This window comes from Actinoplanes palleronii (assembly GCF_016862315.1).
Taxonomy (GTDB): domain Bacteria; phylum Actinomycetota; class Actinomycetes; order Mycobacteriales; family Micromonosporaceae; genus Actinoplanes; species Actinoplanes palleronii.
Window position 1 is genome coordinate 56685 of the sequence record NZ_BOMS01000049.1, and the last position, 53948, is coordinate 110632.

Consider the following 53948-nt stretch of genomic DNA (forward strand, 5'->3'; position numbering starts at 1 on the left):
GGGTAGAGGCGGTCGAGCACGCGGCGGTCCAGGCGCAGGGCACCGGCCGCGATCACCGAGTGGTCCTCGCCGTTCCAGGCGTCGCCGCTGGTCTGGACCTTGCTGGGATTGCCGTTCATCAGTTCGGAGTGCCGGCCGCTGTAGGTGTCCCAGTGCCATTGGGTGGCGGAGAGGACCGCGCCGGAGGTGGCCGCGTTGTTCCAGAACGTCGCGCCGGAGAGCCGGGAGTCGAGGCCCTGGTACATGGCGCGGATCATCCACGGGGTGCGGGAGCTGCTCATCGCATTGCCGAATTCGGACACGAACCCGGTGGTGCCGAGGCCGGTGGCACGGTCGCGGATGCGGTTCATCGCCGCGGAGTAGGTGCCGTCGCCGGCCGCGGTCGGGTCGACGGTGATCCGGGCGCCGTCGTAGTAGTGGCTGTTGAAGACGTAGCGGCTGCCCAGCGCGGGGATCGTCGAGAGCCCGCCGGCCTCGCCGAACGTGGTGTTCCAGAACACCAGCGGCTCCGCGTAGAGCGGGAGGGCCGACCAGCCCGCGCCGTCCATCACGGTGCGGAACTTCTGGTAGAACGGCAGCAGGAAATTCTGCTCCCAGGTGGTGCCGGACGCGCCGTCGAGGCCGCCGTCGAACGGCTCGTTGAACGGGTCGACGCCGAGCAACATGCTCTTGGGCAGCGCGTTGCCGAGGTAGGTCAGCGCGGACGACGCCTGGGCGAGATACGCGTCCTGCACGCCGTAGTTGTTGTGCCAGAAATCGTAGGCGGCTTTGCGGACGGCGTTGTTGGTCAGCATGTTCTGGCCCCAGAGCACGCAGATCCCGCACGACTCGGCCGGGTAACTCCCCTTGTCGGTCACCCACTTCGGCGCGCCGTCGCCGGTGTACCAGCTGCCGGTGTTGAACAGGTACGACGCGTAGAGGTCCTGGTGGTAGTCGAGCAGCACGTGGATGCCGCGGTCGGTGAACTGCTTGATCTGGGCGGCCGCCCGGCTCAGATAGGCGGTGTCGATCGTGGTCGCGGTGGGCTGGACACCCTCCCAGCTGATCAGGAAGCGGATCGCGTTGGCGCCGGTCTGCTCGCGCATGATCGTGGCCGAGGCGGCCGCGTCGGCGGTGGTGCGGAACGGCAGCAGGCTGCTCTCATGGAGTTTGGTGCTGCCGGAGACGTTGAAACCACGGAAGGTGAGCTCGCGGCCGTACGGGTCGGTGAACCCGTTCGCGGCGGCGAGTGCGGGCCGCGGCACAGTGACCATCAGCCCCAGGAGCATCAGCACAAAGATCCATCGCGCTCGCACCATGTATCGAACGTAATCGATTGATTACGGAAGGCAATGACCCGAATGCGCGTCAGGTGTACCGGCCCCCGGGGCAGGTCACCTCAGGAGATCGCGACGCAGGCCTGTGCCGCGGTGTACTCGTCGGCCAGCAGCGTGCCGCAGAGGAACGTGTCCGCGGCGACCTCGGCCACCGGGGTGAACGCGGCGCTCGCGGCACCCGAGGTGCAGGCGCTGGTCTCGACGTTGCCGAACTCGGCGCCGGTCGCGTCGGCGCCCGAGACGCGCAGCATCACCTTGCCGGTGCACGTCGACGAGGGAGTGAAGACCACCGTGACCCCGTTGATCGTGGTGTCGGCGGCGTCGACCGTCGTGCACAGCTTGCCGACCTCGTCGCCGGCCGGGGCCGTGACCAGGAAGACCGCCTCGCACTGACTGCCGCCGGCGGCCGTGGTGCTCCCGGGCGTGGAGGCGGCGTTCGCGATCGCGACGCCGAGACCGGTGACCGTGAGCAGGCCGGTCGTGATGATCGCGCCGTTGAACAGGGTGCGTCTGCGCATGAGTGTTCCTTTCCGAGGAGCCGAACTGACGCCGTTCACCGTGGACAGACATTCTCTGAGATCCATGTGAGACGGTTGTCAAGAGGCTGTGCGGGGCCATTTTCTTTCAGCCCGCACACATTTAGCGACGCTTTCCTGTATCCGATCTGTGGATTTTGATATCTCCCGCATAGCCATTCCACAGTGTCTATTCCTAGCTTCATCGACCATGACCGAACGATCGGCTCCGGCCCACACCGCCCTCTCCCGCCGCGGCTTCCTGCGCGGCATCAGCGCGCTCGCCGTCGCAGGCGCCTCCTTGAGATTCGCCGCCCCCGCCCGGGCGGCCACCGCCTCCGGCACCCTGACCATCCCGCCCCTGCTCGAATCCACCACCGACAGCAGCGGGACGAAGGTCTTCAAGCTCAGCATGGAGTCCGGCACCACCGAGATCCTCAGCGGCGTCACGAGCGCGACCTGCGGCTTCAACCAGGCGTTCCTCGGCCCGGTGCTCAAGGTGAACCAGGGCGACACCGTCCAGATGGACATCACCAACAACCTCGACGACGTGAGCACGGTGCACTGGCACGGCGCGCACATCCCGCCCTCGGTCGACGGCGGCCCGCAGAACACCATCGACGCGGGCGGGACATTCTCGCCGTCCTTCGAGATCAATCAGGCCGCGTGCACGCTGTGGTTCCACCCGCATGCCCTGGGCACCACTGCCGAGCAGGTCGCCAGCGGACTGGCCGGCATGCTCATCGTCGACGACGACACCGACGGCGCGGCCGCGCTGCCCAGCACCTACGGCACCGACCAGTTCCCGCTGATCGTGCAGTCGAACCCGGTCAGCACGGCCGGGGCGCTGCTGTTCACGACCGCCGGCGAGACCGCGAGCACCACATCCTTCCCGCTGCTGGTCAACGGGTCCAACGTGGGGGTGGACGGCACGCCGACGCTCGCCGTGGACGTGAGCCGGGTCCGCTTCCACGTCCTCAACGCCTCGATCGCGGACATCATCACCGTCACGCGCTCCGACGGCGCCGCGTTCACCCAGGTGGCGACGGATGCGGCGTTGTTGTCGGCGCCGCTCGCGGTCACCAGGCTGCAGCTCGTGGCCGGCGAACGGGCCGAGATCTGTATCGACGTCACCAGCGGGGACAGCGTGACCCTGCAGGCGACGGTCACCGCCGGGGGCGCGCGGGGTGGCAGCGGCACGTCCGCGATCGTGACCCTGACCTCGAGCGCCACGGCGGCGGCCGACGAGCTGCCGAGCTCGCTCGCCACGTTCACGGCGTTGGACGTGAGCAGTCCGGACGCCACTCGTACGATCGCGTTGTCCAATCGCGGCAACAGCATGCTCATCAACGGGGTGGCCGGGACGACGATGGCCGCGATGGAAGCAGCCGGGATCATGACGACCCTCGGGGCGACCGAGGTGTGGACGATCACCAACGCGACCGGGCTGACCCACTCCTTCCATTTGCACGACGTACCGTTCCAGGTGTTGACGGTCAACGGAGTCGCACCGACCGGCGGTTATGCCGAATGGAAGGACACCATTCTGATCGCGCCGCAGAGCACAAATGTCATCGCCATGCAGTTCACCGATTACGCGGACAACACATTCGGCTACATGTTGCACTGCCACAACACCGTGCACGAGGACGAGGGCATGATGACCATGCTGATGGTGATGACCGGCTGACGGTCTCGGTGGGCGATCAGCGGAGGCGGTCGCCGGGACTGCCCACCGGTCTGATCAGATACGCGCATGGAGCTCACCAAGCGGTTCAGCGACGACCAGTACGCCCAGGCGTTGGAGTCGTGGTCGTGGCTGGACCTGCGGGGCAAGACGCCCCGCTTCGCCTCGCTGTTCGGGAACATCTTCCTGGAGGACGGACAGGGCACGTGGTGGTTCCTCGACACGATCGGCGGCGAGCTCCTGGCCGGATGGGCGAGTTACGCCGACCTGATCGCCGACCTCGAGACGGAGGACGGCCAGGACCAGTACCTGCTGGGCACCCTGGCCATGGCCGCATTCCACCGGCGCGGTCTGCGGCTGAACGACGACGAGGTGTACGCCTACGCGCCACCGCCCATCGTGACCGGCAGTTTTGCCGCTGACGAGATCCAGGTGTTCCGGTTCTCCGTCGTCGTCAACGTGGCGGGGCAGCTCCACCAGCAGCTCCGCAGCCCGGCGGCGGGCTGACGATCCCGCCGCCGGTATTACGCTGCCGCGCATGCCGCTGCCCGCTGATCTCCGCGCCTGCTTGAACGACCGACGGCGATTTCCCGTTCGCCGCCTGGCAGGAGCTGATGGCCGCGGCCGAAGCCACCCTGGAGGCGGCCGACCTGCCCACCCCGGAGAGCCCGATCGAACAATGCTGGATCGACGAGCGGGCAGACCGCAGCCGGCGTCAGCATCGGCGTCACCGGCGACCTCGACTCGGGCGTCGCCGTGATCCGGCAGGTGCTGGCTCGACACCGCGCCGACCCCGCTGGACTGACCGCCGGTCACTGATGGCGGCCCGGCCCGATTCATCGACCGGCGCCACTCCCGAAGGCCGCGGGCAGTGCCTAGGATCGCCAGCTATGACCGATCCCAGCATCGACGTGAACCGGCCGAGCAGCGCACGGGTGTGGAACTACCTGCTGGACGGCAAGGACAACTACGCCGTCGACCGGGAGTTGGGCGACGCCCTCCGATCAGCGAACCCGGGGATCGCGGCGGTCGCCCAGGCCCAGCGGAGGTTCCTGATCCAGGCGGTGACGCTCCTCGCCGGCGAGGAGCGCATCCGGCAGTTCCTGGACATCGGCACCGGACTCCCGACGGCCGACAACACCCATGAGGTCGCCCAGCGGGTGGCACCCGGCTCCCGGGTCGTCTACGTGGACAACGATCCCCTCGTCCTGGTGCACGCCCGCGCGCTGCTGACGAGTTCCGCGGAGGGCGAGACCGCCTACATCGACGCCGACGTGCACAACCCGGAGCGGATCCTGGCCGAGGCCGCGCGGACGCTCGACTTCAGCCGGCCGGTGGCGCTCACGATGATCGGCATCCTGGGTAACGTCGCCGACTATGCCGAGGCCTGTTCGATCGTCGAGCGGCTGCTCGCCGCCGTGCCCTCGGGCAGTTACCTCGTGGTGAGCGACGGGACGAGCACCAGCGCGCAGAGCGTGGAGAGCCAGCGGGTCGCCAAGCAGAACGGCCACCCGTACAATCTGCGCACACCCGAGGAGATCGGCGGCTTCTTCCAGGGCCTGGACCTGCTCGCACCGGGTGTGGTGTCGACCTCGCTGTGGCGGCCGCAGCCGGGCACGACACCGGAGGCCCTCGACGTCTATTGCGCGGTGGGCCGCAAACCCTGACTGCGCCAGGTCGGTTCTGGCGCAACCGCGAGTCCGCCGACGGCCGGCGTCGGGGTGGCCCTGGCCCTGCCGTGCCCGAGTCACTCCGTGGGCCGCGTCCGGACGGCGCCGATGTTGGCGGCGATGACCAGCGCGATGGCCAGCCCTTCCACCGCGGTGAGCTGCTGGTGCAGGACGACATAACCGGCGATCGCCGCAACCGCCGGCACCAGGCTCATCAGCACGGCGAAGGTCGTGGTGGGCATGCGGCGTAGTGCCAGCAGCTCCAGGGTGTACGGCAACGCCGACGACAACAGCGCCACCGCGGCACCCATCGCCAGAACGTAGGGATTCACCAGCGCGGTGCCGGCCCCGAGCGGAAACGTGATGACCGCGGCGGCGATCATCGCCAGGGCCAACCCGTCAGCCTTCGGGAAGCGCTGCCCGGCCCGCGCACTGGCCATGATGTACCCGGCCCAGACAGCGCCCGCCGCGACCGCGAAGCCGATCCCCGCCGGCGTGAGCCGATCGGATCCGGTGCCGGTCAGCAACGCCACCCCGGCGGCGGCCAGGCCGGCCCACAGCCAGCTCGCCGCGCGGCGGGCGGTCACCACCGAGAGTACGAGCGGCCCCAGCACCTCCAGCATCACCACGGGACCGAGCGGGATCCGCGCGATCGCGTGGTAGGCCAGCGTGTTCATCCCGGCCAGCGCCACACCGAACCCGCCGATCAACAGCCAGTCCGCGCGCCGATAGCCCCGCACGCGGGGCCGGCACACCGCCAGCAGCACGAGCGCCGCGATCGTCAGCCGCAGCGTCACGACGCCGTCCACCCCGACTCGGGGGAACAGCAGCGCCGCGACCGCGCCGCCGAACGGTCCTGACAACAGCGCTGCCAAGACCAGCCCCACCGCCTCGGTGGAGTAACGAGCTTCAGTCATGCTTTTCGACGCTAGGAGTCACCCCGGCGGCCAGGGAAATGCCGATTTTGCTGCGGTTATGCTCTGTGGTTATGACCGTGGAGCTGCGGCATCTGCGCGCCTTTCTGGCCATCGCCGCCGAAGGCACCATCACCCGCGCCGCGGCCCGGTTGCACGTGACGCAACCCGCGCTCTCCCGCACCCTGCGCCAGCTGGAAACCCACCTCGGTGTCCGCCTGATCGACCGATCCACCCACCACCTTCGGCTCACCGCCGCCGGGCACGCGTTTCGGCCGCGAGCCGCCGCCGCGGTCACGGCCGTCGACGACGCCCTCGACCCGGCCCGTGCCGGGACCTGGCCCCTGCGCATCGGCCACGCCTGGTCGGCGCTGGGCGACCACACCACGCCCCTGCTGCGGCTCTGGAAGCAGGAGGACCCGGACACGCCTGTGCAGCTCCTGCGCGTCGACGATCGCCTGGCCGGGCTCGAGCACGGCACCGTCGACGTCGCCGTCATCCGGGGCGAGGCCGACCTGCCCGCCGAGGTGGACACCCTGCTCCTGCTGTTCGAGCCGCGCGTCGCCGCCGTCGCCGCCGACAGCCCGCTCACCCGGAAAGCCCGGCTCACCCTGCACGATCTGGTCGCCGAGCCGATCGCCGTGAACACCATCGCCGGCACCGCGACCCTCGACCTCTGGCCTGCGGACGACGCACCGAACTCCACCGTCGAGGTCGCCAACACCGACGACTGGATCGCCGCCATCGCCGCCGGCCACGCGGTCGGCGTCACCACCACCGCCACCGCGGCCACCTATCCGAACCCCGCCGTCACCTACCTCCCGCTGATCGACGTGCCGGCCGTCCCGGTGCGCCTGGCCTGGAAGCAACCGCCGAGCCATCCCGCCGTACCGGATCTCGTCAACCTTGCCCGGCGGCTCCTCCTCGGGGAAAGAACTCGGTCTCGGGCCGCTGCAGGTATTCCATCGCCGCCGTGAACTGCGGGTCGGCGAAGCGCCGCGCCATCTCCTCGGGCGTCACGTCCTCGATCCGGCTCTGGATCCACCACACGTTGCCGAACGGGTCGCGCACCCGCCCGACCAGGTCGCCGAACGCCAGATGGGTGACCTCGGAAATGGACACGCCGCCCGCCTCGACCGCCCGGCGGTGCACGGCGTGGGCGTCCTCGACGTACAGCCGGAGGAACGCGGGTGTCGCCGGCCAACTCGGGTCGCCGTCGAAGAGCATCACGATCGCGTCGCCGATGCGGACCTCCGCGTGCCCGATCATCCCGCGGGCGTCGATCACCCGGCCCAGTTCCTCAGCGCCGAACGCCCCGCGGAGATAGTCGATGACCGCGGCCGCATCACGCGAGACGATCCACGGCGTGACGCTCGTATAGCCCTCGGGGATCGCCTTGACAGACATATCGGGTGGCTCCTCTCCGAACGGAATGCGTCCGGAAAAAATAGCCGCCATTCCGGCCAGTTTCTGTCGTCATGGGTGCTGGCTGCTCACCGAGATCACCTCGCCGGTCAGGTAGGACGCGTAGTCGCTGGCCAGGAACGCCACCACGGTCGCGACCTCCCACGGCTGCGCGGCCCGGCCGAACGCCTCGCGCCCGGCCAGCTCGGCCAGCTCCGGTTCGCTGATCACTTTGCTCAGGAACGGGTGGGTGGCCAGGCTGGGCGCGACCGCGTTGACCCGGATGCCGTGCGCGGCCACGTCGAGCGCGGCGCACCGGGTGAACGCCATGACGCCCGCCTTCGCCGCCGCGTAGTGCGCCTGCCCGGCCTGCGCCCGCCACCCCAGCACCGACGCGTTGTTGACCACCGCTCCCCCGCCGCCCTGCGCGATCATCTGCCGCAGCGCCGCCCGTGTGCACCGGAACGTGCCACTCAAGGTGACATCGAGGACGCGCGACCATTCATTGTCGGTCATCTCGTGGACCGCTCGTGCGCCGCCGAGCCCGGCGTTGTTGATCATGACGTCCACCCGCCCGAACTCCGCCGCCGCGCCACTCACCAGCGCGGTCACCTCACGGTCGTCGGTGACATCACAAACCAAGGACCAGACCCTTTTTCGGTACGACGTGAGCAGCCGATCGCGCGCCGCCTCGAGCCGGCGCTCGTGGCGGTCGCTGAGCACCACGCAGGCGCCCTCGGCGAGGCAGCGCTCGGCGATCGCGGCACCGATCCCGGTCCCGGCTGCCGCAGTCACCACGACCACCTTGTCCTGGAGCAGCCCGCGCCCCACCGGCGGCACGATCATCGGCGACCCGGCCGGAGCAGGCTCCCGCCGCGGTCCCGGCCCCGTCCACGGACCTGAGCTCGGCGGCAGGCCCGGCGTCATCGGCGGTCCTGGCGGGGCAGGCCGAGGACCCGCTCGGCCAGGATGCCACGCTGGATCTCGTTCGACCCGCCGTAGATGGTGTCGGCGCGGCTGAACAGAAACAGCCTGCGCCACCTGTCGACATCGGGATCCCCGGGAACCACGGCCACCCCGGCCGGCCCGAGGACCGTCATGGCCAGCTCGCCGAGGCCCTGCCGCCAGCGGGACCAGAGCAGCTTGATGACCGTGGCGGTGCCGGCGGACGGCGGCGCCGACAGCGACCGCAAGGTGTGCGCCCGCAGCACGGTCAGGTCGATCCAGGCTCGGGTCAGCCGCTCGCGCACGCCGGGATCAGCGGCCGCGCCGGTGCGCCGGGCCAGCGCCACCAGGTCGTCGAGGTCGCGCTGGAAGCCGACCTGCTGGCCGACCGTGGCCGCGCCGCGTTCGAAGCCGAGCGTGGCCATCGCCACCCGCCAGCCCTGGCCGGGCTCGCCGACGACCAGGTCGCGGTCGGTGCGGGCGCTGTCGAAGAAGACCTCGTTGAACTCGCTGTCGCCGGTGAGCTGGCGGATCGGGCGGACCGTGACGCCGGGCTGGCGCATCGGCACCAGCAGATAGGACAGGCCGGCGTGCCGGGAGGCGCCCTCCGGCGGCGGCGCGGTGCGGGCCAGCACGAAACACCAGTCGGCCACGTGCGCCAGCGACGTCCACACCTTCTGACCGGTGAGCACCCACTGGTCGCCGTCGAGCCGGGCCCGGGTGGCGACGGCAGCGAGATCCGAACCCGCGCCGGGCTCGGAATAACCCTGGCACCACAACTCCGTGGCCGCGGCGATGCCGGGCAGGAACCGCTCCCGCTGGCGGGTGGTGCCGAGCTGGATGAGGGTGGGGCCGACCATGGTGACGCCGATGTGGTCGACCCGGCTGGGGGCGCCGGCCTTCGCGCACTCCTCGTGAAAGATGACCTGACGCTCCAGGGACGCGCCCTGCCCGCCGTGCTCGACCGGCCAGGCCAGGGTGGACCAGCCGGCGGCGGCCAGCCGCCGGGTGAAGGCCAGACGCCTGTCGAACGCCTCGTTCTCCCGGCCCGCCCCGCCGGCGCCGCGCAGGTCGTCGGTCACGGTCGCGGCGAGCCACGCCCGGATCTCGCGCCGGAAATCCTGATTGTCGTCCACTGGCGACGCCTCCCGCTTCGCACGTAAGCTCACCCTACCAAGCACTTGCTTGGTCGGCCACGAGCGAACGGAGGGTGCGATGGCCTCGACGATCCCGGCGGCGGTGGCCCGAGCCGCCCACGACTTCGGCTCGACGCCGGCCGTGGGCGCGCTGACGTACAAAAATTTGCTCGCCATGGTCCGGCGGGTGGCGCGGGCGCTGATCGCCGGTGGGCTGCGGCCGGGTGATCGGCTCGCGCTGTGGGCGCCGAACTCGGCGGAGTGGGTGCTGACCGCGCTCGGGGTGAGTTATGCGGGCGGCACGCTGGTGCCGGTCAACACCCGGTTCACCGCGGTCGAGGCCCTGGACGTGATCCGGCGCAGCCGGGCCCGCGGGCTGGTCGTGGTCGGCCCGTTCCTCGGCGCCGACCGGCTGGCGCTGCTCCGCGCCGCAGCCGACTCCGGCCCCGACGAGCGTGGCCGGCCCCGACAGGCCGGCGCCCTCCCCGAGCTGATCGTGTCGATTCCCGACGGGTGGGCCGATTTCCTGGCCCGGGGTGACGCGGTCCCGGCGAGCGAGGCCGACGCGCGGGCAGAAGCGGTCACGCCCGACGACGTCGCCGACATCCTGTTCACCTCGGGCACGACCGGGCGCAGCAAGGGAGTGATGAGCGCACACCGGCAGTCACTGGACGTCGCCGCGGCGTGGGCCGGGATCGCCGGGCTCGGCACCGACGACCGCTATCTGGTGGTCAACCCGTTCTTCAACAGCTTCGGCCTCAAGGCCGGCATCCTGGCCTGCCTGGTCAGCGGCGCGACGATCGTGCCGCAGGCGGTGTTCGACGTGGCGCGCACGCGCGAGCTGATCGGCAGCGAGCGGATCACCGTGCTGCCCGGCCCGCCCACGCTCTACACCAGCCTGCTGGACCATCCCGGGGCCGGCGAGCACGACCTGTCCAGCCTGCGCCTGGCGGTCACCGGGGCGGCCGTCGTGCCACCCGCGCTGGTCGAGCGGATGCGCACGGAGCTGGGCGCCGAGGTGCTCACCGCGTACGGATTGACCGAAGCGGTCGTGGCCACCATGTGCCGCGCCGGAGACGACGCCCGGACCGTGGCCGAGACCTGTGGCCGCGCCGCCGCCGGATTCGAGATAAAGATCGATGGGGCGGGCGGTGAGGTCCTGTTGCGCGGGCCCAACACGATGCTCGGTTACCTCGACGACCCGGCCGCGACCGCCGAGGCGATCGACGCGGAGGGCTGGCTGCACACCGGTGACGTCGGGCGGCTCGACGAGCACGGCTATCTGACCATCACCGACCGGCTCAAGGACATGTACATCTGCGGTGGCTTCAACGTCTATCCGGCCGAGGTGGAGCGTGTGCTGGCCGGGCTGCCGCAGGTCGCCGAGTCCGCGGTGATCGGGGTGCCCGACCAGCGGCTCGGCGAGGTCGGCAAGGCGTTCGTGGTGTGCCGCCCGGGCCAGGTGATCACCGAGGCGGAGGTGATCGGCTTCTGCCGGGAGCGGCTGGCCGGTTACAAGGTGCCGCGCAGTGTCGAGCTGCGGGGCGGGCTGGCGCACAACGCCTCGGGCAAGGTCCTCAAATACCTGCTGCGCGAAGAGGCGGCCGATGGCTGACGAGGTGCTCTACGAGCGGCGGGGCCCGCTCGCGGTGGTGACGATGAACCGGCCGCGCTATCGCAACGCGCAGAACTCCGCGATGACGTATGCGCTCGACGCCGCGTTCGGCCGGGCCGTGGACGACGGCGAGGTGCGGGTGATCGTGCTGGCCGGTGCGGGTGAGCACTTCTCGGCGGGACACGACATCGGCACGCCGGAACGCGACGCGGACACGCCGTTCGCGCGCCGGGCGGCACTGTGGTGGGACCACACCGACCGGGCCGGGGCCGACCGGCGGTATGCCCGCGAGACAGAGGTCTACCTGGGCATGTGCCGGCGATGGCGGGAGATCCCGAAACCGGTGATCGCCATGGTGCAGGGCGCGTGCATCGCCGGCGGGCTGATGCTGGCCTGGGTGTGCGACCTGATCGTCGCCGCCGAGGACGCGTTCTTCGCCGATCCGGTGCTGCGGATGGGCATCCCGGGCGTGGAGTATTTCGCGCATCCGTGGGCGCTCGGGCCGCGCTTCGCCCGGGAGGTGCTATTCACCGGGGACCGGTTCGGGGCTCACCGTGCGTACGAAATAGGGATGGTCAATCGGGTCGTGCCCCGCGCGGACCTGGAGCCGGAGGTGATCGCGCTCGCGGAGCGTATCGCGGCGATGCCGCCGTTCGGTCTCGCCCTGGCCAAACGCGGCCTGAACCAGTGCGAGGACCTGATGGGCATGCGCGCCGGGATGGACGCGGTGTTCGGCCTGCACCACCTCGCGCACGCGCACAACGCCGAGGTCACCGGCGATCCCCTGGCCGGTTTCGATCAGAAAGCCATGAAGCGGTGAACCTCGACCTGCCACCCGATGCCCTGGCGTTCCGTGACGAGGTCCGGGACTGGCTCGCCGCGAACGTGCCCGCCGAGCCGCTGCCCCCCGTGGACACGCCGGCCGGCGACGCGGCGCATCGGGCCTGGGAGCGGCGGCTCGCGGACGCCGGCCTCGCGGTGGTGTCCTGGCCCGCGCGGTATGGCGGGCGGGACGCGCCGGCGCTGCACGCGTTGCTGTTCGAGGAGGAATATCACGCCGCCGGGGCGCCGATCAGGATCGGTCAGAACGGGCTGTTCCTGCTGGCGCCGACACTGTTCGCGGACGGCACCGCGGAGCAACGCGAGCGGATCCTGCCGCCGATGGCGCGCGGTGATCAGGTGTGGGCGCAGGCCTGGTCGGAGCCGGAGGCGGGCAGTGACCTCGCGGCGATCCGGTCCCGCGCGGAACGGGTCGAGGGCGGCTGGCGGCTGACCGGGCAGAAGACGTGGAGTTCCCGGGCGGTGGTGGCCGATCGGGCGTTCGGGCTGTTCCGCAGTGATCCACGCGCGGAACGGCACCGGGGGCTTACCTATCTGATGGTCGACCTGCGCGCGGCAGGGGTCACGGTGCGGCCGATCCGGCAGCTCGGCGGGGAGGCCGGGTTCGCGGAGATCTTCCTGGACGACGTGTTCGTGCCGGATGCCGACGTGATCGGCGCGCCTGGTGACGGGTGGCGGGTCGCGATGAGCACCGCCGGGCATGAACGCGGGCCGGGATTGCGGAGCCCAGGGCGGTTCAGCGCGGCGGCGCGGCGGCTGGTGGCGGCGTGGCAGGAGGGCGGGGATCCGGGTCTGCGGGATCGGGTGGCGGATGCCTGGATCGGGGCTCAGGCGTATCGGATGCATGCGTTTGCCGGGGTCGCCGCGTCGCCCAGCATGGTCAAGCTGTTCTGGTCCGAGCTGGATGTGGGGCTGCACGAGACCGCGTTGGAGGTGCTCGGGCCGCGGGCCGAGATCGACCGGGCGTGGGCCGACGGGTATCTGTTCGCGCTGGCCGGGCCGATCTATGCGGGGACCAACGAGATCCAGCGTGACATCGTCGCCACCCGGGCGCTGGGCCTGCCCCGATGAACCTGGTCCCCGCCCCGGAACAGGCTTCTTTCGCGGCCGCGCTGCATGACCTGTTGTCCGCGGCCGAGGTGCCGGCGGCCGCGGACAGGTGGGCCGATGGGGATCACGGGCCGGGCCGGCGGGTGTGGGAACGGCTGGCCGGGGCGGGGGTCACCGGGCTCGCTGTGCCGGAGCGGTGGGGTGGACTCGACGCCGGACCGGCCGACCTGGTCATCGCCGCCGAAGAGCTGGGGCACCACGCGGTGCCGGGGCCGGTGGCCGAGACTCTCGCCGCCGTGCCTGTCCTGCTGGCCGGGCTCAGCAAATCCGACGGGCGGCCCGCGTTGGCCGGCGGGCGGCTGCCCTCGATGGACCGTCTTGGCGAGACCGACGGGCGGCTGCCCTTGATGGCCGGTCTCGACGAGCCCGGCAGGTGGCTGCGCGCGCTGGCCGAGGGGAGGATCTTGGGCACGCTTGCCGCGCCGCCGTGGCTGCCGTATGCGGTCGATGCGGACGCTGCGGGCGTGGTGCTTTTCGCGGATCGGGGCGCGATCGGCGCGGGCCGGATCGGGGCGGCTCGCTGCTCGCTCGACCGCACGCGGCGGCTGTTCGAGGTGGTTCCGGCCGGACCGCTGGAAGCGTGCCCCGCAGTCGGCCGGGCCCTCGACCTCGGCGCGCTGGTCTGTGCCGCGCAGCTGCTCGGCGCCGGGCGGGCCTTGCTCGAGGTGGCGGTGGCGCACGCTCGCAGCCGGGCCCAGTTCGGCGGGCCGATCGGACGGTTCCAGGCGGTGCGGCATCGGCTGGCCGATGTTGCGGTCGGGCTCGAATTCGCGCGGCCGCTGCTCTACGCGGCTGCGGTGACCGTCGCGCCCCGGGACGTCTCGGCCGCGAAGGTGGCCTGCTCGGACGCCGCGAACCGGGCCGCCCGCGCGGCGCTGCAGGTGCACGGCGCGATCGGCTACACCCAGGAGCACGGCCTCGGCCGCTGGCTGACAAAGGTGCGCGCGCTGAGCCTGTCCTGGGGCACCCCGGCCGACCACCGGGCGCGTGTGCTGGCAGAGCTGGCCAAGGAGGACGGATGGAACTGAGTGACGAACATCGGGCGCTTCGTGACGCCGTGCGGGGACTGCTCGCCGCGCGCCCCGATCCGCTGTGGCCACGACTCTGCAAGGAGATCGGCGTTGCCGGGCTGGCGGTGCCCGAGCAGCACGGTGGCGCCGGTGCCACCCTGCTGGAGTCCCAGGTCGTGCTGGCCGAGTTGGGGCGGCAGCTCACCCCGTCGCCGATGCTCGGCAGCGCGGTCCTGGCCACCCAGGCGCTGCTGCGCGCCGGCGCCACTGACCTGCTGCCGTCGTTGTGCGCCGGTGAGCGGGTGGCGGCACTGCTGCTCCTCGGCGATCACGCGGTTTCCGAAGGGGGACGGCTGACCGGCGAGGCCCGCCAGGTGCTCGACGCCGAGACGGCCGACGTCCTGCTGGTAGCAACCGGGGACGCGCTCTGGGAGGTGGCGGCCGCGGACGTCACCGTGCAGCAGTGCGATCTGCTCGACCCCACCCGGCCGCTGGCCGTGGTGCGTTTGGACGACGCGCCTGCCCGGCGGCTGGGTGGCGACGCCGGGTTGCTGCCCTGGCTGCGCGATCTGGGCTGCGTGGCGTTGAGTGCCGAGCAGATCGGCGCCGCGGCCCGGGCTTTCGAGCTGACCCACGATTTTGTACGCCAACGGGTGCAGTTCGGTCGTACCATCGGGTCTTTCCAAGTGATCCAGCACCGCCTGGCCGAGGCGTACCTGAGGCTGGAAACCGCGACCACCGCATCCTGGACCGCCGCCGAAGCCCTGACCACCGGCTCTCCCGAGGCCCCGACGCTCGCCGCGATGGCCAAGGTGCACTGCTCGGAGGCGCTGCAGGCGATCGTCGCCGAGATGATCCAGATGCACGGTGGCATCGCGATCACCTGGGAGCACGACGCGCACCGCTACCTGCGCCGCGCCTACGCCGACGCGCAGCTCTTCGGTGCGCCGTCCGTCCACCTCGACCGCCTGTCCGGCACGCTGCTGCCCACCTGACTCGCCCGCGGGGCATACGATCCTTCGATGGAAGAGCCCGATCGGCCGCCAAAGGCCCGGTCCATGGTCGGACTGGGTGTCGCCTTCGCTCTGCTGCTGGTGCCGGCCGGTGGCGTTGCCCTGTTCGCTCTGGTGGTCAGCGCCTTCGAGGTCGGCAGCCGGTTCCTGGCGCTGCTCGCGGCGCTGGTTGCGGGCGCGGGTGTGGTCTGCGGTGTGCTGGCGTTGGCGGCCGGTTCCAGCGGAAAGGCGGAACGCGCCCGGCAGCTGATGACCACCGACTTCCTGATCACCTTGGGCGCTGTCGTCGGCGCGATGCTCATCCCGACGCACGGCGAGTAGAGTCGTTTGGTCCTGCGCGGCACTGACCACTAAGTTGACCGCCGTGAATGGTCAACACGGGGGTTTCGTGCCGCAGGCGTCCGACGGCACACAGAGCAGCGAGCCGCAGCCCTACCCGGCACAGCCCTACGCGGCGCAGCCCGCGGCACCGCAGGCTTACCCGGGCCAGCCGGGTCCGACGCAGCCCGGAACGCCGCAGGCTTACCCGGCGCAGGCTTACCCGGCGCAGCCGGGTCCGATGCAGCCGGGACCGGTGCAGGCCGGGCCGCCGCAGGTCGGACCGGTGCCTGATCCGGGTGTGCAGTTCGGACAGCCCTGGCCTGACTCGGCGGAACGGTCCCCCAGCAAGCCGCCGCGCAGCCCGCGCAGCCCGCGCACCGTCTGGGGCACGATCAAGACGCTGATCGGGGTCGGCATCGTCGTGGCGTTCGCGGGTGGCGTGTTCTACACCCACGTCATCGACCCCGATCGCGACGACGCCGGCAACGTGCGGGGGGATCGGTCGATCACCTATGCCGATGTCCGGGTCGGCGACTGCGCCAAGCTGAACCCGTTCATCCGCCAGGACAGCAACGTCGACGTGACACCGTGTACGAGTACGCACAACGCCGAGGTCGTCGCGCGCCACACCATGCCGAAGGGTGACTGGCCGGGCGAGGACGCAGTCGACAAGACCGCGACGACCGAGTGCTCGAAGCAGCTGGAGTCCTACGCGGGCAAATCCGCCGACGTCGAGCCGATCTTCGCGGTACCCACCGAGTCGACCTGGAGCCGCGACCGCGACATCGTCTGCTTCGCCTATCGTTCCGGCGGCGGCCTCACCAAGTCGCTGCGCAAGTGAGCGGCCCGCGCTGATCGGATCCGGTCAGCGTGCCCCCGCGGCTTCTGACCGTGCGAAGTCAGCGTCAGCTCCACAGGTTCGACCGCGCCGACCGCTGCGTGGGGACTTTCGGCGCGCTCCGCACCACAACTTCACACACACCGCTGCCTCGGCCGCTGCGTGGGGACTATCGGCGCGCCCCGCACCACAACTTCACACACACCGCTGCCTCGGCCGCTGCGTGGGGACTTTCGGTGCGTGGCGGGCCGCTGCTCAGATCCAGTCGGTGTGGCGGGGCCAGGCCAGCAGGGTGTCGACCACCTCGGTGGTGGCCGACGGCGGTGGGGGCGCGGCGGTGCGGTACCGGCCCTGGAAGAACAGCAGCGGCCCGCCGTCGCGGCACTCGCCGAGGGTGAGCACCCGGCCTACCACGATCACGTGGTCGCCACCCGGGTGCACTGCCTCGACCCGGCACTCGGCCCAGGTCAGCGCGTCGCGCAGGATCGGCATGCCGCCCGGTGACGGGGTCCACGCGACCCCGTCGAACTTGTCCGGACGGCTCGTGCCGAACGCGCGGGACAACTCGTGGTGGTCCTCGCCGAGCACGTTGACGCAGAACAGCCCGGTGTCCTGGATCCGCTGCCACGTCTGCGAACCGGCCTGCGGGCAGAACAGCACCAACGGCGGATCCAACGACAGCGGCACAAAAGCCTGACACGCAAAACCAGCCGGAAAAGCCGGGCCACCGGCCAAAGCCGCACCACCAGCCGACGCCCGGCCACCCGACAAAGCCGCACCACCAGGCGCCCGACCACCCAAAGACGCCGGGCCGCCAGCCGACCCCAGACCACCCGACGACGCCGGGCCGCCGGACGACGCCGGGCCGCCGGACGACGCCGGGCCGCCGGACGACGCGGGGCCGGCGGATGACGCGGGGCCGGCGGATGACGCCGTCGTGACGACGGTGACGCCGGTGCAGAAGTGGCCGAACACCCGGCGGAACTCGCGCGCGTCCACCCCCACCGCGACGGTCACCCGTGGCCGCCCGCGGCGAACCGATGGCCCCACACGCTGTGCGCGGTGGTCTGCCGGGCCACCCACGTGTCGTCGTCGACGGTGAGCCCGGCCGTGCCGTATTCGATGTCGAAGCCGCTCGGTGTGCGTACGTAAAAAGAAATCATGTTGTCGTTGGCGTGCCGGCCGAGCGTGGAAATCATCGGGGCCTTGTGCCGCGCGCAGCGGTCGATCGCCCGGCCCACGTCGTCGATCGACGCCGTCTCGGTCATCAGGTGCACGAGGCCGCTGGGCGCGGGGATCGGGGCGAGCGCGACACTGTGGTGCCGCGGCCCGCAGCCGAGGAACCGCATCCACAACGGTTTGTCGCTGGGCGGCAGCCCGATGGTCTCCGGGATCAGCCGCATCGAGTCGCGCAGCCGGAACCCGAGCACCTCGGTCCAGAACCGCAGCCCGGCCTCGTCGTCGAAGGACGGCAGCACCACGTGCCCCATCCCCTGCGCACCGGTCACGAAGCTGGTCCCGTAGCGGCTGAGTGCCGGCCGGGTGTCGAGGGCCGCGCCACAGAAGAACTCGAGCCGGTTGCCGGCCGGATCGTCCACGCTGATCATGCGATCCACCCGCCGGGCGGCGAGCTCGTCGTCGCCGGCCGCCTTGAAGCCGACGCCGGCCGCCTCCAGGACCCCCACCAACATCCCGAGCGCAGCAGGTGACGCCAACTCCCAACCACTCGCGGCGAGCCGGTCCCGCTCGCCGGGCACCACCACGATCCGCGCGGGCAGGTCGTCCATCCGCAGGTAGACCGCAGACGCGTCGGGTCCGCGCCCCTCGACCATGCCGAGCACCGTGACACCGAACTCCCGCCACGCGGGCACGTCGGTGGCCTCGACCCGCAGGTAGCCGAGCGATCGAATGAGGCTCACTGCCGCTCCCCCTCCAAGAAATCGAACGCCAGGCGATGGAACTCGTCGAACTTCTCCAAGTGCGCCCAGTGCCCGCAGCCGCCGAAGACGTGCAGCCGGCAGCGGCGGATCAGCTTCAGTGCGACGAGCGCGCCGTCGAGCGGGTTGACCCGGTCCTCGCGGCCCCACACCAGCAGCACCTCGTTGCGCAGCCGGTGCGCGTCGCGCCAGAGCAGGCCCTCCTCGAAGGACGCGCGGTCGGTGAAGGAGGCCCCCATCGCGCGCATGGCCTGCAGCGCCGCGGGGGTGGAGGCGGCGGCGAACCGCTCGTCGATCAACTCATCGGTGATCAATTTAGGATCGACCACGAGGGTACAAAGGAAAGCCGCCAACCGTTCCCGGCTGGGCCCGGCCCCGAACGCGCCCAGCCGCTTGACCCCCTCGGTCGGGTCGGCGGCGAACACGTTGAGGCTGAGCCCGCCCGGCCCCATCAGCAGCAGCTTCCCGGCTCGGGCCGGGTGCCGCAGCGCGAACCGCACGGCGGTGCCCCCGCCGAGCGAGTTGCCGAGCAGGTCCACCCGGTCGAGCCCGAGCTCGTCGAGCAGCCCCGCGAGCGCGTCGGCGGCGTGCGTGAAGTAGTGCCCGGTCAGCTCGCCGAGCTCGGACCCGCCATAGCCCGGCTGGTCGACCGCGAGGGTGTCGAAGCGTTTGGCGAAGACCGGGACCGACCGCCCGAAGTTGCTCATCGCCGACGCGCCCGGCCCGCCGCCGTGCAGCAGCACCAGCGGGGGCGCGCCGGGTGACCCGGCTCGGTGGAACGCGAGAGTCATGGCCGCCTCACATCATCGCGTCGGCGACGGAGAGGCCGAACTCGCCGCGGCCGTACATGGACAGGGCTCGTTCCGGGTCGTTGATCGCGTGCACCCGGCCGGCGTGCGCGTCACGCCAATACCGCTGCATCGGGTGGCTGGAGTAGATCGCCCGGCCGCCGGAATTCTCGAACAGCCGGTCGACGGCCTGGATCGCCAGCTCGGTGCCGCGCACCTGGTCGCGGCGCACCCGCAGGCGCAGCCGGGCCGGCAGCTTCTCCCCCGCGCTGGCGAGCGTCATCAGCTCGGTCATGTCGGCGGTCAGGGCCAGCCAGGCGGCGTCCAGGTCGGCGGCCGCCCGGGCCACCCGCACCTGCGAATACGGATCCTCGGCGGCGCGCACCCCGGCATACGCCGCGCGGACCCGTTCGCGCATGTAGCTGACGTGCGCGTCATACGCCCCGGTGGCCATGCCGATGATCGGGGTGGTGATCGTGTACGGGAAGATCGACCCGTACGGGATCCGGTAGAGCGGCGCGGTGTTCAGCTCCTGGCCGGGGCAGACGCAGCGGGCGGTGTCACCGAAGCTCAACGACCGATACGCCGGGACGAACGCGTCGGCCACCACGATGTCGTTGCTGCCGGTGCCGCGCAGCCCGACGGTGTGCCAGACGTCCTCGACGGTGTAGTCGTCGGCCGGCAACAGGAACGTGCGGAAGTCGGCCGGCGTCTCGCCCTCGCCGGGCACGATGCCACCGAGGAGCACCCAGCTCGCGTGCTCGCAGCCGGAGGAGAAGCTCCAGCGGCCACTCACCCGATATCCCCCGTCGACCGCGATGATCCGGCCGGTCGGCGCGTACGACGAGGACATCAGCGTGCCCGGGTCGTCGCCCCAGACGTCCTGCTGGGCCTGGTCGGGGAAGAGCGCCAGCTGCCAGTTGTGCACCCCGATCACCGAGGCGACCCAGCCGGTGGACCCGCAGGCGGCAGCGATGTCGCGCACGCAGCCGAAGAACGTCACCGGATCGGCCTGATAGCCGCCGAACCGGGCCGGCTGCAGCAGCCGGAAGAAGCCGGTGGCGGCGAGTGACTTGATGCTCTCGGTGGAGATCGTCCGGCGGTCCTCCGCCTCCTGGGCTCGGTCGCGCAGGACCGGCACCAGCTCCTGAACCCCGCGTGCGACGGCGATGGCGCCCTGCATGAGATCCCCTCTCATCGGCCTGGCTCGCGCACTCAACGGTCCCTATACTAGAACACGTTCTACCTGACGGGCTACCGCCCCGAGAGCTGGGGAGCGCAAGATGACCGACGGCGCGACAGCACGCACGATCGACACCGGGGTGCCGCCGCTCAGGTTCGCCCGCGGCTGGCACTGCCTGGGTCTGGCCGACTCGTTCCGCGACGGTGCGCCGCACGCGATCGAGGCGTTCGGCACCAAGCTGGTGGTCTTCGCCGACTCGGCGGGCGCCCTGCACGTGCTCGACGGGTATTGCCGGCACATGGGCGGCGACCTGACGATGGGCACGGTCAAGGGCGACGAGATCGCCTGCCCGTTCCACGACTGGCGCTGGCACGGCGACGGCCGCTGCGCCGCGGTGCCCTACGCGCGCCGGGTTCCGCTGCGCGCCCGCACCCGCTCCTGGCAGACCCTGGAGCAGAACAGGCAGTTGTTCATCTGGCACGACCCGCAGGGCGCCCCGCCACCGCCCGAGGTCACCATCCCGCGGATCGAGGGCGCGTTCTCCGACGAGTGGAGCACCTGGACCTGGGATTCGATCCGGATCGACGGCGCCAACTGCCGCGAGGTGATCGACAACGTGGTCGACATGGCGCACTTCTTCTACATCCACTTCGCGTTCCCGACGCTCTTCAAGAACGTGCTGGAGGGTCACGTGGCGGCGCAGTTCCTGCAGACCCGGCCCCGGCCGGACGTGCCGGTCACCGCGCGGCAGTCCGGCGACGCGACGCTGCGCTCCGAGGCGGCCTATCACGGCCCGTCCTACATGATCGACTACCTGTTCAACGACTACCGCGGCTTCAACGTCGAGTCGGTGCTGATCAACTGCCACTACCCGGTCACGCCGACGTCGTTCGTCCTGCAGTGGGGTGTGATCGTCAAGCGGCTGCCCGGCCTCACCACCGAGCAGGCTGCCCGGGCCGCGACGAAGTTCGCCAAGAGCATCGGGATCGGCTTCGAGCAGGACGTGGAGATCTGGAAGAACAAGAGCCGCGTCGACAACCCGCTGCTCTGCGCCGAGGACGGCCCGGTCTACCAGCTCCGGCGGTGGTATGAGCAGTTCTACGTCGACACCGAGGACGTCACCGAGGACATGGTGGCCCGCTACGAGTTCGAGGTCGACACCACCCGCGCCGTCGAGACCTGGACCGCCGAGGTGCAGGCCAACCTGCAACGGCAGGCCGGGTCGGCGCCGTGACCCGGGCCGGCACCCGCACCGAGCGGCAGGAATACCTCGAGGGCGGCCTCGAGGAGCTGGCCTGTGAGCGGTGCGCCGCGGTGGTCCGGGTCCGCAAGTCCAGCCCGCAGCAGACCAGCGTGCAGTGGAGCACCGCGGCCGCCCGGCAGTGCACCACTCCGCTCGGCGCGCTCGTGCCCCGCTGCCCGGCGCTGCACGCCAGCATCGACGACGCGGTGCGGGCCGGCCGCCTGGACATTCCCTGATGGCGTACCGGCTGCGGGTCGCCGAGGTCATCGCCGAGACGGCCGAGGCGCACTCGCTGGTGCTGGCCGTGCCGCCGGAGCTGTCCGCGACGTTCTCCTACCTGCCGGGGCAATACCTGACCGTCCTGGTGCCGCACGGCAGCGGCAGTGTGGCCCGCAGCTATTCGCTGTCCAGCTCGCCGCACACCGACGCCAACCCCAAGATCACCATCAAACGGGTACGCGACGGGCAGGCGTCCAACTGGCTCTGCGACCACGTCCAAGCCGGTGACGAGCTGGAGCTGTTGCCGCCGGCCGGGGAGTTCACGCCCGGCTCGTTCGACGACGACCTGCTGCTGCTCGCCGGTGGCAGCGGCATCACCCCGGTGATGGCGATCATCAAGTCGGTGCTCGCCCACGGGCACGGGCGGCTCGCGCTGGTCTACGCGAACCGCGACGAGTCATCGGTCATCTTCGCCGGCGAGCTGGCCGAGCTGGGGCGGCGTCACGGTGACCGGCTGCGCGTGACGCACTGGCTGGACCACGAGCGCGGCGCCCCCGACCCGGGTGCGCTGGCCGCGCTCGTGACGCCGTGGGCGGGGCTCATGGCGTACATCTGCGGTCCTGAGCCCTTTGTGGCGATCGCCCGCGAGGCGCTGCAGGAAGCCGGAGTCCCGCATGATCGCGTGCGGGTCGAGCGTTTCGCGTTCGAGCAGGCCCGCACGGCGGACGCGACCCTCGAGGTGGAGCTGGACGGGCAGACCCACCGGCTGCCCTGGCCGACCGGCACACGGATGCTGGACGTGGTGATCGAGGCCGGGCTCAACCCGCCGTTCTCGTGCCGGCAGGGGCACTGCGGCGCGTGCGCGTGCCGGCTGCTCAGCGGGGAGGTCGAGATGATCAACAACGAGATCCTCGAGGAGGAGGACTTCGCCGAGGGGTATGTGCTGGCCTGCCAGTCGGTGGCCCGCAGCGAGCACGTGTCGGTCACGTACTACTGAGTTGTAAGCTTTCAATCCAGAGACTTCCATGTTTCGATTCCATGACGCGTCCGGTGTCGTCGTCCCCCAACGACGGTGCCGATCCCCTCCGAAAGGAAGCGTCATGAGATCCATCCGGAACGTCCTGGCCGCGTCGGCCGTCGCCGCCGTCGGCCTCGCGCTGCTGCCCGCACCGGCATCGGCGGCCACGGTCGTGGTCAGCACGGTGACCGACCTGACCAACGCCATCAAGAACGCCACCGCCGGCACCGTGATCCAGGTCCGCGGCGGTACCTACTACCCGACCGCCACACTGCAGTCGACGGTCAACGGCACGTCCGGCTCGCCGATCACGCTCACCGCGTACGGATCGGAAAGCGTCAAGATCAGCGGAACCAGCCTCCCCAGCGGTTCCTGGATCTTCAAGCTGACCGCCGACTACTGGAACGTCTCGAACCTGACCTTCCAGAACTCGCCGGACAGCGCGGTGGTCTGCCAGTCCTGCATCGGCACCACCTGGAACAACATCAAGACGATCAACGGTGGCGACTCCGGGTTCACCCTGACCGGCGACGGCACCAGCAACAACACCGTCAAGAACATCGATTCGTACGGCAACTACGACGCCGCCGAGCACGGGGAGAACGCCGACGGGATCGCGGTCAAGTTCGGCTCCGGCACCGGGAACCTGATCACCGGCGCCCGGGTCTACAACAACTCCGACGACGGGATCGACCTGTGGTCGTTCTCCTCGCCGGTGACCATCGAGCACACCTGGTCGTTCGGCAACGGCAAGAACCGCTGGAGCGACTCGGCCTTCGCCGGTGACGGCAACGGCTACAAGCTCGGCGGGGACGGCGAGACCGTGGCGCACGTGGTGAACAACTCGGCGGCCTGGGACAACACCGGCAACGGGTTCACCGAGAACTCCAACAAGGGCGCGATCGTGATCAATCGGACCACCGCGTACGCCAACGGCAACTGGGGCTACTACTTCGCCACGAGCGCGGCGAAGCTCGGCAAGAACCTGGCGGTCGGCAACGGCAGCGGCCTGGTCAACAAGGGTTCGTCGGTGGTCTCGTCCGGCAACAACTGGGACAGCGGGATCAGCACCCCGTCATTCGTCTCGACCGACGCCACCACCACCTACAACGCGCGGTCGTCAAGCGGCACCCTGCCCGCCACCACGTTCCTGACCACCGGGAGCAGCACCATCGGCGCCACGATGAACTGAGTCAGCGGGCGGCGGCCAGGCTGATCGCGATGTCGATGAGTTGATCCTCCTGGCCGCCGACCAGCCGGCGCTGCCCGGCCTGCACCAGGATCTCCGCGCCGGAGACCCGATAGCGCTCGGCCAGCGTGAACGCGTGGGTCAGGAAGCTGGAGTACACCCCGGCATAACCCATGATCAGAGCCAGCCGGTCGAGTGTGCACTCGGCCGGCATGACCGGGCGCACCACGTCCTCGGCGGCGTCGACGATCGCGAAGAAGTCCACGCCGGTGCGGATGCCGAGCTTGTCGCAGACGCCGACGAACGCCTCCACCGGCGTGTTCCCGGCGCCGGCCCCGAACCGGCGGGTGCTGCCGTCGATCTGCTTCGCGCCGGCCCGCACGGCCAGGACCGAGTTGGCCACGCCCAGGCCCAGGTTCTCGTGGCCGTGGAAGCCGACCTGCGCGTCGTCGCCGAGCTCGGCGACCAGCGCGGCGACCCGGTCACCGACCTGGTCGAGCACGAGCGCGCCGGCCGAGTCGACCACGTAGACGCACTGGCAGCCCGCGTCGGCCATGATCCGGGCCTGCGCGGCGAGCACCTCGGGCGGCTGCGAGTGGGCCATCATCAGGAAGCCGACAGTCTCCAGGCCCAGCTCGCGGGCCAGCCCGAAGTGCTGCTCGGTGATGTCGGCCTCGGTGCAGTGGCTGGCGATCCGGCACACCGTGGCGCCGTGTGCGGCGGCCGCGCGGATGTCGTCGAACAGCCCGATCCCGGGCAGCATCAGGAAGGCGATCTTCGCGCGGGTGGCGGTCGCGACGGCCGCCGTGATCAGCTCCTGTTCGGGCGTCCGCGACAGCCCATACGTGAACGACGACCCGCCCAGGCCGTCGCCGTGGGTCACCTCGATCACCGGCACCCCGGCCGCGTCCAGGGCGGCGACCACCGCGGTGACCTCGGCGACGGTGAACTGGTGGCGTTTGGCGTGCGAGCCGTCCCGCAACGACGAATCAGTGATCCGGATGTCGGTGGTCATGCCGCCAGCTCCTCCCCGACCCGGGTCGCCGCCGCGGTCATGATGTCCAGATTCCCGGCGTACGACGGCAGAAAGTCCCCGGCCCCACTGATCTCCACGAAGATCGCCACCCGGCCGCGGTCGAACTGTGGCTCGTTGAGCAGCCGATAGCCCGGAACGTAGCGGGCCACCGCCGCGGCCATCGCGGCGATCGAGGCACGGATCGCGTCGTGGTCGGCGTCCGGCCCGATCGCGCAGAACACCGTGTCCCGCATGACCAGCGGCGGGTCGGCCGGGTTGAGCACCACGATCGCCTTGCCCCGTTCCGCGCCGCCGACCGTTGCCAGGGCGCGCCCGGTGGTGCGGGTGAACTCGTCGATGTTGGCCCGGGTGCCCGGGCCGGCCGAGCGGGACGCCACGGTCGCCACGATCTCGGCGTAGGCGACCGGCGCGCACCGGGACACCGCGTGCACCATCGGGATGGTGGCCTGCCCGCCGCAGGTGATCAGGTTGAGGTTGGGTGCGTCGAGGTGCTCGCGCAGGTTGACCTCGGGAACGACAAGCGGGCCGACGGCGGCCGGGGTGAGGTCGATCGCGCGGATCCCGGCCTCGGCGTAGCGCGGCGCGGCGGCGCGGTGCACGGCCGCCGAGGTGGCCTCGAAGACCAGGTCGGGCAGCGGGTCCTGGGTGAGCAGCCAGTCGGCGCCTTTCGCGCTGACGGCCAGGCCGAGGTCGGCGGCGCGGCGCAGGCCGGGGCTGTCCGGGTCGATGCCGGCCATCCAGAGCGGCTCGATCCAGGCCGAGCGTCGCAGCTTGTGCAGCAGGTCGGTGCCGATGTTGCCGGACCCGACGATTGCCGCGGTCAGCTTTGCCACCCCGCCACCTCCGCCTGTCGCTGCGACCCCTGCGCTCGTCACCGCGCCGCCTCGCTGCCGGTGGGGTGCACGTCGGCCCGGAAGGACAGCCGCACCTCGCCCAGGCCGGTGAACGCCGCTCGGTATGACGAGCCCGGCTGCACGTCGACGGCGCGGGCGCACGCTCCCGGCAGCACCAGATGGCCGGCGCGCAGACGCACCCCGAAGCCGGCGACGGTCCGGGCCAGCCAGGCCACCGCGGTCACCGGGTTGCCGAGCACCGCGTCGGAACGCCCGCCCACCACCGGTTCACCGTCCCGGAACAGCACGGCGTCGATCCCCCGCGGGTCGATATCGGTCGGCCGCACCCGCCCGGCGCCGATCACGAACCCGGCCGACGACGCGTTGTCGGCGATCGTGTCGGCCAGGCCGATCTTCCAGTCCGCGATCCGGCTGTCGATCAGCTCGATCGACGGCGCGAACCACTCCGTCGCCGCCAGCACGTCCTCCTCGGTGCAGCCCTCGCCGGGCAGGTCCGCGCCGAGCAGGAACGCCACCTCGATCTCGACCCGCGGATAGCAGTAGCGCGCCGCGTCGACCGGATCGGTCTCGGACAGCTGCATGTCGGCCAGCAGGTGCCCGTAGTCCGGCTCGTCGACGCCCATCATCTGCTGCATCGCCGCCGAGGACAGCCCGACCTTGTGCCCCACCACGGCACTGTCCCGGCGGCCGATGTTGACGAGCTGGATCGCGTAGGCGTCGGCGACGGTCAGGTCGGGCCACTCCTCGGTCAGTGGCGGGATCGGCTTGCGGTCACGCTCGGCCACACGCAGGCACTCGGCGAGCGCGAGACGATCAGCTTCGGTCAGCATGCTGGCCTCCCCAGCCCCGGACGATGGCCAGGAAAGTCAGCATTCTGGCCTCCCTGCCCCGGACGATGGCCAGGGAAGTCGGCATCCTGGCCTCCCTGCCCCGGACGATGGCCGGGGAAGTCGGCATGCCGGCCTCCCCCGTCGTGGACAGCGACGCTGCGGCCGGCCCGGCGCCCGGAGAAGACGCAGTCGGCCAGCGACAACCCGCTCACGTAGCTGCGCGAACAGATCCCGACCGCGGTGCGCCCGGCGGCATACAGCCCGGACACCCCCACCACCTGCCCGGTCTGCTCGTCGACCCGCAGACCGCCGAGGGTGAGCATCGGCGCCGGGTAGGCGGTCCGCTTCCGGATCGACACATCAACCATCGAGTACGGCGGGGAGCCCGCATGTGGCCCGGCCGTGGCGGCCAGACCGGCCGGGTCGACACCGGCCTTGCGGGCGACCGCCTCCAGCGTGGCGCCGGTGACCCGGCCGGCCGTGAGCAGCCACAACACCGGCCAGCGCTGGAACCACAGCGTCTGACCCCACCACTGACGGCGACACCGCGCCAGCGTGGCCGCGTCGAGCAGCAGCCAGGCCCGCGACCCCGGCGAGCGCAGGATCGCCTCGCCGACCGCCGCACCGTAGCGGGACTCGTCGCAGACCCGCCGGCCGTCCCGGTCGACGAGCAGGCCGTCGAGCATGGCCGCGGGCGGGCTCAGGAACCGCCAGACGCTCACCCGATCGAGATGCGCCGTGGAGCCACCCGCCGCGACACCGAGCCGGATGCCCGAGCCGTCGTCGCCGGGCGTGCCCAGCCGCAACCCGCCCCGATAGTCGGGCGCGTGCTCGCGCATCATCGCGCGGTTGAAGACGAACCCGCCCGCGCAGAGGATCACGCCGCGGGCCGCCGAGACCCGCAGCGGACGCGCGTACCGCCGCTCCAGCGCGGCCACCCGCCGGTGCAGCGCCCGGCCCAGCCCCGGCAGGTAGAGCCCGGGCGTCACCGACCAGCGGTGCAGCACCCGAAACGCGAGCCGCACCCAGCCGGGCGCGCCGCGCAGGGTCTGGCACTCCACACCGGTCACCCGCCCGCCTGCGTCGGTGACCAGCCGCTCTGCCCGGGTCTGCGGGAACACGTCCACGCCGCGGTCGCGCACCGCAGCGGCGAGCCGGGCGAAGAGCACCCGGCCGGACGTGCCACGCGCCAGCACCCGGTGACCCCGGGGCGCCGACTGGCCGAACGCGGTCTCGCTGCCCGAGACGTACAAAAAGTGTCTGTTGGTGGGGTAAGAGGTCTTGTAGGGACAGCGGCGCGCGTCGAACGGCACCCCCAGCCCGGCCAGCCAGTCGAGCATCCCGGCGCTCTGCTCGCAGAACCGGTGCAGCGTGCCGGCCGACACCGTGTCACCGGCCTCCTCGCGCAGGTAGTCGGCCATCTCCTGTGGTGTGTCGCTGACCCCGGCGGTCTGCTGCTGCCGGGTGCCGCCACCGGCATAAACCACCCCGCCGGAAATAGCGGTGGCCCCGCCGCCGCCGAACCGGTCGAGCACCAGCACCCGCGCGCCCGCGTCGGCGGCCTCGATCGCGGCGCACGCGCCGGCCGCGCCGAAACCGACAACGACGACGTCCCACGAGCCGGTCACGGAACCTCCTCCAGTGGCGCCGGATGGGCCATAACTATAACCTGTTCTAGTGGCGGAGGCCGAGGGCGAATTCGATCTGGTGGTGGCCGGCAGCGGCGGGGCCGGGATGGTCGCGGCGCTCACCGCCGCGCACCACGGGCTGAGCGCGATCGTGCTGGAGAAGGCCGGCTCCTACGGCGGTTCCACCGCCCGCTCCGGCGGCGGGCTGTGGCTTCCGGGCAACGAGGTGCTGCGCCGCGCCGGCGTGCGCGACAGTGCCGAGGAGGCGCGGGCCTATCTCGCGCACGTCGCCGGGGCAGAGGTCACGGCCGCGCGGCAGCACGCGTTCCTGGCCGCCGGGCCGGCGATGCTGGCGCTCGTCCGGGCGCACACCCCGCTCGACTTCGCCTGGGTGCCCGGCTATCCCGACTATCACCCCGAGGCGCCCGGTGGCCGTCCGGGCGGGCGCAGCATCGAGCCGCGGCCGCTGGACGCCCGGCTGGCCGGGCCGGACCTGGCCACCCTGGCCAGGCCGTACCGGGCGGCGCCCGCCGGGATCGCCGTCACCCAGGTCGACTTCCGGTGGCTGTCGCTGGGTGTCCGGCATCCGCGGGCCTTTCTGACCGCGGCCAAGCTCGCCGCCGGTGGCCTGAGCCGGCGCCGACTGACCATGGGCCAGGCCCTGGCGGCCGGGCTGCGGGCCGGCTTGCGCAGGGCGGGCGTCGACGTGCGGCTCGGCACACCGATGACCGACCTGCTCGTCGAGCACGGCCGGGTCGCCGGGGTCCGCGCCGGTGGGCTGACGTTCCGTGCCCGGCGGGGTGTGCTGCTGGCCAGCGGCGGGTTCGAGCACAACGAGCCGATGCGTCGCAAATACCAGGACCTCGGTGTGGAGTGGACGGCCGGTGCGAGCGGCAACACCGGCGACGGCATCGAGGCCGGCGAGCGGCTCGGCGCCGCGCTCGACCTGATGGACGAGGCCTGGTGGGGGCCGTCGATCCCGCTGCCCGGCGGGCCGTATTTCTGCCTCGCCGAACGCAATCAGCCCGGCTGCCTGCTCGTCGACAGCAGCGGGCGGCGGTTCGTCAACGAGGCCGCGCCGTATGTCGATGCCGTGCACGCGATGCTCGCCCCGGGCGTGCAGTTGCCGGCCTGGCTGGTGGCGGATCAGACGTACCGCAACCGGTACCTGTTCGCCGGGCACGGGCCGCGCGCCCGGCTGCCGCGCCGGTGGTTCGCGGCCGGGATCGCGCACCGGGCCGACACCCTCGACGAGCTGGCCGGGCGGATCGGGGTGCCCGCCTACGCCTTGCGCAGCACCGTGCGGCGGTTCAACGGCTTCGCCGCGCACGGGCACGACGACGACTTCGGTCGCGGGGATTCGGCGTACGACAGGTATTACGGCGACCCGCGGCAACGCCCCAACCCGTGCCTGGGCGCGCTGGCCCGGCCGCCGTTCTACGCGTTCCGGATGGTCCCCGGCGACCTGGGCACCAAGGGCGGGCTGCGCACCGACGAGCGGGCGCGGGTGCTGCGCCCGGACGGCACGGCCATCCCAGGGCTGTATGCGGCCGGCAACGCCGGCGCCGCGGTGATGGGCCGGGGTTATGCGGGCGCGGGCGCGACCCTCGGCCCGGCCCTGACCTTCGGCTATCTCGCCGCCCTCGACTGCGCAACCCCGGCTGGCCCACAGGGGCGCCTCCCGCATGATCAGGGACCCCTGGAGACCAGCTGATGCCCACGACCCGGCTGGCCCACAGGGGTGCCTCAACCATGATCAGAGACCCCTGGAGACCAGCTGATGCCCATTGATCCGGACGTTGCGGTCGGGGCTGAGCTGCCCGGCCGGGAGCTGCGCTGGGACAGCACCGATGTGCTGCTCTATCACCTGACCCTGGGCGCGGACGAGCTGCCCTACGTCTACGAAGGCGCCCTGTGCGGGGTGCTGCCCAGCTTCGCCACGGTGGCGTCGACGCTGCGCGACACCGAGCCGCCGGAGGTGCGCATGCCCGGCGTCGACGTCGACCTGGCCCGGGTGGTGCACGGCCGGCAGGAGCTGGAGATCCACCGGCCGCTCCCCGTGGCGGGTAGCTGCACGGCGCGGTCGCGGATCGTCGCCGTGCACGACAAGGGCAGCGCCGCGATCGTCGTCACCGAGACCGTCACGGCGTATTTCACCAGCCGGATCAGCATCTTCGTCAAGGGCGCGGGCGGCTTCGGCGGCGATCGCGGGCCGGACACCCGGGTGCCGCCGCCGGTGCGCGCGCCGGACGCCGAGGTGCTCAGCCGGACCGATCCGCGGCAGGCGCTCTGGTATCGGCTTCTCGGCGACCGCAATCCGCTGCACGTCGACCCGGTGTTCGCGGCCCGGGCCGGGTTCGACCGCCCGATCCTGCACGGACTCTGCACGTACGCCATGGTGTTGAAGGCGGCGATCGGCACGGACCCGCAGCGGGTGGCCGGGTATCGCGCCCGCTTCGCCGGGGTGGTCTATCCGGGCGAGACGCTGCGCACCCGGATCTGGCGCGAGGACCACTGCCTGATCCTGACCGCCACCGTCGCCGACCGCGACGACGCCCCGGCCCTCGCCGACGCGGTCGTCACCCTGCGGTGAGGCTCACGTCCCGCTGATACCAGGTGCCCGGCTTACCGCCGAGGTCGGCCGGATCGGCCGGGCCGACGGGGACGAACCCGGCCTTGGCCAGCACCCGCTGAGACGCGACGTTCTCGCCGGAGGTGGCTGCCCACAGCGTATGCAGCCCGTGCCGCGCCGCCGCCACCCGGCACAACTCCCGGACCGCGGCGGTGGCGACGCCGCGACCGGCGATGACCTGGGCGACCCGGTAGCCCAGATTCGCGGTGCCGTCCGCGACGTCGTAGAGGTTGAACCGGCCCAGAACCGAGCCGTCGTCCGCGATGAGCAGATAGAAGGCGCAGCTGCCGGAGTCCTGCTCGGCCAGGGAGTCGCTGAAACGATCGGCGAACCGGTCGAAGAACTGGTCACCGCGGTCGGAGATGGTGGCAGCGAAGTAGGCGCGGTTCGCCAACTCGAAGGCCAGGACCGCCGGGGCGTCACCGGCCACCAGCCGCTTCAGTTCGGGCACCGCCCGACCCTATCCGGCCCACCGGCGAGCGGCCCGGGTCAGCGCCGTTCGGGCACTGTGGCGGCCTGCCGGGCGACGGCCGCCCGGCAGCACCGGGAACCGGCGTCACGCTCCGCTGAGGATCAGGCCGCTGGTCGGCACTCCGGTCCCGGCCGTGACCAGCACCGGGCCGTCACCCGGGACCTGGTTCACGGCGGTGCCGCGGACCTGCCGCACCGCCTCGGCGATCCCGTTCATGCCGTGGATGTACGCCTCACCCAGCTGCCCGCCGTGCGGGTTGATCGGCAGCCGCTCCTCCGTGACCACATGCCGCCCCTCCCCCCGGCCGCAGAAGCCCAGCTCCTCCAGCTGCATCAACACGTACGGCGTGAAGTGGTCGTAGAGCACAGCCGCGCGCACGTCGGCGGGCCTGAACCCGGACCGCCCCCACAGCTGGCGGGCCACCACCCCCATCTCCGGCAGCGCGGCCACCTCCTCGCGGTAGTAGCTGGTCATCACGAACTGGTCCGGTCCACTGCCCTGTGCCGCCGCGCGCACCACGGCCGGCGGCCGGCGCAGGTCGCGGGCCCGTTCCGCGGACGTCACCACCAGCGCGACCGCCCCGTCGCTCTCCTGGCAGCAGTCGAGCAGCCGCAGCGGCTCGGCGATCCAGCGCGACGCCCGATGGTCGTCGAGGGTGATCGGCCGGCCGAAGAACCAGGCGGCCGGGTTGGTCGCCGCGTGCCGGCGGGCCGCCACGGTGACCCGGCCGAAGTCGTCGGTGGTGGCGCCGTAGTCGTGCAGGTAGCGCTGGGCGACCATGGCCACCTGGGCGGCCGGTGTGGCCAGGCCCATCGGGTAGTGCCAGCTCGCGTCGAGCCCGGGCGGCACGCCTGCCTGCCCGAACCGGCGGCCGGAACGTTCGTTGAGGGCGCGGTAGCAGACCACGGTCTCGGCGACGCCGGCTGTCACGGCGAGCACGGCCTGCTGGACGATCGCGCAGGCCGCTCCCCCGCCGTACCCGATCCGGCTCAGGAAGGTCAGCTCGCCCGCGCCGATCTCCCGGGCCACCGCGATCTCCGCGTTGTCGTCCATGCTGAACGTGGTCAGCCCGTCGACGTCCGACGCTCGCAGCCCGGCGTCGTCGAGCGCGGCGCGGACCGCTTCGACGGCGAGGCGCAGCTCGCTGCGGCCGGAGTCCTTGGAGAACTCGGTGGCACCGATGCCGGCGATCGCGGCGTTCACGACGTCACCCGCACGGTGCCCGAGACGTGTTCGCCGGTGGCCGTGCGGCCGGCGACCGCCACCTCGTCGCCGTGCGCGTATCCCGTGAAGGTGAGCGTGTCGCCGGGGTGGCAGGGCGCACCGAGCCGGATCTCGATGCCGCGCAGCACCGCGGCCGGGCCGGCCCAGTCGGTGACGTAGCGCTGAACGAAACCGGTCGTGGCCAGGATGTTGAGGAAGATGTCCCGGCTGCCGCGCCGCACCGCCGCGTCCCGGTCGTGGTGCACGTCCTGGAAGTCCCGGGTGGCCAGCGCACTGCTGATGATCACGGTGGGCGTGACCGCGAGGTCCCAGCGTGGCAGCTCGATCCCGGCCGGCCGCCACACCGGCAGGCCGTCGGCGAAGGTCACCTGGACCCGGTCGCCGATGGCCGGGCGGGTGCCGCGCAGTTCGCCGACCATGCGGACGCCCTCGTCGAGATCGACCAAGGCGACCGTGACCGGGGAGCGGCGGCCGGGCAGCGGCGGGTGGTGGTGCACCACGTAGCTGTGCACGGTCCCGGTGCCGGCGGCGACCACGTACTCCGGGGTGAAAGCGCCGCACGCCGGGCAGCCCGGGCCGGGCGGGTGACGCAGCGCGCCGCATTTGCCGCAACGCTGGATGCGCAGCTCACCGGCGTCGACCCCGGCCCAGAAGAACGCGGAGTCCGGGCCGGTCACCGGCCGGATCGGGTCCGCGCGTGCCGGTGCCGTCGCGCCGGGCCGGTACTTCAGCACCCGGAACCGCATCTCGGCCACCGGTTCGCCGTCGACCTCCCAGGTGCTCGCCGTGGTGACGAACCAGCCCTCGCCGAGCGCGGTCCGTTTCGGCCCGGCCACGCCGGTGAGCCGGCTGCGGACCGCCACGGTCTCTCCCTCGCGCAGGTAGCGGTGGTAGGTCTGTGCACAATCGGTCGCCACCACCGACGTGAAGCCGGCCTCGTCCAGCACGTCCGACATGACGCGCAGCGGGTCGGCGTCGTCCGGCGCTGAGGGGCGCAACCCACGCATCGTCCACACCTGCACCATCGCGGGCGGCGCCAGGCCCTCGCGCTCGTAACGCGGGTTGTCGTCGCCGATCGCGGCGAGCCAGTCCCGGATCGCCGGCCGGTTCACCGGATCCCGAGCCGGCCGCGCCGCAGACAGCCCGGCCTCGGCGATCCGCCGACCCGCCGCCTCGATCGTCTCGGTCACCTCGCTCATGCTGAGCCCTCCTCGGCTACGCCGTTCACCGTGGATGTCGGCGCTACCGGGGCACCCGGGGCAGCCCGAGACCCGCCGACGCGATCAGTTCCCGCTGGATCTCGTTGACCCCGCCGCCGAACGTCAGCACCAGGTTGCGCTTGGCCTGCAGATCCAGCCACATCAGCAACTCCGCGGTCGCCGGGTCGGCCGGATCGCCATACCGCCAGACCACCTCCTCCAGCTCCTGGCCGATCCGCAGCAGCCGCTCCGACGAGAACACCTTGGTCACCGACGCGTCGGCGGCACCCGGCTCGCCACCGGTCACCTGCCAGTTGAGCAGCTCGTTCACCCGCCGGTACGCCTCGGCCCGGGCCAGCGCCCGCCGCACGTCCGGAGCGTCATGATCGGCCGCCCAGGCACCGACGCGATCGATGAACGCCCCGAACCGCCCGGCCGGCCCGAGCATCACCCGCTCGTGGTTGAGCTGCGTGGTCAGCAGCCGCCAGCCGCCGTTCTCCGCGCCGACCAGCCGGTTCGCGGGCACCCGCACGTCGGTGAGATACACCGTGTTCACGTGGTGCGCGCCGTCGCACGTGATGATCGGCGTCCACGCATAACCCGGGTCGCTGGTGTCGACGATCAGAATGGACAGGCCGCGGTGCCGGGGCGCGTCCGGGTCGGTGCGGCAGGCCAGCCACAGGTAGTCGGCGTCGTGCGCGCCCGTGGTGAACGTCTTCTCGCCGTTGACCAGGTATTCGTCGCCGACCCGCACCGCCCGGGTCCGCAGCGCCGCAAGATCGGTGCCCGCCTCCGGCTCCGTGTACCCGATCGCGAAGTGGATCTCCCCGGCCAGGATCCGCGGCAGGAAGAACTCCTGCTGCTCACGCGTACCGTGCGCAAGCAGCGTCGGTGCCACGGTCTGCAGGGTCACCGCGGGCAGCGGCACGTCGGCGCGCGCCGCCTCGGTCACGACGATCTGCTGCTCCACCGCCCCGAGCCCACCTCCGCCGAACCGCTCCGGAAAGCCGATCCCCAGCCACCCGTCGCGGCCGAGCCGGCGAACCAGACCGCGAAACTCACTGCCGTGCCGCTCGCGCAGGACCGCTGCGCGTTGCTGTTCATTCAAGACCCCTGTGAGGTACGACCGGAGCCGCGTCCGGAGCCCCCGCTGCTCGTCAGTCAGATCGATGCGCACCGTGGGCTCCCAGCCGGTCGAGGCACTGCTCCGCGCCGCCGAGGTGCCACACCAGCTCACGGACCAGCGCGGTGTGCCGGTGCAGCGGGTAGTCGGCGGCCAGCCCGAGCCCGCCGTGCAGGTGGTGACAGGTCCGCAGCGCCGGGAGCACCTCACTGCTCATCCAGTACGCGGCGGTCCACAGGTCACTGTCGTCCTCGGCGCCGTCGTCCAATCCCCAGCTGGCGGCCAGGGCGGCGAGGTGCATGGTGCGGGAGGTGACATACACGTCGGCGATCTGCTGGGCGACCGCCTGGAAGGTGGCCAGGGGCCGGCCGAACTGGTGCCGGTCCCGCACGTGGTCGGCCGTCATCCGCAGCGCGCCGGCCAGCGCACCGTCGCCGAGCGCACACGCGCCGGACACCGCGTACCGGTGAATGTCTGCCGTCCCGTCGCCCAGCGGCTCGCAAGCTACGTCGTCCAGCCGCACCGCGAATCCTCCCGGAGTGCGCAGGACGGTGACGCCCGCAGCGGCCGGATCCACCAGCGCGACGCTCTCGCCGACCGGGATCAGGATGCGATGGGCCTGGTCAGCGTCGGGAACGTCGCGGCACGTCCCGCTCAGCCGCCCGCTCTCGGTCGCGGGCATCGGCGTGCCCAGCGCGGCGGTCAGCACCCGGCCCTCCAGCACGCCCGGCAGCAGGTCGCGCTGCTGCGCCGGGGTGCCCCACCGGGCCACCGGCAGCACGCCGAGCGCGAGCGTGGACCAGGCCGGCACCGCGGCGGCGTGCCGGCCGATCTCGGTGAGCAGCAGCCCGGTCGCCAGCGCGCCGAGCCCGGCGCCGCCCAGCTCCCGCGGCACCGCGAGGCCGAGCAGCCCGGCCTGGCCGAGCGACTTCCACAAGGCTGCCGCCGCGCCGTCGTGACCGCCCGCCGGCCCGCCGTCGAGGCCGCGTCCTGGCGCGCTGTCGTGGTCGCGTCCTGGCGCGCTGTCGTGGTCGCGTCCTGGCGCGCCGTCGTGACCGCGTCCTGGCGCGCCGTCGTGGTCGCTCAGCACCTCGCCGGCGAGGCGGACGATCGCCTCCTGGGCGTCGTCGAGCGCGAAGTCCGGACCCATGCCAGCCATTAGAACACGTTTCACTTCCGGGTGGAGATCGGTGGCCGTAACGGGGCGTCAACAACCCGTTGCTAGGCTGGAGTGAACCACCGGGTCATGAGGGGCAACCATGGCGGCACCAAGAACAAATTCCAGTATTGGCGCGGCACGCAGCACTCTCGACAGCGAGCAGGGTTCCGCCGCGCAGCGCGACCGGCGCCGCCGGATCCTCGAGGCGACGCTGCTGCTGGCGTCGAAGGGCGGCTATGACGCGGTGCAGATGCGCACGGTGGCGGAGCGCGCCGACGTCGCCCTCGGCACGCTGTACCGCTACTTCCCGTCGAAGATCCATCTGCTGGTCTCGGCGCTGGCGCTCGAGCTGGAGAAGATCCAGGAGAAGCTGGAGCGCAAGCCGATCCCCGGCGACACCCCGCACGAGCGCATGCAGTTCGTGCTGAGCCGGGTGACCCGGGCGATGCAGCGCGAACCGCACCTGACCGAGGCGATGACCCGGGCCTTCATGTTCGCCGATCCGTCCGCGAGCGCCGAGGTCAACGCGGTCGCGCGGCTGATGGAGGACATGTTCACCCGGGCCATGCACGACGGCGAGCCGACCGCCGACGACCGGGCGAAAGCGCGGGTCATCGGCGACGTGTGGCTCTCCAACCTGGTCGCCTGGGTGACCCGCCGCGCCTCGGCCAACGACGTGATCAATCATCTGGAGCTGGCGAGCCGCCTGCTGCTGCGCTGATCACTCGGCCGTTTTGCTCGCGCGCTGGTCACTCCGCCGTTTTGCTCGCGCGCTGATCACTCGGTCAGCGCGACCAGCTTCGCCAGGGCCTGCTGGCCGGCGGCGCCGGCCTGTTTCTCCAGCATGCCGGCCATCGGGCCCTTCAGCGCCGGACCGATGAACTCCATTTCGTACGTGATGTGCGAGCCGCCGTCGGCCGGCGTGATCACGAAGAGGTTCTTCGCCTTGACGCCCATCGGCCCGTCGCCGTCCTGCTCGAGCCGGCCCGGCGCCGCCGCCGCGGTCACCCGCCAGGCCATCTCGGCGGGCATGCCCATCAGCTTGACCTTCTGCCGATACGTCGCGCCCTCGCCGAGGACCGCCGGCACGTCGCCGGCGAAACCCTCGTGCATCGTGTTCCATTCCGCGACCCGGGACAGGTCGGACACCACGTCCCAGATCCGCTGCGGATCCGCCTTGGCATCGGCCTCAACGGTCACCTTGGCCATCGCGCTCCTCCTCGAGTAGAGCAACTAGAACAGGTTATAGCAGTGTGACTTGATTCACTAGCGTCGGTCGCCCGGCGACGGCGATGCTGTGGTGGTGGACGGACACGCGGTGACCGCAGACGAGACCGGCCGGGCCCATCGACGCGAAGCGATCACCGAGCTGGGCGACGCCCTGCGCACGCTGGTCGAGCACGCCACCACCACCGAGGTGCCGACCGGCGACCTGCTCCGGGCCGCCGCCGAGATCCGCGAGGTGACCACCCGGCTCGGCGACCGGGTGCGCGACCGGTCCACCCTGTCCAGCGCCGACGACCTGCTCGGCGGTGTCCGGATGTTCAACCCGGTCACCGGGGCCGGCAGTGCGCTCGCCCCGCCGCTGCAGATCGAGGTGGTGGCCGGCGTGGCGACCGGCCGGTGCACGCTCGGCCGGGCCTTCGAGGGCCCGCCGACGTTCGCGCACGGCGGGGTCAGCGCCATGCTGCTCGACCAGATCCTCGGCCACGCCGTGGTCGCCTCCGGCAATCCGGGGATGACCGTGCGGCTGGACACCGCCTACCGCGCGCCGGTCCCCCTGCTGACCCCGCTGCTGCTGACCGCCCAGGTCCAGGACGTGGCCGGCCGCCGGGTGACCGCGACCGGCACCATCGCCACCGAGGCCGACCCCGGCACACCCCTGGTCACCGCGACCGGCACGTTCGTCGGCCTGCGCGCCGAGCAGACCCACCGCCTGTTCGGCAAGCTCCTGCGCGCCGACCCCTGACGGGCCGGCGGCTCACCACGGCAGCGGACCCGTCTCGTCCTGGAAGGTGCCGGTCGGACCGGAGGCGTCGAGGGTGGCCATCCCGACCACGACCCGGGCGCTCTGCTCAACCGGGCGTCCGATGCCGAAAGCGGCGGTCATGTCGGTGGCGGTGGGGCCCGGCTCGACGGCGTTGAACCGGATGCCCGGCTGTGCCTTGGCGTAGTGCACCGTCAGCATGGTGGCCGCCGACTTCGACGCCGAATACAGCGCGAGCGGCAGGCCGAACTCCGGCCGCTCCGGGTTGGTCACCGCCCAGAACGACCCGGCGCTGCTGGAGACGGTGACCACGTTGGCGTGCGAGGACTTGCGCAGCAACGGCAGTGCCGCCTCGGTGACCCGGACGATGCCGACCGCGTTCGTGTCGAAGGACCGCAGCGCCGCGGGGCCGTCGAGCGCGGTCTCCAGGACTCCGGCGTTGTGCACCAGGACGTCGAGCCGGCCCTCGGCCGCGTCGATCGCCGCCAGGGCGCTGCTGACCGAGGCGTCGTCGGTCACGTCGAGCTGGACGAACCGCGCGCCGAGCTCGGCGGCGGCCTTCGCGCCGCGGCCGGCGTCCCGCGCGCCGATGTACACCTGGTGCCCCAGCGCCAGCAGCTGCCGGGCGGTCTCGTAGCCGATGCCCTTGTTGCCACCGGTGATCAAGCTGACGGTCATGTTGTCCTCCGCGTTCCGTGGCCCCCAGCGGGCCGTCATGAACGCTACGAGCGACGCACCGGCACACCCGGAGTCCTGTGCAGCCTGGGGTGTGACAGGACCCCCTTCGCCCGGTGCGCACAGCGCTAATGTCGGGCCATGAGCGAGTCGACGAACGCCCTCGGCGCGTACCTGCGGGCCCGGCGCGAGCTGGTGACGACGCAGCAGGCGGGCATCCCCGACGTCGGCGTGCGGCGGGTGCCGGGCCTGCGGCGCGAGGAGGTCGCCATGCTCGCCGGCATCAGCGCCGACTACTACCTGCGGCTCGAGCGCGGCCGGGACCGCAACCCCTCCGTCCAGGTGCTCGAGGCGATCGCCCGCGTGCTGCAGCTCGACGACGACCACTTCGCCCACCTGCTGACCCTGGTCGCGGACGTTCCCCGGCGGCGTCGTCGCCGGCCGCGCAAGCAGACGCCGCCGGCCGGAGCGTTGAAGCTGCTGGCGAGCCTCGCGCAGCCGGCCTTCATCGAGGACCGCTATTTCGACATCCTGGCGGTGAACCCGCTGGCCGCGGCGCTGTCGCCCGGCCACGCCCCCCGCGGCAACCAGCTGCGGGACCTGTTCCTGGACCCGGCGACGCAGGCGCTGCACCCGGAGTGGGAGAACGTGACGGAGTGCTTCGTCGCCAACCTGCGGCAGGCCGTGGGGACCCACCTCGACGATCCACGGTTCATCGAGCTCACCGGCGAGCTGACGCTGGCGAGCCCGCGGTTCCGGCAGCTCTGGGCCCGGCACGAGGTGCGCGGGCAGAGCGGCGGGCCGATCCGGCTCGACCACCCGCAGGTCGGTGAGATGACCCTCAACCGGGAGCGGCTCGCCATCAGCGGCACCGACGACCTGATGCTTGTCGTCTACCACCCGGACGCCGGCTCGGCCGACGCCGACAAGCTGGCCCTGCTCGCCTCGGTCGCCCTGCCCACGGCCGGCAGCACGAAGGACCACGTCGTCAAACCTGCCTGACGAGCGCCTCCGGCATGCGGCGGGGCGGCGCGCGGGGGCGGGCCTGACTAGCATCAACGCGGTCAATTTCCGCCACATGCTGAGGTATCGATGACCTACCCTCCAAACACGCCCGAACCCGGCTTCGCCGCACCGCCGCAGGCCCCGCCGGACGAGGTGCTCCAGGCCGCCGCGAGCCGCCAGTTCGGCAGTCTGATCGCCGGGCAGCGCGGCACCAATCCGTTCGGCAACCTGGCCTTCGGCCTCGGCGGCGGCATCGCGCTGATCGCCGGCGGCGCCCTGGTCGCCTGGGTGGGCTCGCTCATCGACTTCCGGCCGCTGGCGCTGCTAGCCTGCCCGATGATCGTGATCGGCCTGGTCGTCATCGTCTACGCCGTCATGGCGCTGGCCGCCGGCTTCACCGCCACGTACCTGTTCGAGAACGGTCTCGTGCACACCAAGAACAAGAAGGTCGACGCGGTCGCGTGGACCGAGGTGGACGAGCTCTGGCTCTGGAAGGCCGGCGGCAACACCGCGCTGGCCGGCAACCTGCTCAGCTACTACGTGGTGACCTTCGACGGCCGCAAGGTCGTGGTCGAGTCGGCCGTCGGCAAGGGCGAGCAACCACTGGGCCCCCGGCTGGAACAGATCGTCGCCCAACTCGGCCGCCCGGTCGTGGACAGCGGCCCCTACGTGGGCAAAATGCGCCCCTGACCGGGCAGAGGAGAAAAAAGATGTCGTACGGCGTACGTTTTATGGCGATCCTCCTGTTCGGAGTCACCCTCGGGCTGGCCACGGCACTCGCGTCGACCGGCTTACCGGTGCCCGCGGCCGCGACGCTGGCCCTCGTCATCGTCGGCGCGGTGGCCCTGGCCGTCGAGCGCAAGACCGGCCGGGACTCGCCGGTCCTGGGCGTCACGTTCCTGTCGTTCGGCGCCATCGCCGGGATCGCCGCCATGGTGCAGGCCGTGCCGCAGGTCAACGGGTGGATCATCGGGATCGGCACTCTGATCGTCGAGATCGCGCTGCTGATCGGCGTGATGAAGGGCTACCGGAAGCTCGCCGGGCAGGCCGGCAGTCTGCTGCGCCAGCGGCTCGCCCAGCAGAAGGGCTGGACCTACGCCCACGAGGCCGAGGTCCCGGTGCCCGGCCCGCGCACCGCCCCACGGCTGGTGGCCGTGCCCAACGACGCCACGTCGACCACCGGCCAGGAGGTCGTCTACGGCGCGGTCAACGGGCTGAACTTCATCGTGTTCGACCGGCGCCGCCCGAACGACCGCACCGGTCACCCGCAGACCGTGTGGCTGATCCAGTTGCCGGTCGCGCTGCCCTACCTGATCTCGTCCTACCTGCCCTACCTGCAGCAGGAGGAGGGTGCGGGTGAGGCGGAACCGACCGCCGCCCTGCTGGGGCAGATCCTGGGACTGCCCGCGGTCCGCCCGGGCCAGCCGCAGGATCACACCGACCACCCCGGGTTCGGCCGGGTGCTGCTCACCCCCGAGGTACGCCAGGCCACCACCGCACCGGACTTCCCGCGCCGCTGGTGGATCGAGGGCACCTACCTGTGCGCCACCTCGGACGGCGAGACCGCCAACCCCAAGCTGGTCGCGATGTGGGTGGACATGCTCACCAGCTTCGCCGCCCGCTTCCCCTGGCCCTCCCTGACCAGCACCCCCAGCTGACCCCACCGCACCCAAAGTCCCCACGCAAGCAGTGAACGAGGCCAGCGTGGGGAGTTACGGTGCGCTCCGCACCCAAAAACCCCACGCAAGCAGTGAACGAGGCGAGCGTGGGGAGTTGCGGTGCGGTCCGCACCTGAAAACCCCAAGCAAGCAGGGAACCTGGCCAGCGGGGTTGGGGTGACCTGGGGGGAGCGCGGATGTCGCCCGGAAGGGTTTGCGTTTTGGACGCGTAGCGGCCAGCGAAGCCTGGAGGGTCCCGGCGGGAGCGGCGGTCTGTACCCCAGCGGACGCACGACATCCTGCATTTGAATTTGATCTTGCAGGAGTGCCGCGATCATCCAGGGACAACCTCTCCCTGGATGATCACGGCCTTCGCCTGGCTGGAGCGCTGCCGCATCATTGACCGTGTTGATCGGAGGTGGGCGGATGGATCGGGCACAGCTGGCGGATTTTCTTCGGGCGCGGCGGGAGGCGTTGCAGCCGGAGGACGTCGGGCTGCTGCGCGGGCCGGTGCGGCGGACCAGCGGGTTGCGGCGCGAAGAGGTCGCCGTGCTCGCCGGGATGTCGGTGGATTACTACAACCGGATCGAGCAGCAACGTGGGTCGATGCCGTCCGAGCAGATGCTCGCCGGGCTCGCTCGGGGGCTTCGGCTGACGCTGGCCGAAAGGGATCATCTGTTCCGGCTCGCCGGGCATGCCGCGCCGGTGCGGCGGATCCGGGACGATCATCCGAGCCCGGTGATGATGCGGATCGTCGCCAGTCTTGCGGACGTGCCGGCGTTGCTGTTCTCGCAGTTCGGCGAGGTGCTGCTGCAGACGCGGCCGGCCGTGGCGCTGCTCGGCGGGGACTGGACGCGGTTCAGCGGGCTGTCGCGGTATCTGGTGTATCGCTGGTTCGTGGAGCCGGCGATGCGCGACCTCTATCCGGTCGAGGACCATCCGCTGCGCGGGCGGGTGTTCGTCGCGGACATCCGGGCGGCGTACAGCGCGGATCCCGGCGGTAAGGCCGGCGAGATCGTCGCGGCGTTGCTGGAGGTCAGTGCGGAGTTCGCCGCGATCTGGCGGCGGCACGAGGTGGACGTGATCCACCACCACGACCTCAAGCGCTACCGGCACGCCGAGCTGGGCGAGCTGGAGCTCTACTGCCAGCCGGTACTGGACCGCGACCAGTCGCACGAGCTGCTGGTCTTCACCGCGGTGCCCGGCTCGCCGAGCCAGGAGAAGCTGCGGATGCTGGCCGCCGTCTAAGCGTCTCCGGCGTCACACCTCTTCCACTGTGCTTCGAATCCGAAGCATGTTACGGTCAGAAAGTGCTTCGAGTTCGAAGCAAAACATCTCTCCTCAAGGTAGGTAGTCGTCATGAAGGCAGTGCGTTTTTCCGAGTACGGCGACCCGTCCGTCCTGCGCTACGAGGACGTCGAGCAGCCCGTTCCCGCCGCCGGACAGGTCCGGATCCGGGTGGCCGCGACGTCGTTCAACGGGGTCGACGGCAACATCCGCGCCGGGTTCATGCAGGGCCCGATCCCGGTGACGCTGCCGCACACCCCCGGCCTGGACGTCGCCGGGACCGTCGACGCGCTCGGCCCGGACGTGGACACGGTGGCCGTCGGTGACCAGGTGATCGGGTTCCTGCCGATGACCGGGGTCGGTGCGTCCGCGGAGTACGTGCTGGCGCCGGCCGAGATCCTGACCGCCGCGCCGAGCAGCATCCCGCTGGTCGACGCGGCCGCGCTGCCGACGGTGGGTCTCACCGCGTGGCAGGCGCTGTTCGACCACGCCGAGCTGACCGCCGGGCAACGGGTGCTGATCAACGGGGCGGGCGGCGCGGTCGGCGACTACGCCGTGCAGCTGGCCAAGAACGCCGGCGCGTACGTGATCGGTGTCGCCGGAGCGCGCAGCGCGGGCCGGGTCCGGGCGGCGGACGAGGTCCTCGACCCGGACAGTGCCGGGAAGGCCGAGCCGGTCGACGTGGTGGTCAACCTCGCGCCGGTCGCGCCGGAGCAGCTGGCCGCGCTGGTCACGCTGATCCGGCCCGGCGGGGTGCTGGTGAACACGACGGTGTGGATGCCGGCGCCGAGTGACGAGGAGCGCGGGGTGCGTGGCGTCAACCTGTTCGTCCGCAGTGACGCGGAGCAGCTGGCCGGGCTGGTGGCGCTGGTCGACGCGGGGAAGCTGAACGTCGACGTGGCGCGGCGAGTGCCGCTGGCCGAGCTGGCGTCTGTGCACGCCGAGCCGGGCGCCGTGGCCGGCAAGACCGTGATCGTTGTCGCGTCCTGATCAGCCGGCGCCCCGGCGCTTGGCCCGGGGTTTCGCGGAGCGGGGCGGGGTCGCGCGCATGTGGGCACGGACCCGGCCGAGCACCTCGCTGAGCGCGGCCAGGTCGCCGGTGGCCATCGGGTCGAACAGCAGCCGCCGCACGTCGGCCACGTGCCCCGGCAGCACCCGGGCGACCAGGCCCCGGCCGCTGTCGGTAACGGTCACCACGATCACTCGTTCGTCGTCGGGTGACGACGAGCGGGTGATCAGGCCCCGCTTGTCGAGCAGCCCGGCCTGGTAGGTCAGGCCGCTGCGGCTGTACACCACGCCGTCGGCCAGATCGGTCATCCGCAGCCGGCCGTCCGGGGCGTCCACCAGCCGGGCCAGGATCTGGAACTGCACGTAGCTGAGGTCGCCCTCGGCCCGCAGGTGCGCGTCGACCGCGTACTGGAGAAGGCTGCTGACCTCCATCACCGCGAAATACGCACCGAGCTCCTCGGGGCTCAGGCCAGGCGTCTCGTCAGTCACGCCGGCCATCCTACTTGCTTCGAATTCGGAACAGGAGAACCTTGATGTCCAGCCCGAAACTGATCACCGTGGTCGGCGCGACCGGCGCCCAGGGCGGCGGCGTCACGCGGGCGCTGCTCGCGGACGAGACCTTCACCGTACGGGCGGTGACGCGTGACGCCGGGTCGCCGAAGGCCCGCGCGCTGGCCGAGCTCGGCGCCGAGGTGGTGACGGCGACGCTCGACGACCGGGACAGCCTGCGCGCGGCGTTCGACGGGGCGTACGGGGCGTTCCTGGTCACGCCGTACTGGGAGCACCGCTCGCCGGAACGGGAGATCGCCGAGGTGCAGAACCTGATCGGGGCGGCCCGGGGCGCCGAGCTGCGGCACGTGCTGTGGTCGACGCTCGAGGACACCCGGGCGGCCATCCCGGCGGGCGACGAGCGGATGCCGCTGCTCGACGGCGGCTATCGGGTGCCGCACTTCGACGTGAAGGGCGGGACGGCCGACGCGCTGTTCGCGGAGTCCGGCCTGCCGGTCACGTACCTGCTGATGTCGTTCTACTGGGAGAACCTGCTCGGCGACCTCGCGCCGCAGCGTGACCCGGACGGGACACTCGCGCTGCACCTGGCGATCGGGGACGCGGCGATCGCCGGGGTGGCCCTGGACGACCTGGGCGCGATCGCGGCGCGGGCGCTGCGGCGGCCGGCCGAGACGATCGGCGCCACCATCCCGGTGGCGACCGAGCATCTGACCGGCGAGCAGATCGCGGTGGCGTTCGCCAGGACGCTCGGCGAGTTGGTGGTCTACCGGCCGCCGACGCATGATCAGCTACGGGGGCTGGGCTTCCCGGGCGCGGACGAGTTGGGCAACATGTTCCAGTACTACGCGGAGTTCTCCGAGCACGCGCTCGGGTTGCGGGGCACCGGTGTCGCCCGGGCGATGCAGCCGCGGTGGCGCAACCTCACCGAGTTCCTGACCGGCCGTCGCTCGGATGTGGCGCAGGTCACAGCCTAGCCGCCAACCTTTTCCGGGCCGGCGCGTCCTCTCAGGCGACAGTGCACCGACCGACACAGTGCTGGAGCTTGAGATGCGCAGATCCACCCGGGCCCTCGCGGTCACCGCCGGAACCGTGGCCGTCATCGCGATCGGCGGGGTGTCCGCCGCGGCGGCCTTCGCCGACGAGGAGACCCCGGCTACGGCCCCGACTCCGACCGCGTCCGTGGCACCGACCCCGACCGCGTCCATCGCGCCGACGCCGACCGCCTCTGTCGCACCCACCCGCACCGCGGCCACCGCATCACCGGCGCCCACCGCTTCCACGCGGAACCCGACCGCCTCGCCGGTGCCCACCCGGGTGCAGACCGCCACGCCGGTCCCGACCGCTTCCACCCGGGAGCAGACCCCCGCGCCGACGCGGTCACCCGTCACCCGCCGGCCCACCAACGCACCGACGCCCAGCGCCTCGGCCGCCTCCTGAGGTATCGCGCCGGCCGCCCCGCGCGGCCGGCGCGCCACCGTCCGCCCGTCTCCCCGACCCACACCGCGAGGCCCTTTTGATCTTCGTGCTCCCGATGCCCCCGTCGCTGCTGCGCTGGATGCGCGGGGCCGCGTCCAGCCGTGTCGTGACGACGGCGGCCGCGGCGCCCGCGATCTACGAGCTCTATCGGGAGCGCCGGCTGCCGCTGGTCCGGCTCGCCGTACTCATGGTTGATGATCTGCCCACCGCGGAGGACATCGTCCAGGACGTCTTCACCCGGCTCTACCGCCGGCACGGCACCAGCCTGGACGCGGTCGACGACCCGAACGCCTACCTGGTGTCCGCGGTGATGAACGCGGCCCGGTCGGCGCTGCGCCGGCGCCGGATCGCCCGGGCCTACCTGCCGCCGCGCCCGGTTCCGGCGCCGGCTGCCGAGGACGAAGCCCTTCTCGGTACGGGTGACCACGAGGTGATCCAGGCGCTGGGCCGGCTCACCGCCCGGCAACGGCAGGTGATCGTGCTGCGCTACTGGTCCGGGCTGTCCCAGCAGGAGATCGCCGCCACGCTGGGGATCTCCGCCGGGACCGTCAAGTCGACAGCGCACCGCGCCCTGACCCTGCTCCGCACGCGATTGGAGGAGAGATGACCGAGACCGATCTGGAACGGCGCCTGCGGGAGGCGCTGTCCGCCCGGGCCACCACGGTGACGAGCCGGGACCTGCGCCCCGCATCGGCGCCGTCCCGGACCGCCGGCCGGAGCACCGCGGCCCGGTGGTCGCTGCCGATCGCCGCCGGCCTCGCCGCGGCGGCGGTGTCGGTCACGGCGTTCGCCCTGCTCCGGCCGGCGGATCCGACGCCGGCCCCGCCCGCGGCACCGGCTTCGCCGTCGTCGTCTCCGTCGCCGTCGTCACCCGCCTCGCCGATGCCGCGCTCGACGGAGCCGGAGGCGCCGGAGGTCACCCCGTCCGCGGCGACCCGCACGACGTCGACGGCCGAGCCGACGCCGACCAGGTCCACACCGGCGCGGACCACCCTGGCGCCCAGTCCGCGCTGACCGCGGGTCAGGACAGGAAGCTGCCGTACGGGCCGTTGAGGATGCCGTTCTTCTGGGTCTGGCTGAACGTGCAGTTCGGGTAGCTGTAGAAGGACGCCGACATGCAGGTGCCGTCGGTGGAGGTGGCGTCCGGGAGGCCGAACGCGTGGCCGAGCTCGTGGACCATGCCGCCGTACCAGCGGGGCATCGGCTCGGTCTTGCCGGCCGCGCCGTCGGCGTCGTGGCCGCTCAGCAGCACCCAGCCGGGCTGGCCTCCGCCACCGGACTTGCCGGCTTCCTCGGCGCTGACTTCGGCGACGAAGAGCCAGCGGCTGTCCGGGTTGCTCAGGCCGTACCGTTGCTGAAGTTCGCCCTGCATGTTGAAGATGACGCAGGCGTACCGGTCACCGTTGGGATCGCAGTTGTTGTTGATGTACCAACTCGTGTCGTGCAGGCCGTCGACCGCCTCCACGACCGGGCTGTTCAGCGTGAACGTCTTGCCCAGCTGCTGGCGGAAGAAGCTCTGCGCCTCCCGCATGACACCGGCGATCCCGTCGGGGTAGCGCTGGTCGTAGGCCACGTCGGTGGGCTTGAGCCAGAAGACGCGCACGGTTCGCGCCGGGGGTGTCTGCGGAGTCGAGGACGACGGTGTCGCGGTCGGTGAGGCGGTCGGTGACGTGGTGGCGGTCGGTGACGTGGTGGCGCCGGTGCAGGTCACGCCGTTGAGCGTGAAACTCGCCGGTACCGGGTTGGCGGTGTTGTTCCACGAGCCGTTGAAGCCGAACGACGTGCTGCCGCCGGTGGCCAGGGGCCCGTTCCAGGCGGCGTTGACCGCGGTGACGGCGGTGCCGCTCTGTGTCGTGGTCGCGTTCCACGCCTGGGTGACGGCCTGCCCGGCGGTGAACGACCAGCGCACGGTCCAGCCGGTCACGGCGTCACCGAGGTTGGTCACCGCGACGGTTGCCGAGAAGCCGCCGGACCATTGTGAGCCGATCGTGTACTGCACGCGGCAGCCCGAGGCGGCGGCGTGCGCGGTAGTGGTGACGGTGGCGGCTGTGGTGCCGCCGACGAGGGCGGCCAGGGTGGCCGCGATGAGCGGGGTGCGGCGTGCTCGGTGGAACATCATCGCCTCCTTGCGGAAACACGGTCGGATGCCACGGTGGGTGCGCGCCGCCCCCGCGAAGCGCCAGGGGGCAGCGTCGCGGGCGCGGCGTCGGCAGGCACGCCCACTCATCGCAATCGATGAATGTCGATTGCGGGCCACTCTGAACTACGAAAACCTTTTCGGCAAGGAGGGCGGCGGCAGCATCGCTTCTCCACGGCTCCCGCGATCCGGTTGTATGCCTCTGCTTCGATGGGCTGGCGGCAGACCTTCGGGATAGGAGTTCGCGCATGGCTGAGAGCGCCTGGCTCAACTTCCACTGCGGGACCGATAAACAGACCCGGCTCGCCACCTTTCACCACAACGGCACCGAGTGGCTGCTGGCGGAGGTGTCCGCCGAGCCGCTGCCGGAGGGCGGCGCCATGCCCGGGCGGATCGCGATGACCGGGCAATTCGGCCTCGCGCCCGGCTACACCGGCTGTCCGGGCTGCGCGGCGGTCAACTTCGTGCGCTGCGGGAGCTGCGCCGAGCTGGGGTGCTGGGTCGGCGCCTCGGTCGACTTCACGTGCGGGAACTGCGGAATCCAGGGCCCGGTCGTGGGCACCATCGAGTCGCTCGACGCGATGGACGTCGCTTGAACTCTGTCGAGCCGACCACGCCTGCACTAGCGCAGACTGGTTTGCTGTGGAAACCTGTTGGCATGAATACTGAAGCGATGCACGCCGGTGGTGATCCGCGTCAGCTGCTGTCGGAGGTGCGGGCACTTGCCCACCGGGTGCGGGTCGACCAGCGGATGACGTGGGTGGCGCTGCTGGTGCTGGCGGTGGTGACCCTCGCCGGGATCCCGTTCGACTGGTTCGGCATGCGACTCACCTGTCACGCCGACGGCAGCTGCGAGTTCGCGCGCCGCGGCGTGTTCTATTACTGGCCGCCGGCGCTGCTGTTGGCTTACGCGACAATCAGTTTTTGGTACGTACGGACCGCCCGATCGCGGGGGCTCGGCGCCCGGGTCATGCCCTACGCGATCACCGGCGCCGTGACCACCGTCGTGTTCACCGCGGCCTGGGTGGCGGCGGCGCTGTACTTCCCGAGCCATCCGGCACCGATCGACCCGCTGCCGTACTGGTGGTTCGTGCTTGACCGGCTGGTCGCGCCGTGGGGCGTGATCGGGGTCGCGCTGCTGGTGCTGGCCCGGCTGGAACGCAACGTCGCGCTGCTGCTGTTCACCCTGGCCTACCTGGCGCTGGTGCTGCTGGTGCTGCCGATGAACCTCGGCTTCGGGCCGCCGCACTGGCAGATCCGGGCCGGCCTGGCGGTGCCGCAGCTCATCACGGGGGTGGTGCTGCTGCTGGGCGCGGCCGGGTTCCGGGCAGCCGCCCGCCGGCAGCACCGGTGACAGCCGTGACCGGCACCCCGGAGCCGGACGCCGCGCACCCGGCGCACGGCCTGGACGAGGTGGTGCACCAGCGCGTACGCCTGGGGATCCTGACCATCACGCACGAGGCGCGCCGGGTCGAGTTCGGCTACCTGCGCACCCAGCTGCAGCTGACCGCCGGCAACCTCTCCAAGCACCTGAGCGTCCTGGAACAGGCCGGGCTGATCGAGGTGGAGAAGGGTTACGAGGGCCGGCGCGGCCGCACCTGGCTCACCCTGACCGCGGCCGGCACCACCGCGCTCACCGACGAGATCCGCCGGCTCAAACAGCTCATCGCCCGCGTGGAGACCACCGACAACCCGGAGGACCGATGACCACCGCACTGACCCGTCGACACCTGCTGACCACGGCACTCGCAGCCGGGGTCGCCCTACCCCTCGGTGCCGGCCGGGCCGCGGCGGCACCGGCGCGACTGACCCTGCCCGCACCCACCGGGCCGCACCCGGTCGGCACGGTGTCGATGCACCTCGGCGACAGAAGACGGCCGGGGCGCGAGATGATGGCCAGCTTCTGGTATCCGGCGCGGGACGTCAGGCGTCATCCGGTGGCGCCGTGGCTGGCCGCCGCGCCACTGCGGGAGCTGCTCGCCGCGAACGGGCTCGACCCCGACGTCGCGTCGCCGCTCACCGCCGGGCACGAGGGCGCCGCGGTGCTGCCGGGCGGGCCGCGACCGGTGGTGGTGTTCTCGCACGGCTCCAACGGCCACCGGTCCGAGACCACCATCGTGGTGCAGGAACTCGCCAGTCACGGCTACGTGGTGGTCACGGTGGATCATCCGGACGACTCGTTCAGCGAGTTCCCCGACGGGCGGGTCACCGTGCCCAGCGAGGACGACAACGGCACTCCTTGGGATCATGCTCACGACGTACGAAATCTGCTTGATCGGATCGCGGACCTGGCCGGCGGCCGCAACCCGGACCTTCAGCGGCGGCCGCTCCCGGCGAACCTGGCGGGAGCGCTGGACCTGCACCGGATCGGCATGTTCGGCTGGTCGAAGGGTGCGACCGCGACCGCGCTGGTGATGAACACCGATCGGCGGGTGCGGGCCGGGCTCAGCTTCGACGGCCCGATGCTGTCCCAGCCGCGACCTGCCGCGATCGACCGGCCGTTCATGCTGATGACCGCCGAGTTCACGCCCTGCGCCGAGGAGTCCGGGGTCGCCGAGCTCTGGCCGCTGCTGCACGGGTGGCGGCGCCAGGTGCACGCGGAGGGCGCCGACCACGGGTCGTTCTGCGACAGCGCGTGGCTGCTCCCCCAACTGGCGGCGCGCGCCGACGCGCCTCTGGACCCGGCCCAGGCGGTACGGATCCAGCAGGCGTATCCGCTGGCGTTCTTCGACCGGCACCTGCGCGGGCAGCGGCAGGGGCTGCTCGACGGCCCGCATCCGGACTTCCCGGAGATGCAGTTCGTCTCGTCGGTCGCCTGCCCCTGACCGGGTCAGCCGCTGATGGTGTGCACGTCCGGGCCGGCCGCGTCACTTCCTTTGTCGAACCACCCGTCGCTCCACTCGGGGTGCGCGCCCAGGACGACAGTGGTGCCCCCGACGGTCTGCCCGAAAACGAATATCGACTGGGGAAGCCAGCCGTCCTCCGAGCCGATCAACCGCATGCGGATCTTGAAGAATGGATCATCCGAATCGAGGTTCTCCTTGGAGACGTCGAACTGATACTGGTCCGTCCGCCCTCTCTCCCTCTCGTTGTGCGGAAGGTTGGGAAAGTCCAGCTCGACGTGGTCGCCCGGCCGCTCGATCTCCAACACGAAGTCGGCGTCCGTGCCGGCATCCGATTCGTCCTTGGTCGTGTGAATAACGGTGATACCGCTGAGAAGAGGCACCTTTCCTCCTTGTTCGTTCCGGAAGAATGCTGGGTGTTCGATCGAGGCCCCCGGGTCAGCCGCGGGCGAGCCAGGTGAAGGTCATGGTGGTCGCGTCGGTCGGTGCCACCGTCAGAAAAGGCCCGCCGGACTCCGGGCGTCAAACATCTGGCCCTGATCTGACATACCGCGGCCGGGTATGAGACAGGCCACACCGGTACGCCGGCCGGATTAACCCGGGCCGCCGGTGATTTGTTCGTGATGTGACTATCGACGTGGATCCCGCGCCCCTGTTCACCCCGTACACCCTCGGTGGTGTCGACCTGGCCAACCGCTTCGTGATGGCGCCGATGACCCGGCAGTTCTCGCCCGGCGGGGTTCCCGGCGCCGACGTGGCGGCCTACTACGCGCGCCGGGCACCGCACGTCGGGCTGATCGTCACCGAGGGCACCTACGTGGACCATCCGTCGGCCGGGTCCAGCGATCGGGTGCCGCGGTTCTACGGTGCGGACGCCCTCGAAGGCTGGCGCGCCGTCACGCAGGCGGTGCACGCTGCCGGTGGGCGGATCGTCCCGCAGCTGTGGCACCTCGGCGCCACCCGGGCCGCGGGCGCGCCGCCGCACCCCGACGCGCCGGTGCTGAGCCCGTCCGGGCGGCGAGCCGACGGCACCGTCGTCGGTGAGCCCGCGACGCCCGACGACCTGGACGCGGTGGTGGCCTCGTTCGCGCGGGCGGCCCGCGACGCCCAGCTCGCCGGGTTCGACGGCGTGGAGATCCACGGGGCGCACGGCTACCTGCTGGACCAGTTCCTCTGGTCGGGGATGAACAGCCGCGGTGACCGGCACGGCGGGAGCCCGGCCAACCGGGCCCGGCTGGGCGCCGAGGTGGTGGCCGCGATCCGGGCGAGCGTCGGGCCGGACTTCCCGGTGCTCTTCCGGTTCTCGCAGTGGAAGGGCGCCGACTTCGACGCCCGGATCGCACAGACGCCCGGCGAGCTGGAGCAGCTGCTCGCCCCGCTGGTGGACGCCGGGATCACCGGCCTGCACGTGTCGACGCGGCGGTACTGGCTGCCGGCCTTCGCGGACTCGTCGCTGACCCTGGCCGGCTGGACGAAGAAGGTCACCGGGCTGCCGGTCGTCGCGATCGGCTCGGTCGGCGTGGCGCAGGCCTTCCGCGGCGAGAGCGAGGAGCCGGCCTCGACGCTGAGTGTCGCGCCGCTGCTGGAGCTCTTCGAACGCGGTGAGTTCGACCTGGTCGCGCTGGGCCGTGCCCTGCTCTCCGAGCCGGCCTGGCCGACCAAGCTGCGCGAGGGCCGGCTGGCCGAGATCCGCCCCTACGACAAGGCCGACGAGAGCCGGCTCAACTGAACCCTCGTCGACGCCGGGCGGCCCGAAATCACGGTGCCCGGCGTCGACGCGGCGCGGTCAGCCGACCTGCTTTGCTGGGACGAGGGCCGGACCAGCGATTATGGTGACGAAAATGTCAGACAACAGGATCGGGCTGCGCGGCGACCGGGGCGCGGTCCTCGGCGCGATGATGCTGGCCACCGGGCTCATCGCGATCGACTCGACGATCATCGCGACCGCCGTGCCGTCGGTGGTCGCCGACATCGGCGGGTTCCACGAGTTCCCCTGGCTCTTCTCGATCTACCTGCTCGCCCAGGCCGTGTCGGTGCCGGTCTACGGCAAGCTCAACGACATGTTCGGCCGCAAGCCGGTCATCCTGTTCGGGATCGCGCTGTTCCTGCTCGGGTCGATCTTCTGCGGACTGGCCTGGAACATCTGGGTGCTCATCGCGTTCCGCGTCGTGCAGGGCCTGGGCGCCGGCGCGATCCAGCCCACCACGATCACGATCGTCGGCGACCTCTACTCGATGGAGGAGCGGTCCAAGGTCCAGGGCTACGTGGCGAGCGTCTGGGGCATCTCCTCGGTCGTCGGCCCCACCCTGGGCGGCGTGTTCAGCGAGTACGTCAGCTGGCGCTGGATCTTCTTCGTCAACGTGCCGCTCTGCCTGCTCGCCGCCTGGATGATCATGCGGAAGTTCCACGAGAAGCCGGACCGCGCCCGCCCGGTGATCGACTACACCGGCGCGGCCCTGCTCACCGGCGGGTTGACGCTGCTCATCCTCGGCGTCCTGGAGGGCGGGCAGGCCTGGGGCTGGGCGTCACCGGCCGGCGTCACGATCCTCGGCACCGGAACCGTTCTCCTGGTCGCGTTCGGGTTCGTGGAGCGCACGGCGGCCCAGCCGGTCCTGCCGCTCTGGATGTTCCGGCGCCGGCTGCTGGTGACCAGCGGGCAGCTCGCCGTCGGGGTGGGCGCCATCCTGATGGGGCTCAGTTCGTACGTGCCGACCTACGCCCAGCAGGTCCTCGGGGCCGGGCCGCTCGTCGCCGGGCTGGCCCTGGCCGCGCTGACCCTGGGCTGGCCGATCTCGGCGAGCCAGGCCGGCCGGGTCTACCTGCGCTTCGGGTTCCGGACCTGCGCGCTGATCGGCACCACGCTGGTGCTGCTCGGGTCGTCGCTGCTGCTCCTGCTCGGACGGCACTCCGGCGTGCTGGAGGTGGCGGCGTTCTGCCTGATCATCGGCTTGGGCATGGGACTCACGGCGGCGCCCACCCTGATCGCGGCGCAGTCCAGCGTCGGCTGGGCGGAGCGGGGCGTGGTCACGGCGAACAACATCTTCCTGCGGTCGCTGGGCAGCGCCCTGGGTGTGGCGGTGTTCGGCGCGGTCGCCAACGCGGTGCTGGGGTCGGGCGAGGTCACCGCGGCGGGCCTCACCACGGCCGTACACCGGATCTTCCTCGGCATCGTGCTCGTCGCCGCCGTGATGGTGGTGCTGGCGGCGCTGCTGCCCGCGGTGTCCCGCGCGGACGACCGGTCGGGCCGGCGCCGGCCGTCAGACCTTGGCGCTGATACCCCCTAGGGGTATGGTG

56 protein-coding genes and 4 pseudogenes (1 of these 60 only partly in view) are annotated in these 53948 nt (G+C 71.6%); 34 read left to right on the forward strand and 26 right to left on the reverse strand.

All coding sequences use genetic code 11. The annotated features are described in order from the left end of the window. Both Apa02nite_RS17950 and Apa02nite_RS17955 read right to left on the reverse strand, forming a co-directional pair. Positions 1–1298: the 5' portion of a cellulase family glycosylhydrolase gene (locus Apa02nite_RS17950; protein ID WP_239164379.1), read on the reverse strand. Its footprint begins 463 nt before the window's first position; 1298 of the gene's 1761 nt are visible here — the first part of the coding sequence; the start codon lies at positions 1296–1298; the stop codon falls past the left edge of the window. Positions 1299–1378: 80 nt separating this feature from the next. Then, positions 1379–1834, reverse strand: coding sequence for a hypothetical protein (locus tag Apa02nite_RS17955; protein ID WP_203826005.1), 456 nt, complete (start codon positions 1832–1834; stop codon positions 1379–1381). 208 nt (positions 1835–2042) lie between these two features. Between Apa02nite_RS17955 and Apa02nite_RS17960 the strand changes: the two genes are divergently transcribed. The 3 genes from Apa02nite_RS17960 (at position 2043) to Apa02nite_RS17970 (ending at position 5185) form a co-directional block, all read left to right on the forward strand. Further along, on the forward strand, positions 2043–3521 hold the full coding sequence (locus Apa02nite_RS17960) for a multicopper oxidase family protein (RefSeq protein WP_203826006.1): 1479 nt from the start codon (positions 2043–2045) through the stop codon (positions 3519–3521). Between the two features lie 66 nt (positions 3522–3587). Further along, a complete protein-coding gene (locus Apa02nite_RS17965; protein WP_203826007.1) occupies positions 3588–4025 on the forward strand; it encodes a hypothetical protein in 438 nt (145 codons plus the stop codon). A 383-nt stretch (positions 4026–4408) separates the two neighbouring features. Further along, entirely contained in the window at positions 4409–5185 is a 777-nt protein-coding gene (locus Apa02nite_RS17970) for an SAM-dependent methyltransferase (protein ID WP_203826008.1), read from the forward strand. Between the two features lie 80 nt (positions 5186–5265). Here the strand turns inward: Apa02nite_RS17970 and Apa02nite_RS17975 are convergent, their stop codons facing one another. Next, positions 5266–6105, reverse strand: a complete 840-nt coding sequence (locus Apa02nite_RS17975) for an EamA family transporter (RefSeq protein WP_203826009.1) — start codon at positions 6103–6105, stop codon at positions 5266–5268. A gap of 71 nt (positions 6106–6176) precedes the next feature. On the opposite strand from Apa02nite_RS17975, the gene Apa02nite_RS17980 reads away from it, so the two are divergent. Then, positions 6177–7079, forward strand: coding sequence for a LysR family transcriptional regulator (locus Apa02nite_RS17980; RefSeq protein WP_203826010.1), 903 nt, complete (start codon positions 6177–6179; stop codon positions 7077–7079). On the opposite strand, the gene Apa02nite_RS17985 is transcribed toward Apa02nite_RS17980, so the two are convergent. From Apa02nite_RS17985 to Apa02nite_RS17995, 3 genes are all read right to left on the reverse strand, one after another. After that, a complete protein-coding gene (locus Apa02nite_RS17985; RefSeq protein WP_203826011.1) occupies positions 7003–7509 on the reverse strand; it encodes a VOC family protein in 507 nt (168 codons plus the stop codon). The genes Apa02nite_RS17980 and Apa02nite_RS17985 overlap by 77 nt on opposite strands. Before the next feature lie 69 nt (positions 7510–7578). Beyond that, positions 7579–8352, reverse strand: coding sequence for an SDR family oxidoreductase (locus Apa02nite_RS17990; RefSeq protein WP_203826012.1), 774 nt, complete (start codon positions 8350–8352; stop codon positions 7579–7581). Positions 8353–8429: 77 nt separating this feature from the next. Further along, positions 8430–9587, reverse strand: a complete 1158-nt coding sequence (locus tag Apa02nite_RS17995) for an acyl-CoA dehydrogenase family protein (protein ID WP_373872971.1) — start codon at positions 9585–9587, stop codon at positions 8430–8432. 79 nt (positions 9588–9666) lie between these two features. On the opposite strand from Apa02nite_RS17995, the gene Apa02nite_RS18000 reads away from it, so the two are divergent. From Apa02nite_RS18000 to Apa02nite_RS18030, 7 genes are all read left to right on the forward strand, one after another. Then, the gene (locus Apa02nite_RS18000; RefSeq protein WP_203826014.1) at positions 9667–11202 is read left to right on the forward strand and encodes a FadD3 family acyl-CoA ligase; all 1536 of its coding nucleotides are present in this window, start codon (positions 9667–9669) and stop codon (positions 11200–11202) included. Further along, on the forward strand, positions 11195–12022 hold the full coding sequence (locus Apa02nite_RS18005; protein ID WP_203826015.1) for an enoyl-CoA hydratase: 828 nt from the start codon (positions 11195–11197) through the stop codon (positions 12020–12022). The genes Apa02nite_RS18000 and Apa02nite_RS18005 overlap by 8 nt, the downstream gene beginning before the upstream one ends. Continuing rightward, on the forward strand, positions 12019–13113 hold the full coding sequence (locus Apa02nite_RS18010) for an acyl-CoA dehydrogenase family protein (RefSeq protein WP_203826016.1): 1095 nt from the start codon (positions 12019–12021) through the stop codon (positions 13111–13113). The genes Apa02nite_RS18005 and Apa02nite_RS18010 overlap by 4 nt, the downstream gene beginning before the upstream one ends. After that, positions 13110–14180 carry an acyl-CoA dehydrogenase family protein gene (locus tag Apa02nite_RS18015; protein ID WP_203826017.1) on the forward strand — a complete coding sequence of 357 codons (1071 nt, stop codon included), beginning with the start codon at positions 13110–13112 and terminating at the stop codon, positions 14178–14180. The genes Apa02nite_RS18010 and Apa02nite_RS18015 overlap by 4 nt, the downstream gene beginning before the upstream one ends. Then, positions 14177–15157 carry an acyl-CoA dehydrogenase family protein gene (locus Apa02nite_RS18020; protein ID WP_203826096.1) on the forward strand — a complete coding sequence of 327 codons (981 nt, stop codon included), beginning with the start codon at positions 14177–14179 and terminating at the stop codon, positions 15155–15157. The genes Apa02nite_RS18015 and Apa02nite_RS18020 overlap by 4 nt, the downstream gene beginning before the upstream one ends. Positions 15158–15184: 27 nt before the next feature. After that, complete coding sequence (locus tag Apa02nite_RS18025) at positions 15185–15496, forward strand: hypothetical protein (RefSeq protein ID WP_203826018.1); 312 nt, start codon at positions 15185–15187, stop codon at positions 15494–15496. Positions 15497–15779: 283 nt separating this feature from the next. Then, positions 15780–16337: a septum formation family protein gene (locus Apa02nite_RS18030; RefSeq protein WP_203826019.1), complete on the forward strand. Its 558-nt coding sequence runs from the start codon at positions 15780–15782 to the stop codon at positions 16335–16337. Positions 16338–16589: 252 nt separating this feature from the next. Here Apa02nite_RS18030 and Apa02nite_RS18035 read toward each other — a convergent pair. From Apa02nite_RS18035 to hsaA, 5 genes and pseudogenes are all read right to left on the reverse strand, one after another. Further along, positions 16590–17048: pseudogene (locus Apa02nite_RS18035) on the reverse strand (flavin reductase family protein); the annotation flags it as partial. A gap of 204 nt (positions 17049–17252) precedes the next feature. Further along, positions 17253–17351 (reverse strand): annotated as a pseudogene (locus tag Apa02nite_RS18040) (monooxygenase); the annotation flags it as partial. Continuing rightward, complete coding sequence (gene hsaC / locus Apa02nite_RS18045) at positions 17348–18253, reverse strand: iron-dependent extradiol dioxygenase HsaC (RefSeq protein ID WP_203826020.1); 906 nt, start codon at positions 18251–18253, stop codon at positions 17348–17350. The pseudogene Apa02nite_RS18040 and the gene hsaC, both read right to left, overlap by 4 nt. Next, the gene (gene hsaD / locus Apa02nite_RS18050) at positions 18250–19062 is read right to left on the reverse strand and encodes a 4,5:9,10-diseco-3-hydroxy-5,9,17-trioxoandrosta-1(10),2-diene-4-oate hydrolase (protein WP_203826021.1); all 813 of its coding nucleotides are present in this window, start codon (positions 19060–19062) and stop codon (positions 18250–18252) included. Before hsaD ends, hsaC begins: the two co-directional genes overlap by 4 nt. A gap of 7 nt (positions 19063–19069) precedes the next feature. Next, positions 19070–20242, reverse strand: a complete 1173-nt coding sequence (gene hsaA, locus Apa02nite_RS18055) for a 3-hydroxy-9,10-secoandrosta-1,3,5(10)-triene-9,17-dione monooxygenase oxygenase subunit (protein ID WP_203826022.1) — start codon at positions 20240–20242, stop codon at positions 19070–19072. Between the two features lie 100 nt (positions 20243–20342). On the opposite strand from hsaA, the gene Apa02nite_RS18060 reads away from it, so the two are divergent. From Apa02nite_RS18060 to Apa02nite_RS18075, 4 genes are all read left to right on the forward strand, one after another. Further along, entirely contained in the window at positions 20343–21476 is a 1134-nt protein-coding gene (locus Apa02nite_RS18060) for a 3-ketosteroid-9-alpha-monooxygenase, oxygenase component (protein WP_203826023.1), read from the forward strand. Beyond that, positions 21473–21721: a hypothetical protein gene (locus tag Apa02nite_RS18065; RefSeq protein WP_203826024.1), complete on the forward strand. Its 249-nt coding sequence runs from the start codon at positions 21473–21475 to the stop codon at positions 21719–21721. Before Apa02nite_RS18060 ends, Apa02nite_RS18065 begins: the two co-directional genes overlap by 4 nt. Beyond that, complete coding sequence (locus Apa02nite_RS18070; protein WP_203826025.1) at positions 21721–22701, forward strand: ferredoxin--NADP reductase; 981 nt, start codon at positions 21721–21723, stop codon at positions 22699–22701. The genes Apa02nite_RS18065 and Apa02nite_RS18070 overlap by 1 nt, the downstream gene beginning before the upstream one ends. A 103-nt stretch (positions 22702–22804) precedes the next feature. Beyond that, complete coding sequence (locus Apa02nite_RS18075) at positions 22805–23914, forward strand: right-handed parallel beta-helix repeat-containing protein (protein ID WP_203826026.1); 1110 nt, start codon at positions 22805–22807, stop codon at positions 23912–23914. Between the two features lies 1 nt (position 23915). On the opposite strand, the gene dmpG is transcribed toward Apa02nite_RS18075, so the two are convergent. From dmpG to Apa02nite_RS18095, 4 genes and pseudogenes are all read right to left on the reverse strand, one after another. Next, positions 23916–24926, reverse strand: coding sequence for a 4-hydroxy-2-oxovalerate aldolase (dmpG, locus tag Apa02nite_RS18080; protein ID WP_203826027.1), 1011 nt, complete (start codon positions 24924–24926; stop codon positions 23916–23918). Then, positions 24923–25780 (reverse strand): acetaldehyde dehydrogenase (acetylating), encoded by an 858-nt coding sequence (locus Apa02nite_RS18085; protein ID WP_203826028.1) that lies wholly within the window; start codon positions 25778–25780, stop codon positions 24923–24925. The genes dmpG and Apa02nite_RS18085 overlap by 4 nt, the downstream gene beginning before the upstream one ends. A gap of 38 nt (positions 25781–25818) precedes the next feature. After that, positions 25819–26631 (reverse strand): 2-keto-4-pentenoate hydratase, encoded by an 813-nt coding sequence (locus Apa02nite_RS18090; protein WP_203826029.1) that lies wholly within the window; start codon positions 26629–26631, stop codon positions 25819–25821. Positions 26632–26756: 125 nt separating this feature from the next. After that, positions 26757–28259 (reverse strand): annotated as a pseudogene (locus Apa02nite_RS18095) (FAD-binding protein); the annotation flags it as partial. Positions 28260–28308: 49 nt separating this feature from the next. Between Apa02nite_RS18095 and kstD the strand changes: the two are divergent. Next, positions 28309–29973 (forward strand): 3-oxosteroid 1-dehydrogenase, encoded by a 1665-nt coding sequence (gene kstD, locus Apa02nite_RS18100; protein WP_203826031.1) that lies wholly within the window; start codon positions 28309–28311, stop codon positions 29971–29973. A 66-nt stretch (positions 29974–30039) separates the two neighbouring features. Then, positions 30040–30852 carry a MaoC/PaaZ C-terminal domain-containing protein gene (locus tag Apa02nite_RS18105; RefSeq protein ID WP_203826032.1) on the forward strand — a complete coding sequence of 271 codons (813 nt, stop codon included), beginning with the start codon at positions 30040–30042 and terminating at the stop codon, positions 30850–30852. On the opposite strand, the gene Apa02nite_RS18110 is transcribed toward Apa02nite_RS18105, so the two are convergent. From Apa02nite_RS18110 to Apa02nite_RS18130, 6 genes and pseudogenes are all read right to left on the reverse strand, one after another. Beyond that, on the reverse strand, positions 30839–31342 hold the full coding sequence (locus Apa02nite_RS18110; RefSeq protein WP_203826033.1) for a GNAT family N-acetyltransferase: 504 nt from the start codon (positions 31340–31342) through the stop codon (positions 30839–30841). The genes Apa02nite_RS18105 and Apa02nite_RS18110 overlap by 14 nt on opposite strands. A gap of 105 nt (positions 31343–31447) precedes the next feature. Further along, on the reverse strand, positions 31448–32566 hold the full coding sequence (locus Apa02nite_RS18115; RefSeq protein ID WP_203826034.1) for a lipid-transfer protein: 1119 nt from the start codon (positions 32564–32566) through the stop codon (positions 31448–31450). Continuing rightward, positions 32563–32931, reverse strand: coding sequence for a MaoC/PaaZ C-terminal domain-containing protein (locus Apa02nite_RS51070; protein WP_275412486.1), 369 nt, complete (start codon positions 32929–32931; stop codon positions 32563–32565). The genes Apa02nite_RS18115 and Apa02nite_RS51070 overlap by 4 nt, the downstream gene beginning before the upstream one ends. A gap of 27 nt (positions 32932–32958) precedes the next feature. Further along, positions 32959–33786, reverse strand: a pseudogene (locus tag Apa02nite_RS51075) (bifunctional MaoC family dehydratase N-terminal/OB-fold nucleic acid binding domain-containing protein); the annotation flags it as partial. A gap of 43 nt (positions 33787–33829) precedes the next feature. Further along, a complete protein-coding gene (locus tag Apa02nite_RS18125) occupies positions 33830–34963 on the reverse strand; it encodes an acyl-CoA dehydrogenase family protein (RefSeq protein WP_203826035.1) in 1134 nt (377 codons plus the stop codon). Next, the gene (locus Apa02nite_RS18130) at positions 34944–36059 is read right to left on the reverse strand and encodes an acyl-CoA dehydrogenase family protein (protein ID WP_203826036.1); all 1116 of its coding nucleotides are present in this window, start codon (positions 36057–36059) and stop codon (positions 34944–34946) included. Before Apa02nite_RS18130 ends, Apa02nite_RS18125 begins: the two co-directional genes overlap by 20 nt. Before the next feature lie 109 nt (positions 36060–36168). Between Apa02nite_RS18130 and kstR the strand changes: the two genes are divergently transcribed. After that, complete coding sequence (gene kstR / locus Apa02nite_RS18135) at positions 36169–36789, forward strand: cholesterol catabolism transcriptional regulator KstR (RefSeq protein WP_067685278.1); 621 nt, start codon at positions 36169–36171, stop codon at positions 36787–36789. A 56-nt stretch (positions 36790–36845) separates the two neighbouring features. Here the strand turns inward: kstR and Apa02nite_RS18140 are convergent, their stop codons facing one another. Then, entirely contained in the window at positions 36846–37277 is a 432-nt protein-coding gene (locus tag Apa02nite_RS18140) for a type II toxin-antitoxin system Rv0910 family toxin (RefSeq protein WP_203826037.1), read from the reverse strand. Between the two features lie 109 nt (positions 37278–37386). On the opposite strand from Apa02nite_RS18140, the gene Apa02nite_RS18145 reads away from it, so the two are divergent. Then, on the forward strand, positions 37387–38037 hold the full coding sequence (locus tag Apa02nite_RS18145; protein WP_203826038.1) for a PaaI family thioesterase: 651 nt from the start codon (positions 37387–37389) through the stop codon (positions 38035–38037). Positions 38038–38049: 12 nt separating this feature from the next. On the opposite strand, the gene Apa02nite_RS18150 is transcribed toward Apa02nite_RS18145, so the two are convergent. Further along, positions 38050–38733 (reverse strand): SDR family NAD(P)-dependent oxidoreductase, encoded by a 684-nt coding sequence (locus Apa02nite_RS18150; RefSeq protein WP_203826039.1) that lies wholly within the window; start codon positions 38731–38733, stop codon positions 38050–38052. A 138-nt stretch (positions 38734–38871) separates the two neighbouring features. Between Apa02nite_RS18150 and Apa02nite_RS18155 the strand changes: the two genes are divergently transcribed. From Apa02nite_RS18155 to Apa02nite_RS18175, 5 genes are all read left to right on the forward strand, one after another. Further along, positions 38872–39732: a helix-turn-helix domain-containing protein gene (locus Apa02nite_RS18155; protein WP_203826040.1), complete on the forward strand. Its 861-nt coding sequence runs from the start codon at positions 38872–38874 to the stop codon at positions 39730–39732. Between the two features lie 90 nt (positions 39733–39822). Further along, entirely contained in the window at positions 39823–40425 is a 603-nt protein-coding gene (locus tag Apa02nite_RS18160; protein ID WP_203826041.1) for a DUF6585 family protein, read from the forward strand. 41 nt (positions 40426–40466) lie between these two features. Then, the gene (locus Apa02nite_RS18165) at positions 40467–41393 is read left to right on the forward strand and encodes a hypothetical protein (RefSeq protein ID WP_203826042.1); all 927 of its coding nucleotides are present in this window, start codon (positions 40467–40469) and stop codon (positions 41391–41393) included. Positions 41394–41819: 426 nt separating this feature from the next. Then, positions 41820–42641, forward strand: coding sequence for a helix-turn-helix transcriptional regulator (locus Apa02nite_RS18170; protein ID WP_203826043.1), 822 nt, complete (start codon positions 41820–41822; stop codon positions 42639–42641). Between the two features lie 111 nt (positions 42642–42752). Continuing rightward, entirely contained in the window at positions 42753–43670 is a 918-nt protein-coding gene (locus Apa02nite_RS18175) for an NADP-dependent oxidoreductase (protein ID WP_203826044.1), read from the forward strand. Here the strand turns inward: Apa02nite_RS18175 and Apa02nite_RS18180 are convergent, their stop codons facing one another. Further along, positions 43671–44177 (reverse strand): MarR family winged helix-turn-helix transcriptional regulator, encoded by a 507-nt coding sequence (locus Apa02nite_RS18180; RefSeq protein ID WP_239164380.1) that lies wholly within the window; start codon positions 44175–44177, stop codon positions 43671–43673. A gap of 44 nt (positions 44178–44221) precedes the next feature. Between Apa02nite_RS18180 and Apa02nite_RS18185 the strand changes: the two genes are divergently transcribed. The 4 genes from Apa02nite_RS18185 to Apa02nite_RS18200 all read left to right on the forward strand — a co-directional run bounded on the left by Apa02nite_RS18185 (position 44222) and on the right by Apa02nite_RS18200 (position 46688). Beyond that, positions 44222–45172, forward strand: coding sequence for an NmrA/HSCARG family protein (locus Apa02nite_RS18185; protein ID WP_203826046.1), 951 nt, complete (start codon positions 44222–44224; stop codon positions 45170–45172). 73 nt (positions 45173–45245) lie between these two features. Beyond that, positions 45246–45635, forward strand: a complete 390-nt coding sequence (locus Apa02nite_RS18190) for a hypothetical protein (RefSeq protein ID WP_203826047.1) — start codon at positions 45246–45248, stop codon at positions 45633–45635. A 94-nt stretch (positions 45636–45729) separates the two neighbouring features. After that, positions 45730–46281 carry an RNA polymerase sigma factor gene (locus Apa02nite_RS18195; protein WP_239164381.1) on the forward strand — a complete coding sequence of 184 codons (552 nt, stop codon included), beginning with the start codon at positions 45730–45732 and terminating at the stop codon, positions 46279–46281. Then, entirely contained in the window at positions 46278–46688 is a 411-nt protein-coding gene (locus tag Apa02nite_RS18200; protein ID WP_203826049.1) for a hypothetical protein, read from the forward strand. Before Apa02nite_RS18195 ends, Apa02nite_RS18200 begins: the two co-directional genes overlap by 4 nt. Positions 46689–46695: 7 nt before the next feature. On the opposite strand, the gene Apa02nite_RS18205 is transcribed toward Apa02nite_RS18200, so the two are convergent. Further along, positions 46696–47790, reverse strand: coding sequence for a cellulose binding domain-containing protein (locus Apa02nite_RS18205; RefSeq protein WP_203826050.1), 1095 nt, complete (start codon positions 47788–47790; stop codon positions 46696–46698). A gap of 269 nt (positions 47791–48059) precedes the next feature. Here Apa02nite_RS18205 and Apa02nite_RS18210 point away from each other — a divergent pair, with 269 nt between their 5' ends. The 4 genes from Apa02nite_RS18210 (at position 48060) to Apa02nite_RS18225 (ending at position 50636) form a co-directional block, all read left to right on the forward strand. Then, positions 48060–48407: a hypothetical protein gene (locus Apa02nite_RS18210; protein WP_203826051.1), complete on the forward strand. Its 348-nt coding sequence runs from the start codon at positions 48060–48062 to the stop codon at positions 48405–48407. Positions 48408–48469: 62 nt separating this feature from the next. Then, positions 48470–49165, forward strand: a complete 696-nt coding sequence (locus Apa02nite_RS18215) for a hypothetical protein (RefSeq protein ID WP_203826052.1) — start codon at positions 48470–48472, stop codon at positions 49163–49165. Further along, a complete protein-coding gene (locus tag Apa02nite_RS18220) occupies positions 49162–49518 on the forward strand; it encodes a winged helix-turn-helix domain-containing protein (protein WP_067685397.1) in 357 nt (118 codons plus the stop codon). Before Apa02nite_RS18215 ends, Apa02nite_RS18220 begins: the two co-directional genes overlap by 4 nt. Further along, positions 49515–50636, forward strand: coding sequence for an alpha/beta hydrolase family protein (locus tag Apa02nite_RS18225; protein ID WP_203826053.1), 1122 nt, complete (start codon positions 49515–49517; stop codon positions 50634–50636). The genes Apa02nite_RS18220 and Apa02nite_RS18225 overlap by 4 nt, the downstream gene beginning before the upstream one ends. Positions 50637–50641: 5 nt before the next feature. Here the strand turns inward: Apa02nite_RS18225 and Apa02nite_RS18230 are convergent, their stop codons facing one another. Beyond that, a complete protein-coding gene (locus Apa02nite_RS18230) occupies positions 50642–51037 on the reverse strand; it encodes a hypothetical protein (protein ID WP_203826054.1) in 396 nt (131 codons plus the stop codon). 242 nt (positions 51038–51279) lie between these two features. Here Apa02nite_RS18230 and Apa02nite_RS18235 point away from each other — a divergent pair, with 242 nt between their 5' ends. Continuing rightward, the gene (locus Apa02nite_RS18235) at positions 51280–52383 is read left to right on the forward strand and encodes an NADH:flavin oxidoreductase (protein WP_275412484.1); all 1104 of its coding nucleotides are present in this window, start codon (positions 51280–51282) and stop codon (positions 52381–52383) included. 112 nt (positions 52384–52495) lie between these two features. Beyond that, positions 52496–53938: an MFS transporter gene (locus Apa02nite_RS18240; RefSeq protein ID WP_203826055.1), complete on the forward strand. Its 1443-nt coding sequence runs from the start codon at positions 52496–52498 to the stop codon at positions 53936–53938. Positions 53939–53948: the final 10 nt, after the last annotated feature.

Excerpts from the sequence above, each read along its gene's own strand:
- Apa02nite_RS17960 (WP_203826006.1), top strand. The coding sequence starts at position 2,043 with ATGACCGAACGATCGGCTCCGGCCCACACCGCCCTCTCCCGCCGCGGC.
- dmpG (WP_203826027.1), bottom strand. The coding sequence starts at position 24,926 with ATGACCACCGACATCCGGATCACTGATTCGTCGTTGCGGGACGGCTCG.
- Apa02nite_RS18170 (WP_203826043.1), top strand. The coding sequence starts at position 41,820 with ATGGATCGGGCACAGCTGGCGGATTTTCTTCGGGCGCGGCGGGAGGCG.
- Apa02nite_RS18130 (WP_203826036.1), bottom strand. The coding sequence starts at position 36,059 with ATGGGTCCGGACTTCGCGCTCGACGACGCCCAGGAGGCGATCGTCCGC.
- kstR (WP_067685278.1), top strand. The coding sequence starts at position 36,169 with ATGGCGGCACCAAGAACAAATTCCAGTATTGGCGCGGCACGCAGCACT.
- Apa02nite_RS18015 (WP_203826017.1), top strand. The coding sequence starts at position 13,110 with ATGAACCTGGTCCCCGCCCCGGAACAGGCTTCTTTCGCGGCCGCGCTG.
- Apa02nite_RS18060 (WP_203826023.1), top strand. The coding sequence starts at position 20,343 with ATGACCGACGGCGCGACAGCACGCACGATCGACACCGGGGTGCCGCCG.
- Apa02nite_RS18090 (WP_203826029.1), bottom strand. The coding sequence starts at position 26,631 with ATGCTGACCGAAGCTGATCGTCTCGCGCTCGCCGAGTGCCTGCGTGTG.
- Apa02nite_RS18160 (WP_203826041.1), top strand. The coding sequence starts at position 39,823 with ATGACCTACCCTCCAAACACGCCCGAACCCGGCTTCGCCGCACCGCCG.
- Apa02nite_RS17975 (WP_203826009.1), bottom strand. The coding sequence starts at position 6,105 with ATGACTGAAGCTCGTTACTCCACCGAGGCGGTGGGGCTGGTCTTGGCA.
- Apa02nite_RS17955 (WP_203826005.1), bottom strand. The coding sequence starts at position 1,834 with ATGCGCAGACGCACCCTGTTCAACGGCGCGATCATCACGACCGGCCTG.
- Apa02nite_RS18210 (WP_203826051.1), top strand. The coding sequence starts at position 48,060 with ATGGCTGAGAGCGCCTGGCTCAACTTCCACTGCGGGACCGATAAACAG.
- Apa02nite_RS17980 (WP_203826010.1), top strand. The coding sequence starts at position 6,177 with ATGACCGTGGAGCTGCGGCATCTGCGCGCCTTTCTGGCCATCGCCGCC.
- Apa02nite_RS18105 (WP_203826032.1), top strand. The coding sequence starts at position 30,040 with ATGCCCATTGATCCGGACGTTGCGGTCGGGGCTGAGCTGCCCGGCCGG.
- Apa02nite_RS18200 (WP_203826049.1), top strand. The coding sequence starts at position 46,278 with ATGACCGAGACCGATCTGGAACGGCGCCTGCGGGAGGCGCTGTCCGCC.
- Apa02nite_RS18075 (WP_203826026.1), top strand. The coding sequence starts at position 22,805 with ATGAGATCCATCCGGAACGTCCTGGCCGCGTCGGCCGTCGCCGCCGTC.
- Apa02nite_RS18195 (WP_239164381.1), top strand. The coding sequence starts at position 45,730 with ATGCCCCCGTCGCTGCTGCGCTGGATGCGCGGGGCCGCGTCCAGCCGT.
- Apa02nite_RS18025 (WP_203826018.1), top strand. The coding sequence starts at position 15,185 with ATGGAAGAGCCCGATCGGCCGCCAAAGGCCCGGTCCATGGTCGGACTG.
- hsaD (WP_203826021.1), bottom strand. The coding sequence starts at position 19,062 with ATGACTCTCGCGTTCCACCGAGCCGGGTCACCCGGCGCGCCCCCGCTG.
- Apa02nite_RS18205 (WP_203826050.1), bottom strand. The coding sequence starts at position 47,790 with ATGTTCCACCGAGCACGCCGCACCCCGCTCATCGCGGCCACCCTGGCC.
- Apa02nite_RS17985 (WP_203826011.1), bottom strand. The coding sequence starts at position 7,509 with ATGTCTGTCAAGGCGATCCCCGAGGGCTATACGAGCGTCACGCCGTGG.
- Apa02nite_RS18185 (WP_203826046.1), top strand. The coding sequence starts at position 44,222 with ATGTCCAGCCCGAAACTGATCACCGTGGTCGGCGCGACCGGCGCCCAG.
- Apa02nite_RS18165 (WP_203826042.1), top strand. The coding sequence starts at position 40,467 with ATGGCGATCCTCCTGTTCGGAGTCACCCTCGGGCTGGCCACGGCACTC.
- Apa02nite_RS18240 (WP_203826055.1), top strand. The coding sequence starts at position 52,496 with ATGTCAGACAACAGGATCGGGCTGCGCGGCGACCGGGGCGCGGTCCTC.
- Apa02nite_RS18155 (WP_203826040.1), top strand. The coding sequence starts at position 38,872 with ATGAGCGAGTCGACGAACGCCCTCGGCGCGTACCTGCGGGCCCGGCGC.
- Apa02nite_RS18150 (WP_203826039.1), bottom strand. The coding sequence starts at position 38,733 with ATGACCGTCAGCTTGATCACCGGTGGCAACAAGGGCATCGGCTACGAG.
- Apa02nite_RS18175 (WP_203826044.1), top strand. The coding sequence starts at position 42,753 with ATGAAGGCAGTGCGTTTTTCCGAGTACGGCGACCCGTCCGTCCTGCGC.
- Apa02nite_RS18000 (WP_203826014.1), top strand. The coding sequence starts at position 9,667 with ATGGCCTCGACGATCCCGGCGGCGGTGGCCCGAGCCGCCCACGACTTC.
- Apa02nite_RS18140 (WP_203826037.1), bottom strand. The coding sequence starts at position 37,277 with ATGGCCAAGGTGACCGTTGAGGCCGATGCCAAGGCGGATCCGCAGCGG.
- Apa02nite_RS17965 (WP_203826007.1), top strand. The coding sequence starts at position 3,588 with ATGGAGCTCACCAAGCGGTTCAGCGACGACCAGTACGCCCAGGCGTTG.
- Apa02nite_RS17970 (WP_203826008.1), top strand. The coding sequence starts at position 4,409 with ATGACCGATCCCAGCATCGACGTGAACCGGCCGAGCAGCGCACGGGTG.
- Apa02nite_RS18190 (WP_203826047.1), top strand. The coding sequence starts at position 45,246 with ATGCGCAGATCCACCCGGGCCCTCGCGGTCACCGCCGGAACCGTGGCC.
- Apa02nite_RS18070 (WP_203826025.1), top strand. The coding sequence starts at position 21,721 with ATGGCGTACCGGCTGCGGGTCGCCGAGGTCATCGCCGAGACGGCCGAG.
- Apa02nite_RS18005 (WP_203826015.1), top strand. The coding sequence starts at position 11,195 with ATGGCTGACGAGGTGCTCTACGAGCGGCGGGGCCCGCTCGCGGTGGTG.
- Apa02nite_RS17990 (WP_203826012.1), bottom strand. The coding sequence starts at position 8,352 with ATGATCGTGCCGCCGGTGGGGCGCGGGCTGCTCCAGGACAAGGTGGTC.
- Apa02nite_RS18225 (WP_203826053.1), top strand. The coding sequence starts at position 49,515 with ATGACCACCGCACTGACCCGTCGACACCTGCTGACCACGGCACTCGCA.
- hsaA (WP_203826022.1), bottom strand. The coding sequence starts at position 20,242 with ATGCAGGGCGCCATCGCCGTCGCACGCGGGGTTCAGGAGCTGGTGCCG.
- Apa02nite_RS18215 (WP_203826052.1), top strand. The coding sequence starts at position 48,470 with ATGAATACTGAAGCGATGCACGCCGGTGGTGATCCGCGTCAGCTGCTG.